Source organism: Lunatimonas lonarensis (genome assembly GCF_000390185.1).
Classification (GTDB): domain Bacteria; phylum Bacteroidota; class Bacteroidia; order Cytophagales; family Cyclobacteriaceae; genus Lunatimonas; species Lunatimonas lonarensis.
This window is the reverse complement of sequence record NZ_AQHR01000110.1, coordinates 115,343-173,013: the sequence shown is the minus strand read 5'-3', so window position 1 is coordinate 173,013 and position 57,671 is coordinate 115,343. Positions and strand designations below refer to the sequence as shown.

Annotated in this window: 37 protein-coding genes (2 of these 37 running past the window's edge); 15 read left to right on the top strand and 22 right to left on the bottom strand. The window is 47.8% G+C overall.

Annotated elements, in window-relative coordinates:
- Both ADIS_RS19950 and ADIS_RS19945 read left to right on the top strand, forming a co-directional pair.
- Window positions 1–1,049, top strand: partial view of a bile acid:sodium symporter family protein gene (locus ADIS_RS19950; RefSeq protein ID WP_010856525.1) — the 3' portion only. Its footprint begins 58 nt before the window's first position; only the last 1,049 of its 1,107 coding nucleotides appear in the window; the start codon falls outside the window, past its left edge; its stop codon occupies window positions 1,047–1,049.
- Window positions 1,050–1,053: 4 nt separating this feature from the next.
- The gene (locus tag ADIS_RS19945) at window positions 1,054–2,136 is read left to right on the top strand and encodes a bile acid:sodium symporter family protein (protein ID WP_010856524.1); all 1,083 of its coding nucleotides are present in this window, start codon (window positions 1,054–1,056) and stop codon (window positions 2,134–2,136) included.
- Here the strand turns inward: ADIS_RS19945 and ADIS_RS19940 are convergent.
- The 4 genes from ADIS_RS19940 to ADIS_RS19925 form a co-directional block, all read right to left on the bottom strand.
- Window positions 2,133–5,441: a VCBS repeat-containing protein gene (locus ADIS_RS19940; protein WP_035807135.1), complete on the bottom strand. Its 3,309-nt coding sequence runs from the start codon at window positions 5,439–5,441 to the stop codon at window positions 2,133–2,135. The genes ADIS_RS19945 and ADIS_RS19940 overlap by 4 nt on opposite strands.
- A gap of 91 nt (window positions 5,442–5,532) precedes the next feature.
- A complete protein-coding gene (locus tag ADIS_RS19935; RefSeq protein ID WP_010856522.1) occupies window positions 5,533–7,152 on the bottom strand; it encodes a SusD/RagB family nutrient-binding outer membrane lipoprotein in 1,620 nt (539 codons plus the stop codon).
- A gap of 12 nt (window positions 7,153–7,164) precedes the next feature.
- Window positions 7,165–10,221, bottom strand: a complete 3,057-nt coding sequence (locus ADIS_RS19930) for a SusC/RagA family TonB-linked outer membrane protein (RefSeq protein WP_010856521.1) — start codon at window positions 10,219–10,221, stop codon at window positions 7,165–7,167.
- Window positions 10,222–10,712: 491 nt separating this feature from the next.
- Window positions 10,713–11,984: an Nramp family divalent metal transporter gene (locus tag ADIS_RS19925; RefSeq protein ID WP_010856519.1), complete on the bottom strand. Its 1,272-nt coding sequence runs from the start codon at window positions 11,982–11,984 to the stop codon at window positions 10,713–10,715.
- A 383-nt stretch (window positions 11,985–12,367) separates the two neighbouring features.
- Between ADIS_RS19925 and ADIS_RS19920 the strand changes: the two genes are divergently transcribed.
- From ADIS_RS19920 to ADIS_RS19900, 5 genes are all read left to right on the top strand, one after another.
- A complete protein-coding gene (locus tag ADIS_RS19920; protein ID WP_010856518.1) occupies window positions 12,368–13,666 on the top strand; it encodes an amidohydrolase/deacetylase family metallohydrolase in 1,299 nt (432 codons plus the stop codon).
- 20 nt (window positions 13,667–13,686) lie between these two features.
- Window positions 13,687–14,937, top strand: a complete 1,251-nt coding sequence (locus tag ADIS_RS19915; protein WP_010856517.1) for an amidohydrolase/deacetylase family metallohydrolase — start codon at window positions 13,687–13,689, stop codon at window positions 14,935–14,937.
- A 1-nt stretch (window position 14,938) separates the two neighbouring features.
- Window positions 14,939–16,546, top strand: a complete 1,608-nt coding sequence (locus tag ADIS_RS19910) for an aminotransferase class V-fold PLP-dependent enzyme (protein ID WP_010856516.1) — start codon at window positions 14,939–14,941, stop codon at window positions 16,544–16,546.
- A gap of 85 nt (window positions 16,547–16,631) precedes the next feature.
- Window positions 16,632–17,228, top strand: coding sequence for a RidA family protein (locus ADIS_RS19905; RefSeq protein ID WP_010856515.1), 597 nt, complete (start codon window positions 16,632–16,634; stop codon window positions 17,226–17,228).
- 310 nt (window positions 17,229–17,538) lie between these two features.
- The gene (locus tag ADIS_RS19900; RefSeq protein WP_010856514.1) at window positions 17,539–21,366 is read left to right on the top strand and encodes a DUF7149 domain-containing protein; all 3,828 of its coding nucleotides are present in this window, start codon (window positions 17,539–17,541) and stop codon (window positions 21,364–21,366) included.
- Window positions 21,367–21,556: 190 nt separating this feature from the next.
- On the opposite strand, the gene ADIS_RS19895 is transcribed toward ADIS_RS19900, so the two are convergent.
- From ADIS_RS19895 to mutY, 5 genes are all read right to left on the bottom strand, one after another.
- Window positions 21,557–23,035 (bottom strand): glutamate synthase subunit beta, encoded by a 1,479-nt coding sequence (locus ADIS_RS19895; RefSeq protein ID WP_010856513.1) that lies wholly within the window; start codon window positions 23,033–23,035, stop codon window positions 21,557–21,559.
- Between the two features lies 1 nt (window position 23,036).
- Window positions 23,037–27,527, bottom strand: a complete 4,491-nt coding sequence (gene gltB / locus ADIS_RS19890) for a glutamate synthase large subunit (protein ID WP_010856512.1) — start codon at window positions 27,525–27,527, stop codon at window positions 23,037–23,039.
- 371 nt (window positions 27,528–27,898) lie between these two features.
- On the bottom strand, window positions 27,899–29,242 hold the full coding sequence (gene gldE, locus ADIS_RS19885) for a gliding motility-associated protein GldE (protein ID WP_010856510.1): 1,344 nt from the start codon (window positions 29,240–29,242) through the stop codon (window positions 27,899–27,901).
- A 146-nt stretch (window positions 29,243–29,388) separates the two neighbouring features.
- Window positions 29,389–29,835, bottom strand: coding sequence for a single-stranded DNA-binding protein (locus ADIS_RS19880; RefSeq protein WP_010856509.1), 447 nt, complete (start codon window positions 29,833–29,835; stop codon window positions 29,389–29,391).
- A gap of 151 nt (window positions 29,836–29,986) precedes the next feature.
- Complete coding sequence (gene mutY, locus ADIS_RS19875; protein ID WP_010856508.1) at window positions 29,987–31,060, bottom strand: A/G-specific adenine glycosylase; 1,074 nt, start codon at window positions 31,058–31,060, stop codon at window positions 29,987–29,989.
- Between the two features lie 159 nt (window positions 31,061–31,219).
- On the opposite strand from mutY, the gene ADIS_RS19870 reads away from it, so the two are divergent.
- The 3 genes from ADIS_RS19870 (at window position 31,220) to ADIS_RS19860 (ending at window position 34,143) form a co-directional block, all read left to right on the top strand.
- Window positions 31,220–31,528, top strand: coding sequence for an HU family DNA-binding protein (locus ADIS_RS19870; protein ID WP_035807102.1), 309 nt, complete (start codon window positions 31,220–31,222; stop codon window positions 31,526–31,528).
- A 26-nt stretch (window positions 31,529–31,554) separates the two neighbouring features.
- A complete protein-coding gene (locus tag ADIS_RS19865) occupies window positions 31,555–32,373 on the top strand; it encodes a tetratricopeptide repeat protein (protein ID WP_010856506.1) in 819 nt (272 codons plus the stop codon).
- Between the two features lie 189 nt (window positions 32,374–32,562).
- The gene (locus tag ADIS_RS19860; RefSeq protein WP_035807100.1) at window positions 32,563–34,143 is read left to right on the top strand and encodes an Rne/Rng family ribonuclease; all 1,581 of its coding nucleotides are present in this window, start codon (window positions 32,563–32,565) and stop codon (window positions 34,141–34,143) included.
- 13 nt (window positions 34,144–34,156) lie between these two features.
- Here ADIS_RS19860 and ADIS_RS22490 read toward each other — a convergent pair whose 3' ends face one another.
- The 9 genes from ADIS_RS22490 to ADIS_RS19815 form a co-directional block, all read right to left on the bottom strand.
- A complete protein-coding gene (locus ADIS_RS22490; RefSeq protein WP_155907637.1) occupies window positions 34,157–35,878 on the bottom strand; it encodes a cellulase family glycosylhydrolase in 1,722 nt (573 codons plus the stop codon).
- 91 nt (window positions 35,879–35,969) lie between these two features.
- Window positions 35,970–36,659, bottom strand: a complete 690-nt coding sequence (locus tag ADIS_RS19850) for an SIMPL domain-containing protein (protein WP_010856503.1) — start codon at window positions 36,657–36,659, stop codon at window positions 35,970–35,972.
- An 85-nt stretch (window positions 36,660–36,744) separates the two neighbouring features.
- A complete protein-coding gene (gene truA / locus ADIS_RS19845) occupies window positions 36,745–37,527 on the bottom strand; it encodes a tRNA pseudouridine(38-40) synthase TruA (protein ID WP_010856502.1) in 783 nt (260 codons plus the stop codon).
- Between the two features lie 178 nt (window positions 37,528–37,705).
- Window positions 37,706–39,058, bottom strand: a complete 1,353-nt coding sequence (locus ADIS_RS19840; RefSeq protein WP_035807099.1) for an enolase C-terminal domain-like protein — start codon at window positions 39,056–39,058, stop codon at window positions 37,706–37,708.
- An 89-nt stretch (window positions 39,059–39,147) separates the two neighbouring features.
- Window positions 39,148–40,416 carry a galactonate dehydratase gene (dgoD, locus tag ADIS_RS19835; RefSeq protein ID WP_010856500.1) on the bottom strand — a complete coding sequence of 423 codons (1,269 nt, stop codon included), beginning with the start codon at window positions 40,414–40,416 and terminating at the stop codon, window positions 39,148–39,150.
- Between the two features lie 21 nt (window positions 40,417–40,437).
- Window positions 40,438–41,682 (bottom strand): mandelate racemase/muconate lactonizing enzyme family protein, encoded by a 1,245-nt coding sequence (locus tag ADIS_RS19830; RefSeq protein WP_035807098.1) that lies wholly within the window; start codon window positions 41,680–41,682, stop codon window positions 40,438–40,440.
- Window positions 41,683–41,989: 307 nt separating this feature from the next.
- Window positions 41,990–43,180, bottom strand: coding sequence for a formaldehyde dehydrogenase, glutathione-independent (gene fdhA, locus ADIS_RS19825; protein ID WP_010856498.1), 1,191 nt, complete (start codon window positions 43,178–43,180; stop codon window positions 41,990–41,992).
- 250 nt (window positions 43,181–43,430) lie between these two features.
- Window positions 43,431–45,152 carry a lysine--tRNA ligase gene (lysS, locus tag ADIS_RS19820; RefSeq protein WP_010856497.1) on the bottom strand — a complete coding sequence of 574 codons (1,722 nt, stop codon included), beginning with the start codon at window positions 45,150–45,152 and terminating at the stop codon, window positions 43,431–43,433.
- A 9-nt stretch (window positions 45,153–45,161) separates the two neighbouring features.
- On the bottom strand, window positions 45,162–46,376 hold the full coding sequence (locus ADIS_RS19815; RefSeq protein ID WP_035807097.1) for a proline dehydrogenase family protein: 1,215 nt from the start codon (window positions 46,374–46,376) through the stop codon (window positions 45,162–45,164).
- 161 nt (window positions 46,377–46,537) lie between these two features.
- Between ADIS_RS19815 and ADIS_RS19810 the strand changes: the two genes are divergently transcribed.
- Window positions 46,538–48,121: a DUF5060 domain-containing protein gene (locus tag ADIS_RS19810; protein ID WP_010856494.1), complete on the top strand. Its 1,584-nt coding sequence runs from the start codon at window positions 46,538–46,540 to the stop codon at window positions 48,119–48,121.
- Between the two features lie 166 nt (window positions 48,122–48,287).
- Here the strand turns inward: ADIS_RS19810 and ADIS_RS19805 are convergent, their stop codons facing one another.
- The 3 genes from ADIS_RS19805 to ADIS_RS19795 all read right to left on the bottom strand — a co-directional run bounded on the left by ADIS_RS19805 (window position 48,288) and on the right by ADIS_RS19795 (window position 50,190).
- On the bottom strand, window positions 48,288–48,479 hold the full coding sequence (locus ADIS_RS19805) for a hypothetical protein (protein WP_010856493.1): 192 nt from the start codon (window positions 48,477–48,479) through the stop codon (window positions 48,288–48,290).
- Between the two features lie 396 nt (window positions 48,480–48,875).
- Entirely contained in the window at window positions 48,876–49,736 is an 861-nt protein-coding gene (locus tag ADIS_RS19800; protein WP_155907635.1) for an N-acetylmuramoyl-L-alanine amidase-like domain-containing protein, read from the bottom strand.
- Window positions 49,737–49,740: 4 nt separating this feature from the next.
- A complete protein-coding gene (locus tag ADIS_RS19795; protein ID WP_010856490.1) occupies window positions 49,741–50,190 on the bottom strand; it encodes a DinB family protein in 450 nt (149 codons plus the stop codon).
- 180 nt (window positions 50,191–50,370) lie between these two features.
- Here ADIS_RS19795 and radA point away from each other — a divergent pair, with 180 nt between their 5' ends.
- From radA to ADIS_RS19765, 4 genes are all read left to right on the top strand, one after another.
- On the top strand, window positions 50,371–51,747 hold the full coding sequence (gene radA / locus ADIS_RS19790) for a DNA repair protein RadA (RefSeq protein WP_010856489.1): 1,377 nt from the start codon (window positions 50,371–50,373) through the stop codon (window positions 51,745–51,747).
- 45 nt (window positions 51,748–51,792) lie between these two features.
- Window positions 51,793–54,138 carry a hypothetical protein gene (locus tag ADIS_RS19785; protein WP_155907633.1) on the top strand — a complete coding sequence of 782 codons (2,346 nt, stop codon included), beginning with the start codon at window positions 51,793–51,795 and terminating at the stop codon, window positions 54,136–54,138.
- A 599-nt stretch (window positions 54,139–54,737) separates the two neighbouring features.
- Window positions 54,738–55,202: an IS200/IS605 family transposase gene (tnpA, locus tag ADIS_RS19775; protein WP_010856485.1), complete on the top strand. Its 465-nt coding sequence runs from the start codon at window positions 54,738–54,740 to the stop codon at window positions 55,200–55,202.
- A 758-nt stretch (window positions 55,203–55,960) separates the two neighbouring features.
- Complete coding sequence (locus ADIS_RS19765) at window positions 55,961–56,170, top strand: hypothetical protein (RefSeq protein ID WP_035807094.1); 210 nt, start codon at window positions 55,961–55,963, stop codon at window positions 56,168–56,170.
- A 105-nt stretch (window positions 56,171–56,275) separates the two neighbouring features.
- Here the strand turns inward: ADIS_RS19765 and ADIS_RS19760 are convergent, their stop codons facing one another.
- Window positions 56,276–57,671: the 3' portion of an SLC13 family permease gene (locus ADIS_RS19760; RefSeq protein WP_010856482.1), read on the bottom strand. The gene runs 401 nt beyond the window's last position; 1,396 of the gene's 1,797 nt are visible here — the last part of the coding sequence; the start codon falls outside the window, past its right edge; the stop codon is at window positions 56,276–56,278.

Sequence of the window (57,671 nt, the reverse complement as noted above, 5' to 3'; positions counted from 1 at the left end):
CAGTAGCCGTTTTGGTCATAATCGGAAGAACAGAATCTACCGGACCATTGATGATCGGCTTTTTTGTCCTTTTGGGCATCGGGTTTAGGGGGTTTTCTAGACTGAAGGGATACACGTATACCACGATGATATTTGCGGGTGTAGCGGCTGCCATGTATTACCCGGGACCCCTCACGCAATATGACGGATATTCTTTCAGCAAGTTAATCACCCCATTGATCCAAATCATCATGTTTGGGATGGGCACCTCCATGTCTGTCAAGGATTTTGTTGGGGTAGCCAAGATGCCTAAAGGGGTATTGGTAGGATTGATTTCCCAGCTAACCATCATGCCCTTACTCGGCTTTTCCATCGCCAGCATGAGTGGTTTCCCGCCGGAAATCGCGGCAGGTATCATTTTGATCGGCTGTACCCCTTCGGGTCTTGCCTCCAATGTAATGAGTTACCTGGCAAAGGCAAATCTAGCACTCTCTATTACCATCACGGCAGTAGCGACCCTATTGGCTCCGTTCACGACCCCCTTTCTGATGAAAATGCTCGCAGGCACCTTTATAGCTATAGATGTTTGGGACATGATGTGGAGTATCATCAAGATGGTCATCTTTCCGATTGGTGGTGGCCTATTGTTTAATCGATTTTTAAGTGGCAAGGCAAGATGGCTCGACGATGCCATGCCCTTGGTATCAATGATCGGGATCGGCATCATCATCACCATCATCACCGCCGCCGGGCGAGATAGTCTCCTCGAAATCGGAGGCCTGCTGATCGTCTTGGTAACCATCCACAACCTAATGGGGTACAATCTAGGTTACTGGGTAGGCAGACTATTGCGATTGGACGAAAAAGATTGCCGAACCATCGCGCTTGAGGTCGGCATGCAGAATGGTGGCCTAGCGTCTGGGTTGGCCAATGAAATGGGAAAAGCCGCCACCGTCGGCCTGGCACCTGCGGTTTTCGGTCCGTTGATGAACATCACGGGTTCTGTTCTTGCCTCCTACTGGCACCGTAAGCCGCCCGTCGAAAAAACCGACAACAACGCCACCACATAGTGCTGTGAATAAAAAAGCATACACTATCGGATTCTCTATAGTAGCCGCTTTTGGATTTTTGCTAGCTATTTTTTCCCAAATCGGCCTACCAATTGAACATGCCGGCACTACACTTATCGTTTCCTTCCTATTCCTAGGGATCACTTTCTACCTACACGAAAAACTGAGAGGATACGTATACACGGTCATGATACTGGCATCGGCTTCGCTAGCCTTATTGTATCCGGAACCCTTCGTTTCGTACAGAGGATACCAGCTTAATCAACTCATAATCCCCATGCTGCAGTTTATCATGTTTGGTATGGGGTCAACGATGACCCTTCGGGACTTTGCGGGGGTCGTGAAAATGCCCAAAGGTGTTGGGATAGGTTTGGCGTGTCAACTAACCCTAATGCCGCTATCGGGTTTTCTAATCGCCAAATGGAGTGGTATGCCTCCGGAAATTGCCGCAGGCATCATTTTGGTGGGATGTTCCCCAAGCGGGGTAGCCTCCAATGTAATCAGCTACCTTGCCAAGGCAAACCTGGCGTTGTCTATTACCCTAACCGCGGTTTCCACGCTTATCGCTCCACTCACTACGCCCCTTTTGATGAAATCACTCGCAGGTGCGTATGTGTCGATTCATGTCGGAGAGATGATGTGGACGATTTTCAAACTTGTTATCTTCCCGGTTCTGGGAGGGCTGGCGTTTAATCATTTGCTGCGTGACCGGGCGGTGTGGGTGCAGAAACTAATGCCGACAGCCTCCATGGCAGTGATCGCCGTGGTGATCGTATTGATTACAGCCTCCGGCAGGGACAACTTCCTTGCTTTGGGTACCGCACTCACGGTATGGATCCTTCTCCACAATATGGTAGGCTATAGCCTAGGATACTATTCAGCAAGGCTATTTAGACTATCGGAAAAAGATAGTCGAACCATCGCGTTGGAAGTTGGACTCCAAAACGGGGGAATGGCCGGAGGATTGGCGAAGGAAATGGGAAAACTGGCGACCGTCGGTCTGGCGCCCGCTATTTTCAGTGTATTGCAAAACATTACCGGATCGATCCTTGCATCCCACTGGCACAAACGTCCCCCTGCCAGTTAGCGATTCAATCGAAAAACCGCCGTTGCTCCATTATTTCTCCCGTATAGCAAATAATCCCTACCGCCTACTTTCAGCGCACGAATGTCCCGAATATTGCCCCGGATGGGCAGCTGACCCAGTCGGGGACTTCGGGTATGGAAACCTCCCAGTCCATCACCCAGCAAGATAAAGCCTGGATTCGCATCCTGTTGCCCCATACTGACACGGGTTTTGGACAAGTTGCCGCCAGAAACCAGATCCATACTACCGTCTCCATCCACATCCATCACTATAGCAGCATAGAGTGGGGCAAATTGCGCCTCGCGTGGCAAATCCCTTACTTCAAAGGTTGCGCTACCGTCGTTCAACAACACCACCGAACGTAAGGTCACCGCAGCCAACGTGTCTGCCCCTTCCATCTCCTTGGCCGTAAAAAATCCGCTGATATCCCGCTTGGCAAAAGATCGGTAATCGGTAAACCTTCCTTTTAAAAACGGAAGTTGTCCCACAAGCTCGTCACGGCTAAAGGCAAAAGCACTGGTATCCGCAATGTAATAGGTAAAAATGGGGTCTATGGAACCATTCCCGTCGAAATCATTGTAGATCAACCTCATAGGCTGATCTCTGGTAGGCTTAAATGCGTTGTTTTCACCGTAGTTGCCAAGCACGATATCCTGGTGCCCGTCACCATTGACATCGGCAACCGTCACCGAGAGCCACCAACCCGAAAGACCGGAAACACCGCTATCTTGATAAAGCTTGAGCGACCTACCCCCATCATTCAGATAGATCTTGGGCGCCGCCCACTCCCCCACAAGGACGAGATCCAAAAGCCCATCGCCATTGAGGTCTGCTAGCTGCAAATCGGACGTTATCCCCGCCTCGGAAAGGCCAGGAGCGAAGCGGTCAGTCATGTCTTCAAAGGTACCATCGCCCCTATTACGAAGAAGATAGGATTGGGGAGAAAGCGGGAACCGCCCGGGTACGTACCTTCCGCCTACTACCAAGTCTGCCAGTCCGTCACCATCCAAATCGCCAACAGCCACTGCACTACCACTGCCTGGTGGTATCGGTAAGAGTTCACTGGATTTACGAAAAGTTCCGTTACCATTGTTCAGATACAGGCGATCCTGATAGCGCAAATCCCCCGCAGGAAAATCGGTGCCCCCACTGACCACGTACAGATCCAAGTGCCCATCGCCGTCCACATCCAAAAAAGCGGCATCTACGTCAATAAAAGCCGAATCCAACTCGAAAGCAGGTTGAACCGTTTGGATAAATACCCCAGATCGGATTTGTAGGTACAATGCCCCCTGCTGTCCCTTTCCGCCTCCGAGGTATACATCATCAAGACCATCTCCATTCACATCCGCAACCCGGATCCTCGGCCCCAAAGAGGACATGGTATTTGGCATCAACCTATCCTGTGTAAATTCCAAAATCTCACTTTCCTTGTGCCCGAATTCTATTCCCAGGCCATTTGAGATTTCCTCCAACAAAAAAATGGGGTTCCTTTCCTGCCGCTGCTCAAAACGGGCATTTTCTTGCTTAAACGTGAGCGTTTGGTTTGGCACCACCGATCGTAGGGTCTCCACTTCTCCGGTGGGCCATAGCACAGTCAAACTATCCAGTTCCGCAATCTCTCCCAAGCCCATTACCAATTCATGATCCACCGCGGATTGATACCCCCTCACCGGCATCAGCTCTTGTTTGAATATAGCCCCAGAAGCGTAGCCTATCGCCATGGCACCAATTCCCTTGGTATTTTGGTTGTTTCCTTCAAACCGGATCTTTAAAAAATTGCGATTGTATAGACGATCTGCGTTATTTCTATATACCGACACCGGATCATTGGTATGGCAGACGATCAGATCCAAGTCCCCATCTCCATCCAGATCGGCATAGGCGGCCGCATTGGAAACAGTCAAACCCTTTAGACCCCAATCAGCTGCCCGATTGGTGAAGGTAAGGTCCTGATTGTTGTGGTATAGGTAGTTCTCCACGTAAATCGGCGGCATCTTCTCGATCAGTTCGATGAGGGCACTTTCCTTCCCGACACCTTGGGTACTACGTATGCGCTCACTCACCATATAGTTCAAAAAATCCATATCCAAGTAGTTCCGGGCATATCCATTGGCCACAAAAATATCCTTCCAACCGTCGTTGTCAAAATCTGCCACCAAGGTAGCCCAGCTCCAATCGGTCTGCGCAACTCCCGCGTACTGGCCAATTTCACTGAAGTAGCCATTACCCTGGTTCAGGTGGAGCATATTACGCATCGCTTGTGGAAAAAATCCCTTGGCCAGTAGTTCCCTGTATTTATCGTAGTTTTCAGGACCCAGAATGGTCTTTTGGTTATAGGTAAACTCTGGCATCATATCCATGGATAGGATATCAACCAAGCCATCGTTATTGATATCTGCTGCGTCTGCGCCCATGGAAAAAAGCGACACATGGCCAAGGTATTCCCTTACCGATTCCTTAAAGGTTCCGTCCTGCTGATTGATGTAGAGGTAATCCTCCTCATTGTAGTCGTTGCTGACGTAGATGTCCGGCCAGCCGTCATCATTGACATCCGTGACTGTGACGGCTAACCCGAAGCCCAACACATTATTGATGATCCCGCTTTCTTGGGTTACGTCCACAAACTTGCCTCCATCGTTTCTGAAAAGCTTATCTCCCAAATAATCCCCCACCCGTTCTTTGAAGCTGGCATCGATACGGCTAAAGCCGGCGTACTCTTGTGTGGAGTGATTCAGCAAGAACATGTCCAAATCACCATCCCTGTCATAGTCGAAAAAAGTCGCCTGGGTAGAGTATCCGGGATCGTCGAGTCCAAACTCCTTTGCCCTATCGGTAAAGGTGAGGTTACCGTTGTTGATCAGCAACACATTTCGTCTTCGCTCGGGGTCATTGGCAGCCGATCGGCAGATATAAATATCCAACAGACCGTCCCCATTTACATCTGCCATGGTTACACCGGTGTTCCAAAGCCCCGCGGCTCCTACGCCTGCCGACTCGGTGATGTCTTCAAAAACAAAATCGCCCTTGTTAAGATATAGTTTGCTGGCCATCATATTGCCCGTAAAATAGATATCCGGGAGTCCATCGTTGTTGATATCTCCAATGGCGACGCCACCTCCCTGGTAAAAATACCCATAGGTAAGTACATTAAATTCCTCCGATTCCCGCACCAGATTACGAAAGCTGATGCCGGTTTGCTTGGAGGACAGTTGGGTAAAAAGCGCGTCCGGATCCTCTTGGCTACAGGCGTTAACCAGTGTAATTAGTAGAATCAAGGAAGAGATGCGAAGGAAGGATTTCATAGGCATTTGGAACCGCATTTGGGCACTAAAATAAAAAAGTGCCGTCAATCGACGGCACTTTGATTAACTAAATAGTTTCAGGAGGCTAAATTTAAGGCTTCGCATCCCACCAAAGCTTGGTGGAGTTTCTGTTGCCACCCCGAGTAGTTAGCTCTGGAAGTTGCTCAGCAGCTTCCACCGCTGCGCGGTTATTGTTGTATTCACCTTCAACGAAGATCAGTCGGGACATCACACGATCCCGAGGAACATCTACGTTGTCAGAAGCCACGCGAGGATAGGGTTTTGGATATTTGGTCCGTCTTAACTCGGTCCATGCTTCCCATCCATCGGGATACAATGCCAGCCATTTTTGGGTAATGATTTGCTCAAGCTGCCTTTCCTTCGTTCCAGCAGTCAAGAACGCTACTGGAATATCTGATGAAGCAGGCAGGTTCCAGTCAGGCCTTGCGGTATACGTAACGGGAGCGGGTGTATTTGTACGGGCGATATAATCCTGCACCTGTGCCGGAGTTGCTCCTATGCGGCTTTCAGTCATGGACATCTCAATTCCCTTTTCATACAAATCTTTGGCAGTGCCGCCCATGTTCCAACCTTCTAAAGCCCCTTCAGCCCTTAGGAAGAAAACCTCCGCAGCACTGATCATTCGAAATGGAGGGCCGAAGGCCAAACCACCGCGACCTGCATTCAACCAACGTACACCCATGTCTGAGTGGGCTCGGTTTAGGGCTCCTTGATCCAAATCAGCACGAGGCAACCCATTCCTAACACCTTTATACTCGTTTGGCGATGTACCTGCAACAAAGTCATCAGTACGGCTGAAATAAACGCCCAATCGGGGATCATTGTAACCTTTCAATACACTCTCCATAAGTGCACTCATACGATATTCCCCCCAGTTGGTGATGGTCCAGTATGGGTGACGGGAGTTGGTAGTTGTCATTACCGCAGCATTCTTTTCATTGGTAGTAATAACCCCATCTGTAATGGCCTTCTCAGCTTCCGCTCGGGCCAATGCAGGCTCTACGTATTTTACCCTCATCGCCAATCTCAATCGAAGGGAATTTGCGTACAAAAGCCAATCATTGGCGTTTCCTCCGTACACCTGATCATGGGCCAAAAACGCGGTTCTTCCGGCATTTGCCTTTAGCACGGTAACCGCTGCATCCAACTCTTGGAAGAAGTTCTTGTAGATTGACTCCTGTGTATCATAGGGCACACTCGTCTCCCCATTTCCAAAATTGGAATAGATGATAGGACCATAATAATCCGTCATTCGGTGGTACGCATACACCTTCAGAACCTTGGCAAAGGCATTCTCCAATGGGAGGTTATTGGCAGCGGTAAACCTCTCCACGAAGTTGATAACCGGTGCCGCCTGTTGATAGAAGGAATTCCAAGCGCCGTTGGACCAACCACCTACTTGGGTGTGCCTGTCTGAATCGAAGTTGGTAGCTGTATTGGCAAAATACTGGGAGTAAATATCAGCGAACAAACTCTGCGCCAACTGAAAACCACCTGGACCTGCCGTTCCGGGTACACCGTACATCGCTCTCCATTGGGCGTTGGCAAAAGCCTGACCCAACAAACCCAAGTCTAGATTATCCGCAAGAATAACGTCCGGACGTGTATTTAATTCTTCAAAATTTTCGGTACAGCCGAAGAACAGGCCAGCTGCCAGCGAAAATCCGAGTATGTTTTTTATCAATTTCATAGTTTTCAAATTTTAGAATCCAAGATTAACGTTGAAACCAAAGGATCTAGCGGTAGGCGGTGCAAAGGAATCGAACCCTTGTGCAGCCGTTCCAGTACCAACGGTTACATCCGGATCGATGTTACCCGCTCTATTTAGTAAGAAGAACAGGTTACGGGCTACGAAGTTTACACTTGCAGTGCGAATGGGCAGTCTCTCGAGCTTGCTGGCGGGAATATTATATCCAATAACTGCTTCACGCATTCTTACGTTGGTTGCTGATACCGAGAATACTTCACCGATGGGAGCATTTCGTCCACCCATCTGCACCCAGAATTGCTCGGCAGTGATCGGGATATTGTTGGGTTCTCCGGTTTCCAATACCGCTGTTTCGTGTGCCATGAAATTCTGTCCGAAGATCAAGCCACCTTCACGACCTTGCAAGGTTTCCTCGGTCAACCCATCCGCATAGATGATCGCGTTGGTAAGAGAGGCGATGGAGCCACCCTGACGGAAGTCAATGGTGAAGTTCGCTCTGAAGTTTTTGTACTTGAAGCTGTTTTGAATACCTCCCAACCAAATGGGGTTATAGTTCGCTACACGTACAGTAAAACCTGGCGTAGTTCTTGGGATACCATTGGCACCTATGATCACCCGACCTTGGTCATCTCTAAGATAGCCTCTGGAATACACCTCACCAAACATCGCGCCTTCTTCTACGAAGAACTGCCGAAGGAAATCCCCACCCACTTGCACACGTGGACGCTGGTCATTGATCGAATTTACAAGAGACATATTTCTTGCAAAGTTTGCGGTAATACTCCAATCAAAGTCAGAGCGCTTAACCGGTGTTAAGGTGATTACCGTCTCTATACCTTGGTTTTGCACGTCCCCACCATTGGTGAAAAACTGGGAAGCTCCTGATCCAACGGGAAGTCCAACTGTAAATAGCTGATTGAAGGAGTTGGTCTTGTAATAGGTGAAGTCAATTCCCAATTTATTGTCGAATAAGCGTACGTCAGCACCTACTTCGATGGATTGGGTGGTTTCAGGAAGCAAGTTGGCATTCGGCAAGGTAGTATCCAAACGTAAGAAACCTGCGCGCCCTCCTGGATCCAAAAATGCCTGACGCTGAAGCTGGAAAGGATTGGTATCGTTACCTACTTCGGCAAAGTTACCACGAACTTTTGCAAAGGTCAACCAATTGGGCAATTCCACCAAATCCGAGATAACGGCATTCAATCCGACGGATGGATAGAAGAAAGACCAGTTGGTTCTAGGAAGGGTTGAGCTCCAGTCATTTCGAGCCGTGATGTCGAGGAACACCGCATTCTTCCATGCTACCTGGCTGAATCCAAACAAGGAGTTGACATCTCTGGGGGCACCCACGCCGTACGTTGACGCCACCAATTGTGTGTTGCTCAAGGCAAAGAAATTAGGCACCACTAGGTTGGGGCCTGTGTTGGAGCTCAAATTGGTATTCCGGTCCTTACGGGCGTTACCACCCACATTCACGTTAAAACTCCAATCCTGATTGATGCTCTTCTCATACGAAATCAGGAAGTCAGTATTAATTTCCATAACCTGACCAAACCCGACTCCAAACCTACCGTCCTGAGCAATGATGTACGTATCATTGTAAATTGACTCACTATCCGTAGTGAATGAGCGGTCCAATGCTACCCTGCCCATAACAGATAATCCTTCCGTAATCTCATAACTTAGGGAAGTCAAGCCGATCAACCTATCCAATGTGTTATTGAACAAGTTTCTGTTTACCGTCCAGTAGGGGTTCATACCGCCGTTTGAACCGGGGTTGAAATAGTTTTGTCTCAGCAATCCCGCGGCATTAGTATATTCGAACTGGGAAAGATCCTCGGTCCTGATGTTTCGTGGGATACGATAGGCATTTCGGATTGGATTGGCAAAATTCTCCCCTTGTCTAAGCAACTGATCGATGTCCTGACGGATGTAATTTAACTTTGAATCCAAGGTCAATTTATCAGTCAGCTTATTGGTCAACCGAAGGTTGATGCTGTGACGCTTCAACTCGTTACCGGGAACCACACCTGCTGCATCGGCAAAGGTATAGGAGAAGTAGGTTTGGTTCTTTTCTCCGCCACCGGTCACCGATAAGGTATAAGCCCGGTTATGTCCGGTCTGAAAGAAATCCCTAACGTTGTTAGGCTGAGGGGAAAAAGGATAAGTAGTTCCAGCTTTACCCTCAACTCTAGACCATTGCGCTACTTGGGAACCATCCATACGGGGACCCCAAGAAAACTCAGAAGCAGGTGAATACACGCCTCCTGAACCCTGACCGTAAATGTTTTGATAGTTCGTCATCAGGATAGGATCGTCAAACATGATGCTGGAGTTGAAGTTAACAGCAAAGCCTTGCTTTCCACGCTTGGTGTTAACCACAATCGCACCGTTGTTTGCACGGCTACCATAAAGAGCGGCTGCGTTTGGCCCCTTCAATACGTTGATGCTCTCAATATCGTCGGGGTTTAGGTTTTCGATTCCCCTTGCAGGTACACCATCCACGATATAAAGAGGCTGTGAGTCACCGCTAATGGAACGGTTACCTCTCAAGATTACGCGGGTAGGAGACCCAACACCGGATCCGGAACGGTTGATCGATAAGCCGGCCACTTTACCTGATAGGGAGTTCATTACGTTCAGTTCCCTTGCCTCGGTAAGCTCACGGGTACCTACATCCTGTACGGTGTAGGTCAATGCCTTTTTCTCTCTCTCCAAACCAAAGGCGGTTACAACCACCTCACCAAGAGCGGTCTCTTCAGCCTTAAGTCCTACATTGATCACATTGGAATTACCGATGACCATTTCCTGACGGGAATAGCCCAAATAAGAGAACACAAGCGTAGTTCCAGAAGCGGGAACATTAATACTGTACTTACCGTCGATGTCGGTAATGGTACCCGTATTTGTTCCTTTGACAAGAACACTTACACCCGGCAAGGGTGCAGCTGCGTCGGCGTCAGTCACCGTACCGGTGACTGTTCTTTCCTGCGCAAAGGCATACATGCCTGTGCATATCAAGAAAAGAAAAGCGAGTAAACTTTTTTTCATAAGGATAATTGATTAAAGTAAATGATTTAATGAAAACAAGCCCGATACTTCCTACGGTAACCTTACCGATCCCTTACGCTCCGATTGATAAATCAACGAATACACTCAACCTTGCAAACTTCACAAAAAAGCTTACTGTCAAACATATCGTTGGATTATCTCAAGAATGGAAAATCCTTTAGGACACAGGAATTGGTTAGGTATAGGTTTGGGTGGCTCCGGCAAATTTCAGTTGAATATTACGAAGAATAAAAAATAATTCCAATTAGCTGGTCTGTTCAACAGAAGGCTACTGCTGCCATCTATTTTTGGAATACCAACTTTTATGGAATACATACTTAGAAAAATAGAATTTTTTTCTACGATACCCCTCCTTTTTTAGGTCTTTCATCGGATTTTGCCTCTAAAAAATTTTATTTAACTATAAATATTTTTATAGAAAATCTAGTGGCCCACGCACCGAAAAACCATACAGATTGGATTTATCCCGTTTATAAAATCATTTCGCTCAATGCCAAATAGGCGGTAAACGAGATGACAAGTGAAAAGATCAAAGCAGCAATCAGACCTGTGTTCAGCCAGACGCCCGCTCTATGTGCCTGCATCAAATCCTTTCGGTTGATCAGGTAAAGCATACAAGCTATCACCAATGGTAGAATAAACACCGCCGCTACCTGAGTCAGTATTTGCGCCAATATTGGATTGGCTCCCAGGATCGGAACCGTCAAGCCTACCAGGCAGGCCACCCCCGTCAACACCCTGAATCGCGTAGATGCTGTATCCAGGACACCTTCCTTGTAATCTGCCACCAAAAGAGGGGCCACCATTAATATGGGAAAAATAGAGGAGAGTCCCGCGCTAAGCGCTCCCGTCATAAAGATGGCCACCGCAAATTTTCCCGCTATGGGCTCGAGCGTATAAACCATATCCATAACTTTTTCGATGGTTTTGCCTTCCACAAACAAGGATCCAGCCGCTGCAGCCATGATGGCCAAGTTGATGACCAACATTAGCGATGCAGACAGCAAGGCATCCTTGGACTGTTCTTTCGTATGGCGTTCATCCCATCCCTTTCCTTTCATCAGCAAGGGCCGCACCACAAAGGTAGGTGCCGCCATGGTTGTTCCCACAAAGGCAGCGACCAGCAGCTTGCCTCCAGGAACCTCGGGAATGCTGGGCTTCAACCCACGCACTATCGCAACGGGATCGGGCAGTACGACAAACATGGATATCAAAAAGGAAATCCCCATCAGCGTCACAAATACCACCAATACCTTTTCAAAAAAGGAATACTTGCCTACCCAAAGAAACCCATACATCGCGACGATCAGAAAAACCGCAATCCCCAAGACCGCCCAATAATTCTGGGCGGGTAGGTCGGGAAAAAAGAGAACCGCCACCTCGTAAATTGCATTCGCACTCAATCCCAGAATTCCGGAAAGCGAATTCCACTGGGCGATCACGATACCCACCACGACCAAGGTGGCTATCAGGTTACCTCCCCTCAGCCGGGTTCTAAAGCTGTATATAGAAGTGTTGCCGGTCACAATTGCATACCTACCATAGGCCTCCATCAATGCCCAAGAGAACACACAACTCAATACCAATACCCAAAGTAACTCCATGCCAAACTGGCTACCTGCCTTGGCCATCGAGGTCACACTGCCGGTACCAACCGTATAGCCGATACAAAAAATGCCCGGACCGATGCTCAGCATCCAAAGCCATATGCGGGCAAAGAGCGATTGATTCTTACTATCCATACCTTATTTGTGGGCTATTTTGAAAAGCAACCTGGAATTAAAGACGCTTCATTTAACCTTCCAGCTTACCTTTTTAGCCAGTCACGATAAACTTATAAAATAATACACGGTAAAAATATATTTTTAAATAATATTTCATTTAAATTGACAGTTCGGAGATCGGAAGCGGAGGGATTTGATCCCGCATTCAAAAAATGTCATGGTTCTCGCCACTTTAAAAGCAATACCTTAGATTGATCGGATCATTCGAAAAAAATAAGGGTAATCGCTACTCAGGGCTGATCTAGTATTCCGGCCTCCGATTATCACCTAACCCAACTGATTGCCCCAATCCCGCTGGGTCGTATACCGACTATAATTCACCTTTTACAGCTTTCTTTCCCATGAACCAAAAAAACAAAACCACAGGTGCCTATGTCAGGAATGTGACAAAAAGACTATCCTACTTCCTCTTCGTGTGTTTGCTGGGCTTTACCAGCTATGCTCAGGAGATCGATGTTCTGCTCAAGGGCGGGCATGTCATTGACCCAAAAAACAACATCGACGCGGTGATGGATGTGGCCATTGCCAACCGCAAAATACACCTAGTGTCACCCAACATCCCTGCTTCGGAAGCAAAACAGGTAATCGACGTATCAGGGCTCTACGTCACACCCGGACTTATAGATCTTCACGTGCACGTATTTCACGGCACCGAACCGCTTTCCTACATCGCCGACGGACATACCAGTCTCCCTCCGGACGGCTTCACCTTCCGGTCTGGCGTTACCACCGTGGTCGATGCAGGATCCTCGGGATGGCGAAATTTCAGGCAATTCAAACAGCAGGCGATAGATCGATCCCAAACCCGTATCCTGGCATTTCTTAATATTGTGGGCACGGGGATGTATGGGCGTTTTGAAGAACAGGACGTTTCGGATATGAATCCCACCATGACTTCCCATATGATCACCAGGCTATTTCCTGATTTGCTGGTTGGCATCAAATCAGCGCACTATTGGGGGGACTTTACCCAGGTGGACCTAGCGGTAGAAGCTGGAAAACTGGCGAATGTACCTGTGATGGTCGACTTTGGTGAGCATCAGCCACCCAATTCCATTGAAGCACTCTTTATGAAGCACCTGAGACCGGGAGATATATTTACCCACACCTATTCTTATGGACCTGCCAATCGAGAGACGGTGGTGGATGAAGACTTAAAGGTAAAACCCTTTATCTTCGAGGCCCAAAAACGGGGCATCGTGTTTGACGTAGGACATGGAGGCGGTGCTTTTTCCTTTCGGCAAGCAATCCCTTCCCTACAACAGGGCTTTCTGCCCGATGTCATCAGTTCCGACCTGCACAAGGACAGTATGAACGGTGCATTCAAAGACATGTGCAACCTGCTATCCAAGTTTATGGCCATGGGCATGTCCCTCCAAGACGTCATTTACCGCTCTACCTGGAGGCCTGCACAGGTGATATCTAGACCCGAACTGGGCAATCTGGACGTAGGGGTCGAAGCCGACGTAGCAGTCTTTAGCCTGAGAGAGGGCAATTTTGGCTACATGGACATCAGGCGAATGAAAATAGACGGCTCGAAACGCCTCGAAGCCGAGCTGACCCTACGGGCGGGGCGGATCGTTTGGGACCTCAACGGAATCAGCGCCCCCTACTGGCAAACAGAACTTGGTAAAAAATAACCCGAAGCTATAATCCGTCGATGAGATATATTCCAGGTATTTGGGTGCTTTTAATAGGCTGTTTTCTCTTGATCACAGGTTCCCATTCCGTATGGGCGCAGTCCTACGACCTGGTAATTAAAAACGGACATTTATTTGATGCGAAAAACGGCATCAATCAGCCCATGGAGATAGCCATCCTGAAGGGTAAAATTGCCAAAGTCGCATCCCACATTCCCGCAACGGAAGGGAACAAAGTCATCGATGCGGGCGGAATGTGGATTAGCCCGGGATTCATTGATCCCCATACGCATGTATTTGTCGGAGAAAAACCCCGCGTATTTGCAGGGGGGTCATCGAGCGTGTTCCCGGATGCCTTCTCCTTCCGCTCAGGCGTAACCACCGTCGTAGATGCAGGAACCTCGGGTTGGCGAAACTTTGAGCATTTCAAGTCTACGGTCATCGATGTCGCCCAAACAAGGGTTTTGGCCTTCCTGAACATCGCCGGAGGCGGGATGAGCGGGGATCCCTATCAGCAGGACATCCAGGACATGAACCCGGAAATGACCTTTAACATGATCCAAAAATACCCCGACCTGATGGTAGGCGTAAAAATCGGCCACTACGAAGGAGAAAGCTGGCAACCCTTTGATCTTGCCGTAGAGGCAGCTGCACTCTCCAATCGTCCTTTGTTGGTAGAATGTCACCTTCCGGAGTACAGTTTAAAGGAGCAGCTGAGGCGTATGCGCCCGGGCGACCTGCTCACCCATACGTACGAGCATATCAGAGACCGCGAGCCTATCATCGATCAAAACGGCAACTTGCTGCCTGCGGTGATCGAGGCAAGAAAGCGCGGGGTGCTCTTTGACCTGAGCCATGGAGGAGCGGGGTTTTGGTTTGACCAAGCGGTACCGGCTATTCAGCAAGGGTTGACTCCGGACACCTTTGGCACCGATTTGCACCGGTTCAGTATGAACTCAGGCATGAAAAATTTCGCGAATGTGCTGTCCAAATTCCTTGCCTTGGGCTTGGATCTGGAAGAGGTACTGGAAAAAGCCACTTGGGGAACCGCCAAAGCATTGAAACGGGAAGATTTGGGTCACCTTAGCGAGGGGGCGGTGGCTGATTTGACACTGCTTTCCATTCGGAGCGGCAGCTTTGGATTTGTAGACTCCGCAGGAATGAGCATAACAGGAAACCAAATGATAGAGCCCGAACTTACGATTCGGGCAGGCCGGGTAGTTTATGATTTGAACGGAATCTCGGCAACACCTTTTAAAAAAGTTAAGTAAAATGGATAGAAGAGAAGTAATCAAGGGGTTGGCTATGTTGCCGATAGGCGGCAGCTTCCTGGCTATGGCAGAGGCCAAGGACCAAGGGCAAACAGGTCCCCTTCAAGCAAATGGAGACATCTATGGATCCATAGGAGTAGACACGATCATCAACTGCCGGGGCACCTTTACCATCATTGGGGGATCGCGGGAAAGGCCGGAAGTGCTGGATGCCATGAAAGCTGCGGCCGGCAACTTCATCCAGTACGATGAACTAGCTGCGGGCATAGGGCAACGCCTCGCAGATATCACCAAAGCCGAGTGGGGCATCATCACAGCGGGCTGTGCGGCTGCCATGAAACACGCTACCGTGGCCTGTGTAACCGGCGGCAATCCCGAGATTCTGATGAAGGTTCCCTTCCTGAAGGATGTTCCAAAAAACGAAGTAATTATCCCTCGTCATTCGAGAAATGTCTATGATGCGGCTATTCGAAACGTAGGGGTGACCATTATCGAGGTGAATACGCCCGAAGAGCTGGAGCAGGCCATCAATCCCCGTACGGCCATGATATATATCACCACCAGCCGGGCATCTGCTGAGGGGCAACCCCTTTCGCTGGAAAATATAGCCCGAATAGCAAAACCAAAAAATATACCCGTATTGGTAGACGCTGCGGCAGAGGACCTAACCATACCGGTTGTACACTTCGCACGTGGAGCCACCCTGGTAGCTTATAGCGGGGGGAAAGCTATCTGCGGCCCACAATGCGCCGGACTGCTGCTTGGCCAAAAGGATATACTTCAATCGGCCTGGCAGGCCTCTTCGCCACACCACGGTCCCGGCAGAGACAATAAGGTAGGAAAGGAGGAAATGATGGGTATGCTTGCGGCAGTGGAAGCATGGACCACTCGAAATCATCCCCAGGAATGGGATAATTGGATGAAATGGCTAGGCCAAATAGCCGAAGCTGCAACCAAGGTAAAAGGGGTCACCACCCAAATTCAGGAGCCCTATGACCTGAACAACCGGGCCCCTACGCTACACATCCAATGGGATCCCGCAGCCCTGCATATCACGGGCCCCGAGTTGGCCGAATTTTTGGGAAGAAACAAGCCTCGCATCGCGGTGGGAGGTAGAGACAATGGAGAAAACAGTACCTTGATCACCGTAACACCCAGCCAAATGATAGCCTCGGAGGTGCCGATCGTAGCAAATCGAATCCAAGAAATGCTGAAGCAAAAAAGAACCCCGAAAAAGGCCATGGCAGCACCGGCAGGCAGTATGGCAGGCAGGTGGACCGTGGTGATCCAATACAGCAGCAGCCAAACCAGCCATAAGTGGTTTTTGGAGCAGGATGAAAATTGGCTGGCAGGAAGACACGAGAGTGACTTCGCTGCCCAGGATATCATCGGCACCATGGAGGGAAATTTCGTTAAACTTTACTCTACCTACCGAGAGCCTGGGAAAAGTGTTCCCTTTATGTTTTCCGGTACCTTAGAAGGAAACACACTTTCAGGCAATATTCACTTGGGTGAATACCAAAACGCCAAGTTTACTGCCACCCGACAAGACTATCAGGCACCTAGGAGAACGATTCTGATCCCTGACGGGCCTCCGTTGGCGACCTAATACTCCTACCCGACCGCCCGGTACTTGCAAAATGCCGGGAGTTGGGGTAACTTTCCATTTTAAAGAATCCTAAAACAAGTTCAACTTGAAACTAACTACGAAGGTCACGATGCAGAAAGTATTGTTATCGCTGCTTGTACCGATGCTGCTAGCCACAGCGTGCAGCTCGGAAAAAACGGAAACCAATGGTCAAAAGCCCCCCATTGCCATCAACGATGGGGTGGATGCCGAAGCCAACCTAAAAAAACTAGGGATTACCCTCATCATGCCCAACGCGCCTACTGCCAATTACCTGAAAGCGAAACGATCCGGAAATTTGGTATACCTGGCAGGGCACGGCCCCGATAGGCCCGAGGGAGGGCAGGTAATCGGACGATTGGGCGAGGACCTGGAGTTGGAAGCGGGATATGAAGCTGCACGATTTACGGGGATTTCGCTTCTTTCCTCCCTAAAGGCGGAAATTGGCGATCTGAATAAAGTAAAAAGTATCGTTCGTGCGCAGGGCATGGTAAATGCTACGGCGGAGTTCAAAAACCACTCTCAGGTAATCAATGGGTTCTCAGACCTGATGGTCGAGGTGTTTGGAGAAAAAGGAAAACATGCGAGGGCAGCGATCGGAATGAGTTCCCTCCCGAACAACATTGCTGTTGAGATAGACATGATCGTAGAGGTCGAAGACTGAGACTTGGTTAGGCAGCCTGGGAATAAAAATAAACGCCACACGGGTTCGACTAAATCATTACAGAAAAGGAATACGACTGTAAAATTTAGTTTAAAATAAAAGATTAAAGCGGAATCCATACCCAGTTGCGATACTGTGCAAGCTCCCGCGTGGAATGCGCCCTTGGTTTCGGGAACATGCGTGGGAGCTGCATTTTTGCCGAATTCTCATAGCCCAAAACACTAAAAATCCGATTTTTTCTCCAATACGCTTTTTCCCTTCCAAGTGAAAAACGTATCTTAATCGAACAAATAAAAATTTTTAAAAGTAGATGGAGTTAAAAGTTTTGAAACCTAGGAAGGCATTAAACAAGGCCTTTTTAAAAGTAAAGCCAAACCGGGCCGAAATTGAGGGTTTCAAAACCAATCTTATTACTTTGCTCGACCGGACGAATGACACGGAAAGCGAGGAGTTTCATAAAAATCTTGTTTCTGACTTTCTCAAACACACGTACTACAAGCGCAACCATTTTATCAATACCAAAGGCAGGAACGACCTTGTCATCCATAATGGCCAACACGCAAACTCCACCGTAGGAGTCATTCTCGAAACCAAAAAGCCGACCAATAAAGGCGAAATGGTAACGTCAGAAAGGCTGAACGTCAAAGCGTTCCAGGAACTTGTGCTTTACTACTTAAGGGAAAGGATTACCCACAACAACCTAGAGGTAAAACACCTAATTATAACCAATATCAATGAATGGTTTATTTTCGACGCTACGCTATTCGACAGACTTTTTGCCCAAAACAAGCCTCTTGTGAAGCAATTCAACGATTTTGAAGGCGGACGGTTGGCTGATACCAAAACCGACTTTTTCTACAAAGAAATCGCCAAACCCTTTATTGCCAACATAACCGCTGAAATAGAATTTACCCACTTCAATATTCAGGATTTTCAAAAACCGTTACGCAATGCCGATAACGCGGACGATTCCACACTCATTTCATTGTTCAAATTATTGTCGCCGGAGCACCTGCTTAAACTTCCTTTTACAAACGACAGCAACAGCCTAGACAAACGCTTTTACAGCGAGTTTCTACACATTATCGGTCTTACAGAAACCAAAGAAGGGGGTAAAAGGCTGATCGGAAGAAAAAAGGAGGGAGAAAGAGATACGGGCAGTATTTTGGAAGACACCATCATACAGTTGGACAGCCTGGATAAAATCGCCCGCTTGGACCGTCCAGCCCAGTTTGGAACTACCCAGCAGGAACGGCTATTCAGTGTGGCCCTTGAACTTACGATTACATGGATAAACAGGATTCTATTTTTGAAGTTGTTGGAGGCCCAACTTATCACCTATCACAAAGGCGATAAATCGTATTCGTTCCTTAACCTTGGCAAAATCAAAAGCTATGACGATCTGAATAGCTTATTTTTTCAGGTTTTAGCACGGAAATATAACGTACGAAACGAAGATGTTCAAAAGGCATTTGTGAAAGTACCTTATCTGAATTCATCTCTATTTGAGCCTACCCATATAGAGCATTCGACGATTTTTATTAGCAACCTGAGGAACGAAAAGTCAATTCTTATCTTTTCACAGACGGTTCTCAAGGATGAAAGAGGCAAAAGGCTATCTGGGGAGATGCCAACATTGGCCTATCTGTTCCGATTTTTAGACGCCTATGATTTCGGTGCAGAGGGTGGGGAGGAAATTCAGGAAGAAAACAAAACACTTATCAATGCCTCGGTACTCGGATTGATATTCGAAAAAATCAACGGTTACAAAGAGGGTTCAATCTTTACTCCCGGATTCGTCACCATGTATATGTCCCGGGAAACCGTTCGCAGGGCAGTGGTGCAAAAGTTTAATGAAGCAAAAGGATGGAACTGCAAGTCCTTTGAAGAGCTCAAAGAAGATCTCCAAGAGGAAATAAGAGCCGGAAATAGAAAGGACTTACGGAAACTGGCCAATAGTATCATCAACAGCCTCAGAATCATTGATCCGGCCGTAGGTTCGGGGCATTTTTTGGTGTCGGTACTGAACGAACTGATTGCGGTTAAAAGTGAGTTGAGAATCCTTGTCGATGTCAACTATGAACCACTGAGCTACCATACCGCGGAAGTAGTCAACGATGAGCTAATCGTGACAGACGAAGATGGTATCCTATTCCAGTATAACCCCAATAACAAGGAGAGCCAACGCATACAGGAAACGCTGTTCCACGAAAAGCAAACCATTATCGAGAACTGTCTTTTTGGAGTAGACATCAATCCCAATTCGGTGAAGATATGCCGGTTGCGGCTGTGGATTGAGTTGCTGAAAAATGCCTGTTACAAGAACTCCACAGAGCTGGAAACCCTTCCCAACATCGATATCAATATCAAATGTGGCAATTCGCTGGTAAGCCGGTTTGCTATCGATGCGGATCTGAGTGAGGCGCTGAGGAAAAGTAGATACTCCATAGACAGCTACCGCATGGCGGTGACTACTTACCGGAATGCTCAGAATAAGGAGGAAAAGCGGGAAATGGAGCGGTTGATATTGGAGATTAAGCAGGGGTTTTCGGCTACCATCACGATGAATAATCCGTTGAAGAAGCGGTTGGATAAGTTAGCCAGTGAACTTTATCACCGATTTACCGGTACCTTTTTATTTGAGCCAGCAAACGACTATGGCAATAACAAGATAGAAAAAAAACGCCAACAGGAACAAAAGAAGCTGGAAAGTGAAATTGAAACACTGTCCAAAAAAATCGACGAAATAAAAGAAAGTAAGGTCTACAACGAATCTTTTGAGTGGCGATTTGAGTTTCCGGAGGTTTTGAACGATGACGGAACCTTTGAAGGATTTGATTTGGTAATTGGGAATCCTCCCTATATACGGATACAGGATTTGATGAATTCCGAACAGGATATTGTCAGTTACCTAAACAAGGCTTATGAATCAACAGGCAAAGGAAACTATGATATTTATATTCCATTCATTGAGTTGGGTTATAAATTGCTTAAAACGAGGGGGCAACTTGCCTATATTATGCCTCACAAATTTCTGAATGCCAACTATGGAGTCCCTATCAGGGAATTCCTAAGAAAAAATACCTTCCCTACCAAAATCGTTCATTTTGGATCTTCTCAGGTTTTTGAGGATGCAACCACTTACACGGGTATATTTTTCATGACCAAAGGGAAGAATGACGGGGTAGCGTTTTTGAATTGGCCTACGCCACATGAAGTTCTATCAATAGAAGAATCATTATTTGATAAAACAAGCTATGCTTCACTGGGATCGGAACCTTGGGAATTTTTAGGCAGTCAAGAATTGCAGGTGATGAATTCCCTTAAACGATCTGGATTAACCTTGGAATCGATAGCGGATCGAATTTTTCAGGGACTGAAAACAAGTGCGGATAAGATCTATATCGTAAAAAAACTGGAAGAAACGGAAACAACCTATAAAGTCTACTCAGACGCTTGGAACCAAGAATTTGAATTGGAAAAAACGTTTCTTTTCCCGTTGATAAAAGGCGGCAACAGTAGGCCTTTTCGAATCAGCGAAACGGAACTGCTGATTCTTTTCCCTTACCAAGATGGGAAACTGGTTGAATTGGATAATCTTGAAAAAGCTGCACCGAATATTTTTACCTATCTAAAACAAAATAAAGAGTTCTTGGAAAACAGAGAAAATCAAAGATTTAAAGGAGAATCATGGCATCAATATGGAAGGAGTCAAGCAATTGACATAGTTAAGTATCCAAAGATATTTACTCCAGATATTGCGCCAAGTCCTCGGTTTAGTTACGACCAAAACGGCAGGTTCATGTTTACCGGCGGTGCTGCCGGAGGATATGGGATAGTCCCAAAAGAAGGGGTGTCCAGTTATTTTCTATTGGGTATTCTTAATTCCAGTGTGACAGAATGGTTTATGAAATTGACCTCGACGCAGATGCGTGGTGGATGGCTAAGTTTTGAATCCAGGTATATAAAAAACATACCTATGCCTTCTAACTTGGAATCAAAGGAATTGGAAGATCTGGTGTTATTGGCAACCAAAATGGAAGCCTATGATGGAGCCTTAAAAAACCAAATCGATAAGTTGGTCTATCGACTTTATGGATTGACTGAGGAAGAAATCAAGATTATGGAAGATAGTTAATGGCAGGTGTTGACAGATTACCCAAATAAAACCGACTGTCAGAAGCCTTGAACCATAGGCTTTTGCGTATGTGCTGAAAATCTAGTTAATAGAACCAGGATGAACGTTTCAATTTAAACTTAACTAACAAAGCAAGACAAAAAAGGCCGCCCTATTCGGACAGCCTCTTCGTTTGGTCTTTTTACAAGAATCATACAGACATCTCCGCATCGCTTTCATAAGAGTAAAAGGACTGATCACGCCTAGGCAGGGAAGATACACCCCCATTGAGGTATTTATCCACCTCCACGGCACATTCCCTGCCCTCCGCAATAGCCCATACCACAAGGGACTGGCCACGGCGCATATCTCCGGCCAAAAAGACGCCGGGAACGTTGCTTTTATAGTTGTTCGATTTCGGTAAGGAATTCGCCTGCAGGTCCACTTCAAAGGCCTCCAGCAACCCTGTTTTTGGCCCTAGGTAACCAATGGCCAAAAATGCCAGGTCACAGGGAAGAACACGTTCCGTACCAGGAATCTCTACAAACTTCATCCGTCCGCCTTCTTCCTTCCACTCTATCTCCACAATCTGCAAGCCGGTAACTTCTCCTTTTTCGTTCTTGGTGAAAGCCTTCGTCAGCACCGACCAAAATCGCTCCGCTCCCTCTTCGTGGGAACTGGAAGTACGTAAGGTCATCGGCCATTCCGGCCATGGATTTAACTCCGTCCTGGCGGATGGGGGTTTGGGCAACAGTTCCAGCTGCGTAATGGACGCGGCACCGTGACGGTTAGATGTTCCTATACAGTCCGATCCCGTGTCACCGCCACCGATGACGAGTACGTGCTTGCCTGCCGCATTGATCGGATTCTCTGAGATCTCTCCGGCGATCACCTGATTTTGCTTGCCCAGAAATTCCATCGCAAAGTAAACGCCTTTGGCGTCCCTGCCATCGATGGGAAGATCCCTTGGCATTTGTGCGCCGGTAGCCAAGACCACCGCGTCGTAGTTTGCCAGGATATTCTCAGCTTTGATATTAAAGCCAACCTCGGTGTCGGTGCTAATAATGAGCCCCTCTTCCTTCATGATTTCAACCCGGCGGTCGATCACCCACTTTTCCAACTTAAAATCCGGAATACCATATCGCAAGAGCCCTCCTACTTGTTTATCCTTCTCAAAAACCGTCACCTCATGACCTGCTTGATTCAGCTGGTCGGCAGCAGCCAAGCCGGCAGGACCAGAACCGATTACGGCAACTTTCTTTCCGGTACGCTCCTCTGGAATCCTCGGCTTTGCAATACCCAACTCATAGGCCTTCTCCGCAATGTTCTTCTCGATCAGCTCGATGGCTACCGGATCCTTATTGATCCCCAAAACGCAACTTGCCTCACAAGGGGCCGGACATATCCTGCCGGTAAACTCGGGAAAATTGTTGGTGCTCTTCAGAATCTGAAAAGCCAACTCCCATTCGTTGTGGTACACCGCGTCGTTAAATTCGGGGATCACATTTCCCAGCGGACATCCGTTGTGACAAAACGGGATTCCACAATCCATGCACCTGGCGGCCTGCTGATTTAAGACCTTGGGATCCAATGGCTGGTATATTTCTTTGTAATCGTTAATCCTATCTTTGGGTGGCCGGGACTTAGGCAATTCCCGACGGTACTTCAAGAACCCTTCTTTATCCGCCATATTAAACTAACGTTTTTGATTGTTCTAATGCTCTTTTTCTCAATACTTCCTTATAATCCCTGGGGATCACTTTGATAAACCTGTCTTTGGCTTGTTCCCAATCTTCCAACAGCTGCTCTGCAACCACACTGGATGTATACAGCTGATGGTTTTTCAGGGCTTTCTTGATAGCAGCAAAATCATCTTCGTTTAGAGGATCCAAATCCACCATCTCTCCGTTGATATGGCCTACGTGTTCCTTAAAGATATAGGCAACACCACCACTCATACCAGCGGCAAAGTTACGGCCTATCTCTCCCAGTATCAACGCCATACCACCTGTCATGTACTCACAACCGTGGTCTCCTATCCCTTCTACAACTGCCTCTACCCCAGAGTTTCGGACACAGAAGCGCTCCCCTGCCTTTCCACGAATGTAGGCACTGCCGGAGGTAGCCCCATAAAAGGCCACGTTTCCGATGATGATATTTTCCTCAGCGACAAACTGGGCGTTTCGGCTAGGATAGACAATCAGCTTTCCTCCGGAGAGCCCCTTGCCAAAGTAGTCGTTTGCCTCTCCTTCCAACTCAAAGGAAATACCTTTGGCCAAGAAGCCGCCAAACGTCTGCCCTGCCGATCCCAAAAACTTGTACTTGATCGTATCATCCGGCAAGCCAACACTTCCAAAAATCTTGGAAACCTCGTTGGAAAGCATGGCCCCTACGGTACGGTCTACGTTCTTTATTTCAAACTTGCCCGTTACCGGATTGGCTTGTTCCAACGCAGGCAATGCCTCCTTGATCAATCGCCTATCCAGCACCCGCTTCAGTTTAAAGTCTTGATCGATCTGCTTGTAAATACCCACATGATCGGGCACCTCTACTTTGTGGAAAATGGGGCTTAAGTCCAATTTGTCCCATTTCCAATGGTTCAGGTACCCTGTAGCTTTCAGGACATCACTTTGACCGACCATTTCGTCGATCGTTCTGAATCCAAGTGAGGACATAATCTCCCGAAGATCCTCTGCCAGGAACCGGAAGAAGTTTACCACGTCTTCAGGGCGTCCGGTAAACAGCTTTCTCAATTCGGGATCCTGCGTAGCTACACCTACCGGACAGGTGTTCAAATGGCATTTTCTCATCATGATGCAGCCTTCCACCACCAGGGCTCCCGTAGAGATTCCCCATTCTTCCGCCCCCAACAAGGTAGCGATTGCTATGTCGCGGCCTGTACGTAGCTGACCGTCGGTCTGCAATACGACCCGGCTTCTAAGGTTATTCTTTACCAAGGTTTGATGAGCTTCGGCCAAGCCAAGCTCCCAAGGCAGTCCTGCATGCCGGATGGAACTGAGCGGAGACGCTCCAGTACCACCATCTGCTCCCGAGATCAGGATCACATCCGATTGCGCCTTTGCTACCCCGGCCGCTACGGTTCCTACGCCAGCCTGGGATACCAGCTTCACATTGATTCGAGCTTTTCTGTTGGCGTTTTTCAGATCATAAATCAACTGCGCCAAATCTTCAATGGAATAAATGTCGTGGTGGGGCGGAGGAGAGATCAATCCAACTCCGGGCGTAGAATGCCGTACCCTGCCTATCCACTCATCCACCTTATGGCCGGGCAACTGCCCCCCTTCGCCGGGTTTTGCGCCCTGAGCCATTTTAATCTGCAACTCCGAGGCATTCGTTAGGTAGTTACTGGTAACACCAAACCTTCCGGATGCTACCTGCTTGATGGCGGAGCGTTCCCAATCGCCGTTTTCCTTTACCGCAAAGCGTATCTCGTCTTCGCCTCCCTCCCCGCTGTTGCTTTTCGCACCAATGCGGTTCATGGCTATGGCAAGGGTGGTGTGCGCTTCATGCGAGATGGATCCAAACGACATGGCGCCTGTCGCAAATCGCTTCATGATCTTCTCAGCAGGCTCCACCTCATGGAGGGGTACGGAAATTCGCTTCTTGAATTCGAACAAACCCCGCAAAGTCAATGCATCACGGGTTTGGTTATTTATTTTATCAGCAAATTTCTTGTACAGCTGATAGTCGTTGTTACGGGTCGATTTTTGAAGCAAATGGATGGTCTCCGGATTGAAAAGGTGCTTTTCACCTCTTCGCTTCCACTGGTATACACCTCCGGTTTCCAATATAGGACTGTCCGTTTTATAGGCCGCTCGATGTCTTAACAATACCTCCTCTGCCAATTCGTCGAAGGAAATACCGCTTATTCGGCTCACCGTACCTTTGAAACAGCGCTGGATCACCTCTGGACCCAAACCGATTGCCTCGAAAATCTGGGCACTCTGATAGGACTGAAGGGTACTGATACCCATCTTTGACAATACTTTCAGGAGACCATTGCCGATCGCTTTCTTGTAGTTTTCAAACAGCTTCTTCTGTGGTAGTTTTTTGGACAGCAGCTCGTCCTCATTCATGGCTACCAAAGATTCCAGCGCCAAGTAAGGATTAATGGCACTGGCACCATACCCAATGACGGTGGCGAAGTGGTGGGTTTCCCGAATATCACCGGCCTCTGCCACTATACCGGCCTTAGTTCGGATTTTCTGGTTCACCAGGTGGTGATGTACAGCCCCCACCGCCAGCAAAGACGGGATGGGTGCTGTATCCGTACAGCATTCCCTGTCGGAAATAATCAGGATATTTTTGCCGTTTTTGATAGCTTCCTCAGCCTCGTTGCAGATTTTGTCGAGCGCTTCCAGCAGTCTCCCAGGCTGTCCGTCCGCCACAAAATGCGCCTGAAGTGTATGTGCGCGATAGCCCTTTGACTCCAGGTTTCGGAGTTTTTCGAGGTCCTCGTTCAGCAATACAGGTTGCGATATGTGAATCTGCTTGGTATGCTTGGGGCTTTCGTCGAGAATATTGTGGCTTTCTCCTATTCGTGTGAATAGAGACATCACCAATCGTTCCCTGATGGGGTCGATTGGAGGGTTACTCACCTGGGCAAAGAGCTGCTTGAAGTAATTGGAGATATGCTGGCTTTGCTTGGAAAGGACTGCCAGAGGGGTGTCTGCCCCCATCGATCCCACGGCTTCATAGCCTGTATCGCCCATCGGTGCCAATATAACCTTCAGATCCTCCGAAGTATACCCAAATATAGTCTGCCTCTTCTTAATTTGTTCGGTAGCATAGGGGTAGGTCAACTGCTTCGGCGCCGGTATAAGGCGCAGCTTCAATCGCTGCTTTTTAATCCAACCTTCGTAGGGTTTGTTGTCACATACTTCTTTCTTGATCTCCTCATCAAAGGATACCTTTCCCTTTTCGGTGTCTGCCAAGATCATTCGGCCAGGACTTACCCGGCCTTTCTCGGTAATGGTGGACTCCCGAATGGGCAATGCGCCGGCCTCCGAGGAAAGGATAAGTCTATCATCCGAGGTCAGAAAATAACGGAGAGGACGAAGTCCATTTCTATCCAACGTCGCACCGAGGGATTTCCCGTCGGTAAACAACAACGCCGCCGGCCCATCCCACGGCTCCATCAAGGAGGCATGAAACTTATAAAACGCCTTTCTGTTCCGATCCATCGTCTCATTATCCTGCCATGCTTCGGGAACCAGCATCATCATTACATGGGGAAGCGTCCTGCCGCTCAAGGCAAGCAGTTCCACCATAGAATCCAAATTGGCCGAGTCGGAATTTTTGGCATTCGTGATGGGCATCAACATCTGCAATTCCTCGTCCGAGAAGTGAATCGATTTCATCAGCGTTTCCTTAGAACGCATTTTGTTAAGATTACCTCGGATGGTATTGATCTCACCATTGTGTGAGAGGTAGCGGAAGGGCTGTGCCAAACGCCAGTTCGGAAAGGTATTGGTAGAGAAACGGGAGTGAACTACAGCAAGCGCTGAGGTCAACTTGTTGTTCTGAAGATCCTTGTAAAACGCCAGCACCTGATCTGTCCTAAGCTGACCTTTATAGATCAATGTTCGGCTGCTAAAACTTGCAAAGTAAAATGCATCGTTTACACCAGGAATGCCCAAGTTGATCTCTCTGGTTGCAAAATTCCTTAGCACAAACAGCTTTCGCTCCAGATCCAACCCGAGCAGACCATCTTTATGGCGTACAAACACCTGCTCGATGTTCGGCATTACCTCCAACGCACCGGATCCCGGAACGGTCTCATCTGTGGGCACCTCACGGTAACCGATGATCTCAAAATTCAGGTCTTCGATTATCTTGTTAAGATGCTCTTTGGACTTCTTATATAGCTGCCTATTCCTAGGAAAAAAAACCATCCCTACGCCATAACTTCCTTCGGCTGGCAAGGTAAATCCGAGCCGCTGTGTGACTTCCTTTAGGAACGAATGCGGTAATTGTATAAGTATACCGGCACCATCTCCGGTTTTCGGATCACTCCCTCTTCCGCCCCGGTGCTCCATATTACTGAGCATGAGCAGTGCGTCGCTTATCGTTTCGTGGCTTTTTATGCCTTTTACGTTAACAACACCACCTATACCGCAAGAGTCGTGTTCAAATTGCGAACGATACAATCCTTGAATCATTATATTTTTAATTTAATAAATAGGTTCCCAATCCAGTTGAATAATTGACAATAAATTTTTCTTTTTTTAAAATCTAGGCATTAAAGGTAACACAAAAATGAAAGACTTGCCGATTACGGCGGAAAAAATTATGATAATCGGAATTCAGCATTGTCGTAAAAAACAAACCGTTTTTCCGTTTAATTACAAAAAAAACTGAAATACCGGTTAATTTGTTAACCCATATTTTAATGACTAGAGAAAAATTTAGCGAGAATTGGCGTCAGTTTTTCAATCTTTAAATTTAGAAAAAAATTTCAGAAAAAATAATTTTTGGACAAAAGAGATACAGGGTACCCCTATGCCCATTTCGGTTCACCCAACCAGCTGATTTAGGAATGATTTGATTCACCTGGCATAGTAGGATCTATGGTTACCTTCACTTTTTTGATTTTTCGGGTATCCACTGCCAATACCAAAAACTCAAAGTTTCGGTAACGTATTTTAGTGCCATTTTTCGGAAAACTCGAATTAATCTCCAGCAATAGCCCTCCAAGTGACTCGCTCTCTCCCTTTACTTCATCGAAAAGCTGAATGTCCAGATCCAACTTTTTGCAAAAATCATTTAAGGAAACCTTCCCTTCAAAGATGTAGGTATTTTCGTCCAGCTTTTTGTAGTTGATCTCCTCCGCATCATCAAATTCATCGTTGATCTCACCGATTATTTCCTCAATCAGATCCTCCAACGTGACAAGGCCCGATGTACCCCCATACTCGTCTACCACTATGGCCATGTGTACCCGTTTGTCTTTGAAATCCTTCAACAACCCATCTACCTTCTTATATTCGGGGACAAACATGGCTTTTCGGATAAGCTTCTGCCATTCGAAGTGCTCATCCATATCTATATAGCCCAGCACATCCTTGATGTAGAGAATGCCTTTGATTTGATCGATAGTCTCCTCGTAAACGGGGATGCGGGAATAGCCGCTTTTGTTGATCTTGTCCATGAGCTCATGAAAATCCATCTCAACATCCACAGCCGTAATGTCTAGCCTAGACCGCATTACTTGCCTGACGGAGAGCGTGCCAAAATTAAAAATGCCTTTCAAGATGCCTTTTTCCCCTTCATTCGAATCATCCGATGTGATCTCCAAGGCTTGATGCAACTCATTGACGGAAAGGGTATATCCTTTTACTTGAATACGCTTCTCAATCACATCACTCATAGCCATAAGAAATTTGGAAAAGGGATACAGGAGACTCGAAAAAAAACGGATATACCCGGCCATCGCTTTCGAAAACACCATGCGGGCATTGTTGGCGTAGACTTTTGGAACTATTTCACCAACAAACACGATCAAAAAAGTTACCCCGACGGTCTGAAACACGATAACGAAAATCCCTTTTGCATCCGATCCAAAAAGGCTCCACGAAAAAAAAGTAGTTAGCGTGACGATGCTGATATTGATAAGGTTATTCAAAATCAATATGGTACTAAGCAGTAGCTGGGGCTCGCGGATAAGGTGTAGTACCTTGTTGGCTCCCGGTGACCCCTCTTCTTCCAGCTCTCTCAGATCCTTGTGATCCAACGAAAAATAAGCAACCTCAGAGCCTGAAACCAAGGCAGAACAAACCAAAAGCAAAAGGAACAGCATTAGGTTGCTGACCATGTAGCCGACGGATAGCGGCTGTAACTCCACCAGGGATAACAAACTCGGGTAGGGGTCGTCCATTAGGGGGTAATTTGATACAAATCTACGAAATTTATAAACGAAAAAGAGGCAGTAAAGGCTTACCTATTCCGAAATTGAACTGCCTCTACTGTCTCTTCTAACCAAAATGAAGTACGGATTTACGCATTTTGCGGCTCTTCGCACCATTAAAATGGCAAATCATCCATTTCATCATCCATACCCGTATCGGGTACGGCCGGCATCGCCCGCTTTTCCATTGCTGGAGCCGAAGCACCGCCGGAATCGCCATCAGAGGAGCCCTGCCTCGTTCCTAGCATGGTGAAGCTGATCACCCTGATCTTTGTCTTTTTGCGGTTGTTGCCCTGCTCATCCTGCCAGGTGTCTGTTTTGATTTTACCCTCTACGTAGATTTGGCTTCCTTTTCTGAGGTATTGCTCTGCTACTTTGGCCTGTGCATCCCAGAGCTCCAAATCATGCCACTCGGTGTTATCCACCCGGTTACCACTTCGGTCTTTGTAACTCTCAGTAGTGGCCAACGTCAAGTTTGCTACCACACTGCCGCTTTCCAAATGTCTCACCTCGGGATCCTTTCCCAAGTTCCCAACTAAAATAACTTTGTTTACTCCTGCCATAGTTTTCTTGGTTTAACGGTTTACGAAAAATTTAAATTATCAATAAAATGGAACGATTAATAGCTGTTTCTGTACGGTCATTTAGAAAACCCATATGCCCTTCCTACGGAAGAACCATTCCCATGCGCATTTCATCTTTAAATTTATTAAATTATTTCTGTTCATTCAAATACCCGAGGATCAGTTTTGGTTTTCCCAATTCACCCAAGGTTCGATGATCTATCATCTGATACCCTTTCCCTTCGCACCACAGGGAAAGTTCGGATGCGAAACGCGGCGGAACCACAACCTCCACAAAATCAGCCATTATACGCTGATGACTGAGGATATGCTTTCTGGGCGGCTCCTGAGGCAGTAGAACAATAGGGTCAAGCCTGCCCAGCTCTTTTAGCAGAGGACTTTGATCCACGTCAGGCCGTTCATCCAGCTCGCTCTCTTCAAGCGGAAAGTCAACGAGCCCTCGCCAAATATCGTTCCCGCGCCGCTGATTGATCACCACCTCGTCGCCACAGGTAACATAAAAATAGTGGAAATACCTATCCCTTACTTTGGTACGGCCCAGCTTCACCGGCAGCTCGCCAACCGCCTTATTAGCAAAGGCAAAACAGGTGGATACCAGGGGACAACTGCCGCAGTCCGGCTGCTGCGGCGTACACTGCAATGAACCAAACTCCATGATCGCCTGATTGTAAATATCAGGCTGCTCCTTGGACAAAACCTCAGCGGCCAGCTTTTCAAAATCACGCTTTCCCTGTCCACTGCCGATATCCGAATAGACTCCAAAATACCGGGACAACACCCGATACACATTTCCGTCCAAGACCGCCTTGGGTTCCAGAAAGGCAAATGAGGCGATGGCAGCAGCCGTGTAGGGTCCTACCCCTTTAAGTTTCAACAGCCCTTCGTAGGATTGGGGGAACTTTCCATTCCTTTCACGCACGATCTCCTTTGCACAGGCATGAAGGTTACGGGCCCGGCTATAATACCCAAGTCCCTGCCAACAACGAAGTACCTCTCCCTCCGCCGCCGCTGCGAGATCGAAGATGGTTGGAAAGCGCTGAAGGAACAGCTCGAAATAGGGCAACCCCTGAACCACGCGAGTCTGCTGTAGGATAATTTCAGAAAGCCAAATGATGTAGGGATCTCTGGTATACCGCCACGGAAGATCCCGCTTATGATCCGGATACCAGGCAAGCAGTTGATTTGTAAAGCGACTGATAATCAATTTTTTGGGGTTTTAGTTGAAGGCGAAATCTTCTACAAAACAAACTAATTTTAACCAATATATTTTTTAATTAGGTTGGAAGGTGTAAATTTGCACTCCCAAAAATAGTTGGTTAATAGGCAATTAAGCCTTGTTTAAGCAAACATAAATTTTAACACAGTGACTAAAGCAGAGGTAATCACAAAGATTTCGGAGAAGACCGGCATTCAGAAGGACGACGTTACTCAAACCGTTGAAGCATTCTTCAAAGTAGTAAAGGACTCCATGGCAGAGGGAGAAAACATTTATGTCAGAGGATTTGGCAGCTTTATCAATAAGAAGAGAGCAAAGAAAATCGCCAGAAATATCTCCAAAAACACTGCTATCGTTATTGATGAACATTATGTTCCCGCTTTTAAGCCTTCAAAAACGTTTATTGACAAGATCAAAAACAGCAAGAAGGTAAAAGAACTTGCTCCCCAAGATTAATCTGAGGACTTTTCTTTTTTGAGACCATGAAAAAATCCCAGATCATCTTCCTGCTATTCGGTATCGTGCTTATCGTGGTGTTGTACTCGCTGCCTATGGTAGTTGTAGACAATCAGGGTGAGGGCGCCATCGAAGAGGAAGCTGATCTGGGAAATTCATTTAATCCCGACAACCAACACAATGCTTCCCTCACCCCAGAAGCCCAATCGTTGATCGATAAGCTGAAGGGCGAAATGGAAATAGAAGAGGATAAGGAAAAATTCGCTATCTTTGCGGATTCGACAGGAGCAATCTATGCAGAACGGGGCAAACTGGACAGTGCGGCTTATTTTTATGGGCTTGCGGCGGACAATTCGCCAACGCTGGAAAAGATAGAGAAAGCAGGTAGCGCATTTTACGAAGCGTTTACCTACTCAATGGATGAAGCCAAAACAGCGGCTTTGGCCGGGAAAACGAGGGCATACTTAAATAAGGTGTTGGAGTCCAAACCCGAACGGTTGGATTTGAAAACCAAGGTCGCCATGACCTATGTTTCCACTTCCAATCCGATGCAGGGGATCACCATGTTACGTGATATATTGGAGCAAGATCCCACTAACGAGTCAGCCCTTTTTAACATGGGGATCTTATCGATGCAATCCGGGCAGTATAAACGGGCGGCAGAGCGATTTGAAGACTTGGTCAGGCACCATCCCGGAAATGTTCAGGGTCAGTTTTACCTTGGTGTGAGTTATTTTGAATCAGATCAAAAAAACAAAGCCAAAAAACAGCTGGAAGCCCTAAAGGAATTGACCGACGACGATCAGATTCTTGCAGCCGTCGCCAATTACCTCGAGCGAATGTAATTAAACGTATTGTAAACCAATAAACAGTTAGACTATGCCTTGCGGTAAGAAAAGAAAAAGACATAAGATCGCTACGCACAAGCGGAAGAAGAGACTCAGAAAAAACAGACACAAGAAGAAGTAATCGCTTCTTCTTTTTGAATTACACACAAATAAGTTCTTTAACATTTTAAACAAAGGAGACACGATTTGAGCACGGAATTAGTAATTGATTCTTCTCAAAACGGTAGTCGCATAGCCCTTTTAAAAAACAAAAACTTGGTGGAACTCCACGTGGAATCGGAGGACAGCAAGTTTAAGGTTGGAGATATCTATTTAGGATCTGTCAAAAAAATCGTCAACGGGCTCAACGCAGCCTTTATTGACGTTGGCTACGAGAAGGACGCCTTCCTGCATTATCAGGATCTAGGCCCAAATATCAACAGCCTAAACAAACTTATCAAACAGGTCAAAAACAATGGCTACTCCGGCCAAAATCTAAAAGGGTTTGAAAAAGCACCTGAAATTGACAAACTGGGAAAGATCTCGCAGGTATTGTCGAAAAACAACCAAGTGTTGGTTCAGGTGGTAAAAGAGCCTATTTCTACGAAAGGCCCCCGACTATCCTGTGAGCTCTCCTTTGCCGGAAGATTTCTGGTATTGGTACCTTTTACCGACTCAGTGAGTGTTTCGAAAAAGATTCGAAGTGCCGAAGAGCGTAAGAGGCTTTCCCGTCTCATCACTTCCATCAAGCCCGCCAATTTCGGTGTAATCATCCGAACCGTAGCAGAAGGGCAATCGGTCACCGAGCTGGACAAAGATCTAAGAAGCTTGGTACAGACCTGGGAAGATGGAATGAAGAAACTGGCCAAAGCCAAAACCAGAGACAAGGTAATAGGAGAAATGGGTATGGCGTCCTCGATCATCCGGGACCTACTCAACGAATCATTTGATGCAATCACCGTAGAAGAAGAAGAGGTATACGACCAAATTAAAGGCTATATCCGATCCATTGCCCCAGAGAAAGAAAAAATTGTAAAGCTTTACAACGGAAAAGCTAAGCTCTTTGAAAGTTTTGGTATTGAAAAACAAATTAAAAGCCTGTTTGGACAGGCTGTAAGTCTACCGCAGGGTGGGTATCTCATTATCGAGCATACAGAGGCCCTACACGTAGTAGATGTAAACAGTGGCAATAAATCCAATCAGGAAAGTGACCAGGAAAACACCGCATTGAAAACCAATTTGGTGGCCGCGAAGGAAATCGCACGACAATTACGCCTACGTGATATGGGTGGCATCATCGTGATCGACTTCATTGACATGAAGAAAGCCGACAACAAGCGGGCGATCTACGAGGCCATGAAAGAGGAGATGAAAAGTGACCGGTCTAAGAATACCGTACTGCCACTTAGCAAGTTTGGTCTGATGCAGATCACAAGGCAGCGGGTACGACCGGAAATGAACATTATCACCAAAGAAACCTGTCCATCATGTAATGGAACAGGCAAAATCCAAGCTTCCATTTTAGTAGCGGATAAATTGGAAAAAGACCTGGATCACATCGCTGTAAACCAAAACACGTCAAGAATCAAAATTGGGCTGCATCCTTATTTGCATGCCTACTTTACCCAAGGAATCATATCCCGAAGGGTGAAATGGTTTTTTAAATACTTCAAATGGGTTCAATTGATCAGAGACTCTTCCCTACCAGTGACGGAGTATCGTTTCCTGAATGACGCGGGAGATACCATTGAAATCTCAGTAATAAATGAAAACAGCGAGTCTGAATAGACTCGCTGTTTTTTTATTTTTTGATAATCCGCAGAATTTGCGAGGATGTAGCAGTAGTCAACTGTAAGAAATAAAGCCCAGCCGGGTAGCCCGCCATGTTTATCGTCGGCATTTGCGGATCTAAATCTAGTTCAACCAGTAATTGGCCATTCGGCGTGATCAGTTTTCCAGATGTACCTCGTAAAACTCCTTCCAAATATAATTTACCTTCTACTGGATTCGGATATGCGTAAATCTTTTCTACTGGCTCCAATGGAATGGAAGACACAAGAAAATCCAATTGTTCTAATTTCATAGATTTAAACCACAAACTGGTTTCTTTTTGCCCCAAATCCAATACCATACGGGCATTAACATCATCCGCCGATAGCATTTTAAAAATATACGCAAATTCCCTTTCTGTTTCCGAAACTTGAAAACCCTGATATCCGGAGTATGCACGATACGGAGATAAGCTCTCACCCATATAGTGGGTGAGGGTGGTAGGTGCCTGTGCTTGTGCGGTAAAGGATACACGGTATAGTTTTCCCTGCTTTAGATCAAAACCGTGTCGGCTAAGCTGCGAATGCCAATTTTCGTTTCCTCCTTGAGTGATCCGAACCCTTAGGCCATTTGATTCAGTCAACAATGTGCCAGCCGCACCCTGTTGATTAATCAAATTCCAGCCATCGCTTCCCGTAGCAAAATTACTCAAATATAGGGTGGAAGGATAGGCATTCCGCGGTTCATCCAAGGGATCATGTAAAAGCGCGCTGACCAACCGATCCTTAAATGTATCAGTAGATGGATCATAGATTCCAAATCCTGCACTCCACTCCCAATATGCCCAACTGTACCCTACGCTATCGAAATACCTGGACAGGAAATTGGTCCAACGAACTCGTGATTCCATATCTGCCTTCCCGTACGCGCCGAATTCTCCCATGTGAATCGGAATATTTTCTCTTTTAGAAAAGTCGGCAACAGATTCTAATTCCTGAACCAGCGCCTCGCGTTCATATACTAAATCGTGCCAGGCGGTTCCAAGCCATTCATCCGTATGTTCTCCCACCCACTCTGCTCCCTGATGGGTAAAGGTAAAAGGACTATAAAAATGAACGGTAACGATAATATTGGAATCCTTTGGAGGATCGAGATGGGCTATTCCACTAACTCCTCCAAATTCGGAGGTACCCATAAGCACCCCGCGGGTCGGGTTCGTCTGCCTAATAACGGTCAGGGCGTCTGCAAAAAAAACATTCCAAAGCCTGGGAGTCAAGGCAGCATGGGGTTCGTTTAAAACTTCAAAAAGGAGGGTTTCAGGATACGACTCAAAGTGAGCGGCAATCTGAGCCCATTGGGCGAGAAACTTCTCCTTCTCGTCAACAGGTGACACAAACAGCGCATCATGGTGGTGCATGTTTATGATAACCATCAACCCATTCGCAAGAGCCATATCCACTACTTCTTGGATACGGTTCAAAAACGTGGGATTTATCATATAAGGAGCCGCCTGTCCGGTTCGTGAAGGCGTATCCCAGCGGATGGGGATCCTTACATGGTCAAATCCCAAGCCGGCAATTTTAGAAAAGTAGTCATCCCGGAAAGAATTGCCCCAAGCACCTTCCTCTGGTGCTTCGAACATGTTACCGATATTCACCCCTCTCCCCAATCGCTGGTTCAACAGGTGAATTGAAGATTGCTGGGCAAATAGACCCCCAGTATAAAAAAACAAAAGGACTAACAGTTTTTTCACACCATAATGTACGGAATTTAATCAATTAATCCTTTCTGTTTAACCAATGAATGGTGCCCATCCAAAAAATCATGGAACAAGCAGCATATACCTATTCGAAGGTAAAGACAACCTTCACACGGTCCGAAATAGTCTGCTCCTCCACCTGTAGCGTAGGGCCTACCCGATCATCGGCTGCCTTCATCATCATGGCCTCTGCCCTGTACATAATGGGCGGAAACGTGGTTCCAGTGGTATAGTCCACCTGATGCACCCTGAACTCAGTGATACCCATGGTCTCCGCAATAACACGTGCCTGCCGCTTGGCATCCTCCAACGCCAGCTTAAGCAACTCCTCCTCATATCCCTTTCGCTTTACTTCCGAAACGCGAAACTGCAGCTGAAAGCTTAGGTTCTCCGCCTGCTGCACCGCCTCTATCGCCTTTACCAAGTCCGTTCCCGTATCAGAAACCACTACCCTCAACTGCTGTGAGGCAACGTATCCGCTGTCCTTGGCAGTCCCTTTGGTGTAAACCCGATTTACGTTCACATAGTAATTGTCCGCCGTAAAGGTATATGCCTTCGCTCCGGACTTTTTCAATGCATCACTTACCGTTTTGGACTTCCTGTTCAACGCATTCGTCACCTCGGAAGTAGTCATAGCGACCTCTGTAAGCGTAAGCACCAGCACCGCTTCGTCAGGCAATGCCTTCAATTCACTCTTTCCCTCCACCATCAAATGCTGAGCATATCCCATCCCTGAGCATGCCAGCAGAATCAAAACAATCAGGTTTTTCTTCATATATCTAAACGTGTTTTTCAGTGGTCAAATCTAACCCTACCAAGAATGGAATTAGTGGATAGCAAATTATAAGCCAACTATTTCGTTATAGATTCTTTAAGACCACCTCCTCCAATACCAAGCCTTGGGCAGGTGCTTTGGGGCAAAAGGGACTATAAACCGGATCGGTGAGTGCCGCACGAAGCGCATTTATACTGAGCTCCCCCCTGCCTACCATAAGCAGTGCTGCGGCCATCCGACGAACTTGGTGCATCAAAAAACCGTTTCCCTCTACCCTAAACACATAGGTACTGACTACCGGCCAAAGACTCTCCCCCGCAGCACTGCACAGCTCAACGGAGTAGATCTCACGTACGAAGTCTTCTATCTGTTTGGAGTGGGTGCAGAACCTTCTGAAGTCGTGCCTTCCTAAAAAGCAGGCAGATGCCTCCCACATCCGCTCCAAATCTACCTGTGCTCCCCCATAGGCCAAGGACGCACTCTGAAAGGGATGGGGCTTGGGGCCAATGGAAAAATAGTACCCATACCTTTTTTTGACGACATCCTGGATCACGTTAAAGTTTCTGTCTACACGTACCGCTCCCAATAATCGGATATCAGTAGGTAGGTGCTCATTGACTGTTTGAATAAGCAAACTTATCTCGGGTTCTTCTCTTAAGTAGATCACAAAGGCACCGTTAAGGCAGGAAACCCCACTATCTGTACGACTCGATCCCAAAACCGTGAAGTCTTCATGTTCCAGCACGTACCGAAAAACCCTTTCCAATGTCCCCTGAACGGTCTTAACTCCTTTTTGAACCTGCCAGCCGTGGTAGCGGAGGCCCAGATACTGAATACGGATCAGATAAGAGAATGGACGAGTCTGCATGGAGCAAAACTAGGCATTATCAACGGATATGTCCAAACCGCGGAAAATTTCCCTCTGCAGGATGACCGACAACTTTACGGTACAGAATCACTGCCCCTACGAAGACGGCACCAAGTTTGATAGCTTAATGCAAAAAAGTCTCCCATTTCAACGGGTGAGATGGGAGACTTTTGCTAGGTTAAGGCCGAATGATGGTTCCGTCAAATTTTCGGACAGTCCAATTGGAACGTGTATGCATGGGGTATTTGGCAGCCAACTTCTCATCGATGTCTACACCCAATCCGGGCACTTCGTTGACGTACATATACCCATCCTTCATGGTAGGCGAACCCGGAAATATCTCCCTAGCCACATCGGTAATACGTGCAGCCTCCTGAATCCCAAAATTCCAAACGGCAAAATCGATGTGTGCATTGGCAGCATGGCCTACCGGTGACACATCTCCCGGGCCGTGCCACGCCGTTCGTATGCCATAGAACTCTCCCAGTCTGGCCACTTTCATTGCAGGGCTGATTCCACCGATTTGGGAAATATGGATGCGGATATAGTCGAAGAGGCGATTCACCATGGGTTCTTTGAACTCATTGATGTTGTTAAACAACTCACCCATGGAAAGCGGCACGGAGGTGGCATTGCGCAACTCTTTAAACCACTCCATCTGCTCAGGAGAAAAAGGGTCTTCAATAAAGAAAGGATGATAGGGTTCTGTGCTTTTTACCACCCGAATCGCATCGATGGGATCCAGCCGCTCATGGATATCGTGCAACAATTCCACCTCTTCACCGCATTGCTTGCGTACGGTTTCAAATAGTTTGGGTACGGAACGGATGTATCTACCCTGATCCATGTATTGATCCGAATCCCTTCCAAATCCAGCTTTTTTAAAATCCGGCTCTTGGGTGAGACCGGTCCCTCCATATCCACCCTGCTGAATACGGACATAACGATAACCTTCCTCCATAAAACGGGTCACATTATCGGCAACTTCCTCCGGGGTGCTTCCACTCGCGTGGGTGTAGCAGGGGATGGCAAAGCGGCATTTTCCCCCCAGCAATTGGTACACCGGCATATTGGCCCGCTTTCCTTTGATGTCCCAAAGTGCTTGGTCCAATCCACTGATGGCGTTATTCAATACGGGGCCGTTTCTCCAATAGGAACTTACAAAGGCCGCCTGCCACATGTCCTCAATATTGTCCACGTCTTTGCCTACGCAAAAGTCTTGCAGGTACTTTTCGATGGCAGTGATTACCGCAAACGCCCGCTGGGTAAAGGTGGCACAGCCAAGCCCGTACAAGCCCGGCTCGGAGGTCTCAACCTTTACCACAATGAGGTTGGAGCCGCTGGGTGCTGTTCCTATTGCCTTCACGTTGGTAATCTTGAGAGGAGGTAAACCTCGCAGGTAGCTTGGAGTTTCTTTCTCCTCCTTAGCCTGCGCTTCCTGACTGGAGAAGAGCCCTAGCATGCCAGCCATTGACCCCAGACCCAATCCCTTCAATAATTTTCTTCTGTTGTGTTGTTTAGAGGTATTCATTCGTTATGGATTTTTTGGTTTATTGTAATAAAAACATGGGCATGGAAAAGATAACGTAAGTTGACGAAAAGACCAAAGGGTTATTGTCCTCACCAATCTACTACAGACCCGTCAAATGGATGATAGGTTTCCGGGTTTTTCCAATCGTGGCCGATTTTATCCTGTAGGGCGTCCTCATCCAGTTCAACGCCTAACCCTGGGCCCCTTGGGATCAACACACTGCCGTCGGATTGCAGCTTAAAGGGGTTTTTAAGGTATCCTTCACCGAGCGACACCTGCTCCTGGACCAGGAAGTTGGGAATACTCGCCGCAAGGTGAAGCCCACAGGCTAGGGAGATTGGCCCCATGGGGTTGTGGGGAGCGATGGCGGCGTAATAGGCTTCCGCCATACCCGCGATCAAGCGACATTCTGTGAGTCCTCCTGCATGGCAGATATCCGGTTGGAGTATGCTGGCCGCTCCCTTTTCCAAGATCTCCCGAAATCCCCATTTCGTAAAAATTCGCTCCCCAGTGGCAATGGGCAGGTGGGTACCACGGGCTATATCGACCATCACATCGACATTCTGGGCCTGGCAGGGTTCCTCGACGAACATGGGCTGGTACGGCTCCAGTTCCCTGATCAACAGTTTGGCAGTCTGTGGAGAGATGGCTCCATGAAAGTCTATGCCTATATCCATTTCAGGTCCGCCAGCTTCACGTAGCGACGCAAAGTTGTCCACAGCATACCGAATAAACGCCGGGTTCTCTACAATTCCTGCAGGCTGCCGCTTGGCGACACCGGTTTTTATTACGGTGTAACCTTCCGCTTTGCGCTTCTTCATATCTTCCGCGTTGCTGGCACGTCCATAGATACGTACCCGGTCCCGGGTAGGGCCTCCAAAAAGCTCATATACGGGCACACCCAGCAGCTTACCTTTGATGTCCCATAGGGCCTGATCTATTCCACTCAGGGCGGACGTCAGAATGGGGCCACCCCGATAAAACGCATGCCGGTAGATGGCCTGCCAGTGGTGAACTACTTGCCGCGGATCCTTACCGATCAGATACGGCTCTATTTCCTGGATGGCCGTTTGTATCGTCAACGCCCTCCCCTCCAACAGCGGTTCACCAAGGCCTACCACACCTGCGTCCGTGTGGATTTTCAAGAAAATCCAGCGGGGTTTCACTAGAAACGTCTCCAAGCGGGTGATCTTCACCTCCCCATACTTGGTACCTGTAGGAGTCGGGGTCTCTGCATAAGACGAAAGGGGCAATAGCAGGCCGGTACCCGCAAGACCCAAGACAGACTGAATGGCTGCGCGGCGGGAGGACTGAAGGGTGGGTTTTGATTTTTTGGGACTCTGGTCATTCTTTCTCATATAGGATGGGTTTTCGTTTTCTTACCAATTGTGCACAGAACCATCCGGTGCCAACAGAAACGGATGGGGAAATTTGGTGTTTTCCGTAATCTCAAACTGGAAATCGGCCTTGACAGGATCAAACTGTACTCCCAATCCGGGTTCAGGATTTAGGTACAACTTACCTTCCCGAAAAATCATATAATCCGGATTGAAATAGGCTGGGTACTCCGGCTCACCACCGGCAAGTTCCATCATACACCGGGTAGGACTGGATGATCCCAACACATGTACCAACGCTGCAGAAGACAGGGGGCCCGTAAAATGGGGAATGATACCTACATAGTGTGTTTCGGCAATGGCCAGGATCTTTTTCAATTCACCAATGCCTCCCGTATTGGGGAGGGTAACCCGACTGTAGTCTATCAGGTGGTTTTCAATCAGCACATTGGTATCCCACCGATCCCCAAATTGCTCGCCCACCGCGATCGGCACCTTGGTCATGCGTCGTATGGTGCGATACACCTCGGGATTTTCTGACCGTATGATGTCCTCCACAAAGTATGGCTCCAGTTTCTCCAAGGCATCACAAATCTTGATAGCCTCCGGGGTATCAAAACGGGTGTGAAGATCCACCGCCCAATTGCCATTTCCGCCCACTGCGCTATCCAACCGTTGGCACATCTCGATGGTCTTTTTGCTGTGTTCATAAAAGTCGAACCGCTCCTCGCCATTGCCACCCGTAGGACCAATGCGGTAGCAGCGCAGGCCTGCCGCTAGGCAATCCAAGGCTCGACCCTCCATGGTGGTCGCCTTGGAATTTCTGAATCCCGTTGCATAGCACTCTACAAAATCCCTTGTTTTACCGCCAAGCAGATCATAAACCGGAACGCCAAGTGCCTTGCCTTTTAGATCCCACAAGGCCATCTCTATTGCTCCCAACGCGTGGAGCTTTTCCCTGCCTGGCGGATAAAACATGGATCGGTAGCAATGCTGCCAGATATGCTCTATTCGAAATGGATCCTCTCCGATGATCATTTCGGCCACTTGGCGGATCATATCGTTACTTCCTCCCTCACCTATACCGATAAGGCCTGAATCCGTCTCAACTTCCACGATCCCCCGGGCCTGGTTAAACAAGGGCTTGTTGTAACCCGGTGCCGCGTAGTAGCGGATCTTCCGGATTTTGAGGTCGAACGCATCAAAAGCCTTCGCTGAGGATACAACTCCCGACGCTAAAGCAGCCGTACCCATAGCCCCCAATTTAATAAATTTTCTTCTTTGCATAGCTATACGGATTAAAATGAATAATCGAAACCAAATGAATTACACCCTTAATATTCCTTTTTTTAAAGTATAAAACAACTAATATTTTGCCGGCTTATTGCATTAAAAAATGGAATGCATTATCGTCCGTCAATGATGCGTTGCAGACCGAATCGACACTATGGCATCCGTCCATGAAAAAACTTGACCCATGGGATATATAACAAGAAGGAACCGAAGCTTTACGCCGCGGTTCCTTTATTGAAAGTCATCACCACAAAAAATTCAGGGGGTAACCAAACGTTGAGACGCCATTGCCAAAAGGCAATCAATTTGGAATCATTCCATGGGGGTCGATCACAAATTTTTTGGCAGCGCCACCATCGAAGTCCTTGTACCCCTGAACGGATTGCTGCAATGAAATTATCTGCACGTTCACAGCTTTGGCTATTTGTACCTTATCATAAAGAATGGCATTCATCAACTGACGATGGTACTTCATCACAGGGCACTGACCGGTGTGAAAACTGTGGGATTTGGCCCAGCCAAGACCCAAACGAATACTTAGACTACCGATTTTCGCTGCTTCATCCACCGCCCCGGGATCACCGGTGACATAAAGGCCGGGTATCCCTATACTACCGCCGGCTCGAGTGATATCCATCACCGAATTCAATACCGTGGCGGGCATTTCGCGACCTGCATCTGCACCATGCCCCCGAGCTTCAAAACCCACACAGTCCACTGCACAATCTACCTCCGGTACGCCCACGATCTGGGCTATTGCCTCATCCAGCGGAGTTTCCTGCCGAAGGTCAATGGTCTCGCAGCCAAAGCTACGTGCCTGCTCCAAACGCTCGGGTATCATATCACCAACGATCACCACCGCCGCACCCAGCAGGTGACAGGAAGCCGCACAGGCCAGACCTACCGGACCGGCACCTGCCACATAAACTATCGTTCCCGGACCCACTCCGGCAGTCACCGCACCATGAAATCCGGTAGGGAAGATATCGGAGAGTAAGGTAAGGTCGCGGATCTTTTCCATCGCCTGGTCGGCATCCGGGAATCTCAAGAGATTGAAATCCGCATACGGAACCATTACATATTCCGCCTGACCGCCTACCCATCCGCCCATATCGACGTAGCCATAGGCCGCTCCTGGACGAGCTGGGTTCACATTCAGACAGATGCCTGTTTTGCCTTCCTTACAGTTGCGGCAGCGCCCACAGGCGATGTTAAAGGGTACCGATACCAGATCGCCCACTTTGATGAATTCCACATCACGGCCCGCCTCGATGACCAGCCCGGTAATTTCATGACCGAGGATCAGGCCTTCAGGTGCCGTCGTTCTGCCCCTGACCATATGCTGATCACTACCGCAAATATTGGTGGAAACAATTTTGAGGATGACGCCATGGTCACATTTTCGATTGCCTAGGGCGAGTTTGGGATAATCAATCTCCCGTACCTCCACTTCGCCGGGACGTACGTAAGCCACTCCGTGATTTTTACACATTTTTAATTGGGTTTAATGAACTGACATTGGAAAAAACCGATTGATGAAAACAACTGAACCACAACCGGAATTATTTGTAAAAGCTAGAAAAAAAGAGGTGCAACTCCGTGGCAATCAGTTCTAAAATTGAAAAAATGGGAAAAAACGAACAAAAACAAGGATAACTGGTACCGAAATAAAAAAAACCTACCCAACAGCTTCGCTTAATCGGGTAGGTTTTTTTACGAAAATGGCTAACCTAATGCTTCGATTAGGATTCCAACCAAGAGGCAACCTCCTCCTTGGTAGGATTGGGTACCTCCAACTTTAGTTTCTTTCTTCTGCCACAAACGTCGTTAAACAACTTGTTCACATCCTGAGTCCTCAGCTGTTCGATTGTGTGGATATTTAAATCCCTCAGGGCTGGGATCAACGCGGCGCTAACCCCCAATGCCATAAAATCCTCGTCACTGGCTATCTTAACTTTCTTTTCAGGTTTCATCTGCGGGAAGAAAAGTACTTCCTGTATGGTATGCTTGTTGGTCAACAACATACACAGTCTGTCAATACCTATACCTAAACCGGAAGTAGGCGGCATTCCGTATTCCAGGGAACGCAGGAAGTCCTCATCCATCGCCATTGCCTCGTCATCTCCCCTTTCGGCCAGTTTCAGTTGATCCTCAAAGCGCTCCCGCTGATCAATGGGATCATTCAATTCCGTGTAAGCATTCGCTATTTCCTTGCCATTTACGAAAAGCTCAAAACGCTCCACCAATCCTGGCTTTTCACGGTGCTTTTTCGCGAGGGGTGTCATCTCTATGGGATAATCGGTGATATAGGTAGGCTGAATCAAGTGCTGCTCTACCTTTTCGCTAAAAATCTCATCGATGAGCTTGCCTTTGCCCATACTCTCCTCCACTTCTATGCCAAACTGCTGGCAAACTGCCCTTAACCCCATCTCATCCATCTCACTGACATCTACCCCGGCATATTCCAGAATGGATTCAAACATGGTCAGACGCCGATAGGGTCCGCCAAACTCGATCAGATGCTCCCCTACTTGAACCTGTGTGGTACCAAGAACAGATTCGGCTATTTTACCCAGCAAATCCTCCACCATGTCCATCATCCAGTGGTAGTCCTTGTAGGCTACGTAGATCTCCATGGAAGTGAACTCGGGATTATGCGTCCGATCCATCCCCTCATTACGGAACATCTTTCCAATCTCATATACCCCGTCAAAGCCCCCCACAATGAGGCGCTTCAGGTAAAGCTCATTGGCAATACGCAAGAACAGGGGGATATCCAACGCATTATGATGCGTTTCAAACGGCTTGGCGGCAGCACCTCCATGTACCTGCTGTAAAATGGGTGTCTCCACTTCCAACCATCCCCTATCGTCAAAATACCTCCGCATCGACGAAATCACCCGTGAACGGGTAATAAAGGTCTGCTTAACCTCCGGGTTCACCACCAGATCAACATAGCGCTGTCTATACCTGAGTTCGGGATCCGTAAAACCATCGTACACATTTCCCTCATCATCCCGCTTCACGACCGGAAGTGGCTTAATGGACTTGGAAAGCAAGGTAAGCTCCGTTACGTGGAGAGAAATCTCTCCTGTTTGGGTGGTAAAAATATATCCCTTGACACCTACAAAGTCCCCAATTCCCAGCAACTTTTTGAAAACAGTATTGTAAAAGCTCTTATCCTCACCGGGACAAAGGTCATCCCGCCGGAGATAGATCTGCAATCTTCCGGTCGAATCCTGAATTTCTCCAAAAGAAGCTGAACCCATGATACGACGGGTCATCAAACGCCCTGCTATGCTGATATTCTTATAATCATTCTTACGGTTTTCGTAGTTCTGATGAATATCTGCGGCGGTCACGTTTACGGGAAACGAAATAGCAGGATAGGGATCTATTCCCATCTGCATCAGGGCTTCGCGATCCTTACGGCGTTCAATCTCCTGTTCACTCAATAATTGCATATGCTTGTTTTAGTTTTTTCCAATGGCTGGGAATGCCGATTGCTTCCTTTGCTTTCTTCTTACCAGTTCCTTTTTTATTTGGGTGTATTCCCTACTGCTTTGACCCGCAATACCCGAGTTTTCCTCGACCCTTCGGCTGAGATAGGGGAGCACCTCACCCACCGGCCCATAGGGAAGGTATTTAGCCGTATTAAAACCGGCGCTAGCCAAATTAAACGAAATAGCATCGCTCATTCCGTATAACTGGGCTGCATACACCCTGGGATCACTTCGTTTCATTCCGTGCAGATCTACCAGCTCGCTTAGCACTAAGTTACTCAATTCATTATGCGTTCCACTCACGAGAAAGATGCGCTGCTTGTTGTTGATACAAAACTGCAAGGCCCTGTCGTAATCACGGTCAGTAGCCGCCTTGTCAGGTTGGATGGGCGAAGGATAGCCCATCGCTTTGGCTCGTTCCCGCTCCTTTTCCATGTAGGCTCCCCGGACCAACTTGGCCCCCAGAAAATACCCTTTGGCTACTGCATCGTGGTGCGCATCTTTTAAGCGTCTGAGCATATCGTGCCGGTAAAGCTGAAACGTATTGTAGACAATGGCCGTCTCCCGATTGTAGGTAGCCATGGCCGCCTGTACCCACGAATCAATCACGTCCTGGAACCAGCTTTCTTCCCCATCCACCATGATTCTGACTCCCGCAGACGCTGCTGATTCGAAAATCTCGTTGATCCTACGCTGCGCTCGTGCCAATGCTTCCTTTTCCTCCTCATCCAACATCACACCCGCCTGAACTTTTGTCAATACGTCCACATTGGCGATGCCGGAAACTTTAAATACAGCAAAGGGAAGTTTGGGGTTGTTCTTTCCCTCACGAATAGTTAAGATTACCTGTTCCTTGGTTCGTTCAAAACTGGGTATGTCCTTCTTTCCCTCCACTGAGTAATCCAATATGGTACCCACTCCAAATCGGTCAAGCTCCTCAATTTTAGGTCTACAGGAAGGGATATCTTCCCCTCCACAGAACTGCTCAAAAACAGTACTTTTGATCAAGCCATTGATGGGTAGCCTCCACTTTAGGCCCCAGTTGGCAAGTCGGATGCCCGTGTGAAGCAGGAACGGATAGTGCATCATCTTAAACAGAACCCGCATCCGGCGTAAGGCTGAGTCCGACTTATGCGCAAAGGCTACCGCGGTGTTTTCAAAAGAAACGTTGGGTTTAGTCTCCATCCTCAATTTTCAAGCTGCAAATATACCAAAAAAACAGGTATGCACAGGCTTTTGTTTGCTCATTTTAGCTTTGCTACCATCCGCACTAAATTTGCTTTTTTCAGAAATACACCCTAATATTAATAGCCTATAAACGTTGATCTACGCCAATCATTTGCCCTATGCTTCCATTTACCAATAAAACCCAAGCAATCAGCTGTATAAAGCAAATACTCCCTCTGGGGATCCTAGCCGTTGCCCTATTGATTTCCTGCAAATCTGAGGAGCCGTCCGTGTCCGTTGAACAATGGGGTGTCTTTGAACTGGAGCTTGTCGGACCAGATGCTGGAAACCCATACCTAGAGATAGATTTTTATGCCGAGTTTACTTCGGAAGAAGGTCAACGATTGCAGGTTCCTGGGTTTTATGACGGGGAAGGGGTTTACCGCCTTCGGTTTTCGCCCCCGACCCAAGGAATCTGGCACTACAAAACCCAAAGCCAAATAAGTACATTGGACGGGAATATAGGCAGTATACGGGCAATACCACCCACCGGAACCAACCATGGCCCGCTACGTATTGTTAATACCTTCTACCTTCAGTATGCCGATGGCACGCCTTACTACGGCATAGGCACTACTGCCTATCAGTGGACCAGCGTAAAACAATCGATTCAGGAGAAAACATTGGAAACCCTTTCTGATTCGCCCTTCAACAAGATCAGAATGTGTTTGTTTCCCAAACATTATCAATACGGCAACGAAACCGAACCTTGGGCCTATCCCTTTCAACGGAATGGAGATGCCAATGACTTTACACAGCCTAACTTTGCCTTTTTTCAGAATCTTGATAAACGGGTTCACCAACTTATGGATATGGGCATTCAAGCGGATGTGATTCTTTTTCACCCCTATGACCGCTGGGGCTATGCCTTCATGGGCAATGAAATGAACGAAAAATATGTTCGCTACCTAATGGCGCGCCTGTCTGCCTACCGAAATGTTTGGTGGTCTCTTGCCAATGAATGGGACATTCCCTCTATCAAGGAGACGATAGACTGGCGAGGAATCGGAGAGATGCTGCAGCGCGAGGATCCCCATCAGCGTTTTCGTGGCATTCACAATTGGTACAGCTCTGAGGATCATTTTTACGATCATACCGAGGACTGGATCACGCACGTGTGTACCCAGACGTATGAGTTTTGGAACGCCATCCGCTGGCGGGATAGGTATCAAAAGCCCCTCCTTTTTGACGAAATGAGGTACGAAGGCAATGTACCAAGCGGTTGGGGCAATCTGAGCGGAGAAGAAATGACGGCCTATTTCTGGATGGCAGGGCTTAGTGGAGGATATCCCACCCACGGCGACACCTTCAGAAATGATTCGGATGAGGAAACCGAAGTAAGGTGGTGGGCAAAGGGAGGCACGCTGATGGGAACCAGTCCAGACCGAATCGCCTTTTTCCGGGAAATCATGGAGGAATTGCCCGTTCATGAGATGTCTCCGGTTTTCATCGCCTCTGAGGATCCCAAAAGCCTCATGAAGAACCAGCACCTGTTTGAAAAGCCGGGAGAGGTATACATGCTTTACACCGGATCGGAGGGGCAGACGCTTTCAGTAAACCTTTCCGGTAGCGGATCCTATCTCCTTCAGGTGATTGATACCTGGGGCATGGAGATAGTAGAGGAGCGAACTGTGACCTCAGGTGAGTTTTCCTTTACCACCCAGAAGCCCTACACGGCGCTATTACTGAAAAGAGCAGATTGAAGGCTTCCCCATTAGGGCCTTTTTTCCTGGTACTTTAAATACCCTATATGTCATGTATTCTGAAAGAAACAGGTTAAATCAAAAACCAACGCATCTTGGTTTTTAAGACTATGGATAGGCCACCGATTAGAATGGTCGTCAAGAATTCCAGGGAAGAGCGAGACACCTAGTACGTCCCTTTTCGGATCCTGCCCTGAAAATAGGCATCCGCTACAAACATAATTGTGAGCAATATGAGTAGCAAGGGAAACAACGCAGCGGGTACAGCAAACAGGCCCAGCAGCAGGTTTAGGGTTAACAGGACAACACAGGTAATCAACAAATAATAGGAGACAGTGAAGATTCGGAAAGCTTTCATAGTAGTCTGCCGAAGAACGTTGCAAAATGGATCAAAGACATATAATAGTGCAAAAATATCAGTCACCACTGAAAAAAAATTTCAGTGGGGGGAAAAGTTTCAAAGATTTTTATTGCCCGATGAGCTTCAATATATTTGTTTCGAACCTTGGGTATTCGACATGAAAACGCTTCATCTTTTGAGAATAGCCTTTGGCGTTATAGCCTTGGTAGCACTATTCCTCGGCATTGTTTGGCAGGACGTTCGCTTACTCCCAAGCTGCTTGTCATTTCTCGCCTGTACCTTTATGGTGCATTAGGGGATTAAAGCCCGACACGGCAAAATCCCTAGCTAAGCTTATGTACTGCGAAAGAAATCGCTTGGGACCCTCTTGGAGGGGGTCACAGAAGGTTCTTTTCAATCTAAATCAACTGCCCTACAAACCATTATACCAGACTGGGACTTATTTCCCATCAGATAATCCTGCAGTGGTTTTTCCGAGATCTCCACCTCCCTGGAGTTAAGGCTCGCATGCATCAGGTGGATACGGCCGCCCTTTTCCAGGGCAAAGCCCACATGTACCACATCCAGATTGGGGATGGTGGTGGTGATGGCAATCATGTCCCCGGATTTGATCTGGCTTTCGTACCGGTGTATGTCGGATTTGGGAATATAGAAATAACTACGCGAACCTATTGCCTGTTCTGCTTTGGCCAGCGCTTCCACGTAGTCCAGCCGGCTTAGCTGGGCGTATAATTTGGGTTTGGAGGACATAAAGGTGGGTTTGTTTTCGTAGGGTTGTCCCCCGATGGACTGGGTGATGTCCTTCACTAGACCCTTTTGCTCGTTCTGGTAGATCCAGTCGGTAAAATAATGCAGACGCGAGGGGTATTCTCCCAGTATTCCATCCCGATAGCGGATACGTTCAAGTTCCTTTTCATAGGACACCATACCCAGGTTGCCCTGTTTAGCCACGCGGGCCAAAGCGAGTACCGTTTCCAGATACGTAGTACAGTCCAGGCCGATCAGGTTCACCACCAAACGTTCCGCGCCGGGCAGTTCCAAGGTTTTTTCCACATAGGGTGTGCCCATAAACCAACTTCCAATCTCCACCAACAGCTCATTCATGCTTTTGTTCGGCATCGTATTTTCATCCAAACGCTCCATTAACAATTCCAGCCGCTCTCGGCTTTCGAGTGTGCACACTGTCTGTGTCTGTGCGGGAACAGCAAATACTAGGAGGAAGAAAATAATCGATAAAACGCGAATTATTTGCATGGTTCTAGTTGCCTCGTTTTAGCATGATGTAGTCGGTCGCCACCGGCTGTAGACCACTTTCCCGAAAGAGGGTGGCGATCTGTCCCCGATGGTAGGTGGAGTGGTTTACGATATGGAAAAGAATATCTGCTATTTGGTTTTCAAACGCTTTCCCACTCGAATTGGTATAGCTCACACTACTTTCGAGGTCCATGGTTTCCAAAAGAGTAATCGTAAAGGCATAATTGTCCCTGTCTTTCTGTGACTCCCCATCCAACTCCCGCCGCGCCCACACGCCAAATGGCTGCTGAACAGGATTTATCCGGGAATTCCAAATTTGATGGGCATTGACGATATGATTAAACAGCCCAAATGCCTTGTCCGGAAGTGCATCCCGATGCGCCAACATGGCGGTTAACACTAGCTGATTGGCTTTGTGCGTGTAATAAAATCGGTCTTTGAACATGGATTCCATTTTAGCCACATTTTTTAGTAGCCGTCTTGTATAGTGCTGTTATCACTACGCCCTGAGTGCGGCACTTCGCGTAATTGAAACCCAATATATTAATCTTTCCTTGTATCTTTAAACCTATCTTCGACTTCATTTTTGCCAGCTTACTGAGATTGAGCCGGCTACCTTGAACCAACAAAATCTATGGCAAAAGTAAAAACGACTTTTTTCTGTCAAAACTGTGGCGCACAAAGTCCCAAATGGCTTGGAAAATGCCCATCCTGTGGGCAGTGGAATACCTACGTGGAGGAAATCGTCCAAAAGGAAGAAACCGGCCGGGGCACCTGGAAGACGGGACAGGCTGCTACCAAAAAGGCCGCAGTGCCCCGGAAGCTACAGGATATTCGGTTTGAGGAACAGCCCCGCCTAGTGACCGGAGATACGGAGCTGGATCGGGTGTTGGGATCGGGCATTGTGCCTGGTTCCCTGATTTTGATCGGCGGGGAGCCAGGTATCGGCAAGTCCACACTGCTGCTGCAGATTGCCCTGATGCTAAATCAAATTAAGGTATTGTATGTTTCGGGCGAGGAAAGCGAGATGCAGATAAAAATGCGTGCAGAGCGAATGGAAGCCCATTCGGACAATTGTTATCTCTTAGCGGAAACCAATACCCAGCAGATCTTCCAGCAGGTGGAGGCGCTAAACCCAGACCTGCTGATCATCGACTCCATACAGACCCTGCACAGCCAGCACGTGGAATCCGCCGCCGGTTCGGTAAGCCAAGTACGGGAATGTACTGCTGAGATCATGAAGTTTGCAAAAGAAACCGGTACGCCTGTATTTCTGATTGGCCATATCACCAAGGACGGCACCATCGCAGGGCCAAAAGTACTAGAACACATGGTGGATACGGTGTTGCAGTTTGAAGGAGACCGGCACCTGAGCTACCGCATACTGCGCACCTCCAAAAACCGCTTTGGTTCCACCAATGAGCTGGGTATCTACGAGATGCATGCGGATGGCCTGCGCACCGTGACCAACCCCTCGGAGATCCTGATGACCCAGCGGGAAGAACAGTCAAACGGTGTGGCCATTGGGGCCATGCTGGAAGGAAACCGTCCCTTGCTTATTGAAATCCAGTCACTCGTCAGTCCGGCCACCTACGGCACCCCCCAACGTAGCTCCACGGGGCACGATGCCAAGCGGCTCAATATGCTGCTGGCCGTATTGGAAAAACGGGGCGGCATGCGCTTGGGCCAACAGGATGTGTTTCTCAACATTGCCGGAGGTCTTCGGGTAGACGACCCCGGCTTGGACCTGGCCGTTTGCGCTTCGTTGATATCCTCCTACGAGGATACTCCCGTAGATCCTTCCATATGCTTTGCAGGTGAGGTAGGGTTGGGGGGAGAGATCCGTGCCATCAACCGGGTAGAAAGCCGCATCGCTGAGGCTGCCAAGCTGGGATTTAAAAAGATCATGGTATCCAAATACGCCATCAAAGGCCTTAGTGCCACCAAATACGATATAGAGGTTATTCCGCTAACGAAACTGGACGAAATGTACGCTAAGCTGTTTTCCTAGATCAGTCGCCAACGATCCAATCAATGACCGTCAACCCAAGATACCATGGATTCGAAACTGCCTTTTGACCGTTCCCGCAGAGCCTTTTTGGGCGCTTCGGCCTTGCTAACCTCAGGTGCCCTACTGCCTGCATTGCCCTTTTCTGTATCCGATCCGTCGGCTGTCGCAAATCCCCCGGTTGCCTTCCCCCACTTTCCCCACCCCATTTTTGCTTTCATATGGAGAAACTGGAACCTGGTGCCGCTGGAAAGAATGAAGGTGGTACTAGGCTGCTCAGAAGCAGACTTGCTGTCCTGCGCCGGAGCGATGGGCCTACCTATGTATAAGCCTGTTTCGCAAGAACAGTGGAATCGCAGCTATATCACAATTATACGTAGAAACTGGCACCTGCTTCCCAAGGAACAATTGACCGAATTACTTGGCTGGACCTCAGATCACTTGGAATTTGCCCTTCAGGAGGATGACTTTTTGTATATCAAACTGGGCAGCCTAAAGCCCGATTGTCCACCGTTGAAGTGGCGGCCTATCAAACCGCAGGAGGTGGAGAGGTTTCAACAAATCCGTACGATTTGCGCGGAGACCTTTGGCGATGTAGAAAACGAGGCGGACGAAAACCTGTTTGAGTTTGTGTCGAAACTCTCCGCCAAGCCATCCACAACCGTGCAACCACTTTCCTCGGGGTTTTCACCCCGATACGGGTATGGATATTTTACGCTGTTTGGGGATCCCCTCGCCGATGGCACGGTAGATCCCTTTCCGGAAGGCTACCTGCAGCGCATGACTGCCTCCGGCTTGGATGGAACATGGCTGCACATCGTGTTGAGTAAGATTACCCCCTTCCCCTGGAACGCTGCCCTTAGCAAAGGCTGGGGACAGCGGTTGGATCACCTGGCCCGCTTGGTTGCCACGTGCAAGCAGCAGGGCATTGGCATGTATCTTTACCTGAACGAGCCGAGGTACCAACCTCTTTCGTTTTATAAAGCCTACCCGTCCTTCAGAGGCGTTACGCGGGGAGATAGTGCTGCGCTGTGCACCAGTGTGCCAGAAGTGCAGGCCTATATTGTGGATTCCATCGCTCGTGTGGTGGAGAAGGTGCCGGATGTCGCCGGTTTTTTTTCCATCACCGCCTCTGAAAACCCTACCCACTGCTGGTCGCATTTTCAGGGCATGGACTGCCCGCGTTGTGGTCCAAGGGGACCGGAAGCGGTCATAGCCGAACTGAATACGCTCTATGCTACCGGTATCCAAAAAGGTCTTGAGGCGCATCGGAAAAAGGTAAATGCCCACTTCCAGGGTTCCGGCCCAAGATTGATTGCTTGGGACTGGGGCTGGCGTGACGGATGGGCTGCGGGCATTGTGCCTCAGTTGCCCGAGCAGACGGCCTTGATGAGTGTGAGCGAATGGGACCTGCCCATAGAGCGGGGAGGGGTACAGACCAGCGTGGGAGAATATTCCATCTCGGCCGTTGGTCCCGGGCCCCGAGCCAAACGCCATTGGGAGATTGCGCAGCAGCATGGTTTGGAGAGTTTTGCCAAGATACAGGCGGGTACAACTTGGGAATGTGGGGGCCTGCCTTACGTTCCGGCCTTGGAAAATGTGGCGCAGCATGCCGTAAATTTACGAGATGCGGGCATCAAAGGGCTGATGACCGGCTGGACCCTCGGTGGCTACCCCGGCTCCCCCAATCTCGAAGTAGTCTCCGTGGTGGGCAGTGATGCAAGCCTCTCAGTTCGCGAGGCCATGCAGCAGGTTGCCGAGAGAAGGTATGGCCCAGCTGCCGAAGCGATGGTGGATGCCTGGTATGGCTTTAGCGCAGCATTTCGGGAGTTTCCCTATCATATTGGTGTCGTATACAATGCACCGGTACACTCCGGGCCGGCCAATCTGCTATGGGCTCAGCCTACGGGTTATTCGGCGACTATGGTGGGCTTAGGGTACGATGATTTAGAAAAATGGCGGGGCATTTATCCGCCGGATGTATTTATTCAACAGCTTTACAAGGTAGCCGAGGGTTTTGAGGAGTCCCTGCGGGAGTTGACGAGCAGGACGGAGGGGATGGCCTTGGATCAAGGGACAGTTGAAGAGCTGAATGCAGAAATGCGGATTGCCGAGGCGGTCGGCATTTTATACCGATCAGTGGCCAATCAGGGCAGGTTTATCCAAAAAAGGGAGGATTGGGAAAAAGATAAAGATCCGCAGGCTAAGCTTTTTCTAAAGGAGCTCCTAGCGGACGAAATTCGTTTGGCAAAACGGCTATATACCCTTCAGCGGCAAGACTCCCGAATCGGCTTCGAGGCCACCAACCATTATTTTTATGTGCCGGGGGATTTGCAGGAAAAGGTGTTGAATTGTAGGTGGTTGATGGAGGAATGGCTGGGCATTACCGTATAGTGTGTGCCAGGTAGGTATACATACGAGGTCGGATTTCTAATTGGATCTGTCCGAATATGCGGATCAATAATATCACCCCTTCGGGGTTTGCCGACATTCCTTTGCCTCTTTGCTATAATCATATCACCCCTACGGGATTAGGAATCGCGATGCGGTCACGTTTCCGGCGTTACAAAAACCGATTGGTTTGGATGTTTTTAGGATACCTCCTGTATCCCAATCCCGAAGGGATGGGCAGTATGATAGAAAACGAGCGATGTACGACCACAAAAACCCCGAAGGGGTGGTATAAAGGCCAAAGGACGGTTTTACGGAATTTAGATTTGGATACCATGATAGCCCACCATTCCCATTTGTTAGACGTTTTTTTGGGATTACCCCCGCGAAAAAAATCCCTGACTGAAATGAAATTTCAGTGAGCCCCTTTTGATTTGTAACTGGAATCAGGATTTGCAGCTCAAATTATCGCAAAAATAAGTTAAATCCCCAAATCAGAAACTCTGGATTGGTGACACATTCTCCACCCTTTTAGGGCTGATTAATTACTGTTTCTAATTTCCAATAAACTGATTTCTCCTTTGGGTTAAAAATTATAAATTATGGTAGGCACGTTTTCACAAATCTATATCCAATACGTCTTTGCAGTGAGGAGACGTGAAAATCTATTAGAGAAGCCCTGGCGTGAGGAGGTGTTCAAATATATCGCAGGGATTATTAAAGGCAAAAATCAAAAACCAATCATTGTAAACGGCGTTTCAGACCACATTCACGTTTTTGTAGGCCTAAAACCATCCATGAACATATGCGATCTGGTGCGGGATATAAAAAACAATTCCTCCAATTATATCAACGAGCAGGGGTATGTAAAGGGTAAATTTTCATGGCAGGAGGGCTATGGTGCTTTTTCCTATGGACACTCTCAGATCGAGCGTGTTTATCAATACATTGCAAACCAAGAGAAACACCATGAAAAGAAAAGCTTCAAAGAAGAATACATTGGTTTTCTTAAAAAATTTGAGATTCAATTCAACGATAAATATTTGTTTGATTGGATAGATCAATAATGTCACCCCTTCGGGGTTTGCTGAAATTTGAATTGTTTTTCTATAATCCTATCATCCCTTCGGGATTGGGAACCTGATTTAGATTGCGATGGGGTTGCTATCCGGCATTGCCAGAATCCGCCGATATTGACACGGATTGAAATCCACACGAAACCCCAATCCCGAAGGGATGGCATTTCTATAGAACATACGGGGTACGTAGATAAAAACCCTGAAAGGGTGGTATTAAGGCCACCGGAATCGGAAAAATCATTTTAACCCACCTAACAAAACATAGCCTTCTGGGAAGAATTGGGAATTGTACCTAAATCCCAGAATACAGACCAAAAACACCTGTTGGAGCCGAGCGGATTCGTTCTGTCTCCCCTTCGGGGTTTGCTGAAATTTGAATTGTTTTTTCTATAATCCTATCATCCCTTCGGGATTGGGAGCGTGATTTGGATTGCGATGGGGTTGCTATCCGGCATTGCCGGAATCCCCCGATATGGACGCCGATTAAAAACCACCCAACAACCCAATCCCGAAGGGATGGCATTTCTATGGAACGTACGGGATACATAGACAAAAACCCTGAAAGGGTGGTATAAAGGCCGGAGGATGGTTTTACGGAATTTAGATTTGGACACCATGATAACCCTCCATCCCCAACTCTTCAGCATTTTTGCGGCATATCCCCCGGGAAAAAAAATCGCTGACTGAAATGAAATTTCAGTGAGTCCGGTTTGATTTGCAATTGATTAGCTTAAACCCCTAAAAAGATGCAAAATAGACAAAGATGGTTGGCATTCTACAGCGTGATGTTGGGATTCTGTTTGTCCATCGTATGTATCCTGTGGCTGGGGAATAGATACCACATCACCTCCGAATCACCGGATTTCATCGTGTTTTCCTCCTTCGCTGCCACCTCCATCAGCTTTCTGATTGGTCTGATCCGGTATTTGCCGGTTAAAAAAAACCAGTCAAATTGATCGGTGATGCCTAGGGGCGGAATAGAGCTCCTAGGCTAGCAGTGTTTTGTGACGGAAAAGGTTCTGCTGTGAATTTAGAGACGGGCCTAACCTATAGCTAGCCGTTCAGATGTAGAATAAATAAAACACCGCCACAGTAAGCACCACAAAGATTAGGGTTAGTCCGCTTCCTGCCTTGATATAGTCTTTATTTTGATAGCCTCCAGCCGATATCATCAGGGCATTTACCTGATGGGTGGGAAGAAGGAAGGAATTGGAAACCCCAACCGCTGCCAATAACACCAAGGGTCTGGGATCTAAACCGGCAATCTCTGCCATTCCGATCACCAATGGTGCCAACACGACTACTGCCCCCACATTGGACATAAACAAAGAGAATACTGTACTCAATATCGTAATCGCTATCAACAGTACCAAGACCGGCTGTCCTTCTACCACCTGCATGATGTATTGGGCCAGAAAATACGCGGCCCCGGATTTTTGCATGGCCATTCCCAAAGGAATCAACCCAGCCAGGAGGAATACTACTTTCCAGTCTATGGCATCGTAGGCCTGCTGAATGGAAATAACCCTCGATAGGATCATGGCCATGGCACCGGTCAGAAACGCCAATGCAATGGGTACCCCCAGAAATGTCAACACGATCCCAAACGCAAAGCTTGCCAACGCAGGCAGTGCCTTTGATTGGTTTTTGGGTTCTACTTCAATGGGGGTTGCCAGAACAAAGTCGGCATTGTTTTTCAGACTTCGTATATTATCCCACAGGCCATATACAATCAGGGTATCGCCTTTTCGAAAGCGATGATCGGAAAAATCACCCTTAATTTCCTCACCGTTATTGAACAAAATCAAGGGCTCCATGGCAAACTTTCGCCGAAAGGCAAAATCCCTTAGCGTCTGCCCGATCAGTTCGGATCCCGTTCCGACAATTACTTCGGCAAATCCCGATTCATCTGGCTTGGTGAGTCTGTTAAAGATACTGGGTTGGATAACTTCCTGTAGGCCATATTGCTCTGCAAGTCGTTTGGCTTCATTCTCCGAGCCTAATAAGGCGATTATCTGTCCCGAAGCAAACAAGGTTTCCCGCCACGGTGCATATACGACGGCTTCTCCATGAGCCAGTGCGATCAGATTTAGCCGAAAGTCCTTCCAGATCCCGGAAGACTCCGTGGTTTTGCCGACTAGCGTACTGCCTTCTCGTATCGAAAAATACCAGAGGTTGTTGGGGAGGCGCAGCATCTCGATCAGTTTTTCCTGAGCCGATTTCTTTTTTGCCCCTTTTCCCTCTTTGGGTAATACATACCTGCCCATTACAAAAAAGTAAACAATGCCAGCGATCAACAAAATACCACCAATGGGGGTAACTGCAAACAAGGCATACGGCTCCAGGGAGGCATTTTTCAGCAGATCATTGATAAGGATTAAATGACCCGACCCAACCATGGTGAGCGATCCGCCCAAGATGGCGGCAAAACCCAAGGGCATGATCAATTGGGTGGCC

Excerpts from the sequence above, each read along its gene's own strand:
- ADIS_RS19795 (WP_010856490.1), bottom strand. The coding sequence starts at position 50,190 with ATGGAATCCATGTTCAAAGACCGATTTTATTACACGCACAAAGCCAAT.
- gltB (WP_010856512.1), bottom strand. The coding sequence starts at position 27,527 with ATGATTCAAGGATTGTATCGTTCGCAATTTGAACACGACTCTTGCGGT.
- ADIS_RS19930 (WP_010856521.1), bottom strand. The coding sequence starts at position 10,221 with ATGAAAAAAAGTTTACTCGCTTTTCTTTTCTTGATATGCACAGGCATG.
- fdhA (WP_010856498.1), bottom strand. The coding sequence starts at position 43,180 with ATGTGTAAAAATCACGGAGTGGCTTACGTACGTCCCGGCGAAGTGGAG.
- tnpA (WP_010856485.1), top strand. The coding sequence starts at position 54,738 with ATGGTAGGCACGTTTTCACAAATCTATATCCAATACGTCTTTGCAGTG.
- ADIS_RS19850 (WP_010856503.1), bottom strand. The coding sequence starts at position 36,659 with ATGAAGAAAAACCTGATTGTTTTGATTCTGCTGGCATGCTCAGGGATG.
- ADIS_RS19765 (WP_035807094.1), top strand. The coding sequence starts at position 55,961 with ATGCAAAATAGACAAAGATGGTTGGCATTCTACAGCGTGATGTTGGGA.
- ADIS_RS19925 (WP_010856519.1), bottom strand. The coding sequence starts at position 11,984 with ATGGATAGTAAGAATCAATCGCTCTTTGCCCGCATATGGCTTTGGATG.
- ADIS_RS19810 (WP_010856494.1), top strand. The coding sequence starts at position 46,538 with ATGCTTCCATTTACCAATAAAACCCAAGCAATCAGCTGTATAAAGCAA.
- ADIS_RS19935 (WP_010856522.1), bottom strand. The coding sequence starts at position 7,152 with ATGAAATTGATAAAAAACATACTCGGATTTTCGCTGGCAGCTGGCCTG.
- radA (WP_010856489.1), top strand. The coding sequence starts at position 50,371 with ATGGCAAAAGTAAAAACGACTTTTTTCTGTCAAAACTGTGGCGCACAA.
- lysS (WP_010856497.1), bottom strand. The coding sequence starts at position 45,152 with ATGCAATTATTGAGTGAACAGGAGATTGAACGCCGTAAGGATCGCGAA.
- ADIS_RS19900 (WP_010856514.1), top strand. The coding sequence starts at position 17,539 with ATGGAGTTAAAAGTTTTGAAACCTAGGAAGGCATTAAACAAGGCCTTT.
- ADIS_RS19785 (WP_155907633.1), top strand. The coding sequence starts at position 51,793 with ATGGATTCGAAACTGCCTTTTGACCGTTCCCGCAGAGCCTTTTTGGGC.
- ADIS_RS19805 (WP_010856493.1), bottom strand. The coding sequence starts at position 48,479 with ATGAAAGCTTTCCGAATCTTCACTGTCTCCTATTATTTGTTGATTACC.
- ADIS_RS19865 (WP_010856506.1), top strand. The coding sequence starts at position 31,555 with ATGAAAAAATCCCAGATCATCTTCCTGCTATTCGGTATCGTGCTTATC.
- truA (WP_010856502.1), bottom strand. The coding sequence starts at position 37,527 with ATGCAGACTCGTCCATTCTCTTATCTGATCCGTATTCAGTATCTGGGC.
- ADIS_RS19880 (WP_010856509.1), bottom strand. The coding sequence starts at position 29,835 with ATGGCAGGAGTAAACAAAGTTATTTTAGTTGGGAACTTGGGAAAGGAT.
- ADIS_RS19830 (WP_035807098.1), bottom strand. The coding sequence starts at position 41,682 with ATGCAAAGAAGAAAATTTATTAAATTGGGGGCTATGGGTACGGCTGCT.
- ADIS_RS19815 (WP_035807097.1), bottom strand. The coding sequence starts at position 46,376 with ATGGAGACTAAACCCAACGTTTCTTTTGAAAACACCGCGGTAGCCTTT.
- dgoD (WP_010856500.1), bottom strand. The coding sequence starts at position 40,416 with ATGAGAAAGAATGACCAGAGTCCCAAAAAATCAAAACCCACCCTTCAG.
- ADIS_RS19920 (WP_010856518.1), top strand. The coding sequence starts at position 12,368 with ATGAACCAAAAAAACAAAACCACAGGTGCCTATGTCAGGAATGTGACA.
- ADIS_RS19800 (WP_155907635.1), bottom strand. The coding sequence starts at position 49,736 with ATGCAAATAATTCGCGTTTTATCGATTATTTTCTTCCTCCTAGTATTT.
- ADIS_RS19910 (WP_010856516.1), top strand. The coding sequence starts at position 14,939 with ATGGATAGAAGAGAAGTAATCAAGGGGTTGGCTATGTTGCCGATAGGC.
- gldE (WP_010856510.1), bottom strand. The coding sequence starts at position 29,242 with ATGGACGACCCCTACCCGAGTTTGTTATCCCTGGTGGAGTTACAGCCG.
- ADIS_RS19895 (WP_010856513.1), bottom strand. The coding sequence starts at position 23,035 with ATGGCGGATAAAGAAGGGTTCTTGAAGTACCGTCGGGAATTGCCTAAG.
- ADIS_RS19915 (WP_010856517.1), top strand. The coding sequence starts at position 13,687 with ATGAGATATATTCCAGGTATTTGGGTGCTTTTAATAGGCTGTTTTCTC.
- ADIS_RS19940 (WP_035807135.1), bottom strand. The coding sequence starts at position 5,441 with ATGAAATCCTTCCTTCGCATCTCTTCCTTGATTCTACTAATTACACTG.
- ADIS_RS19840 (WP_035807099.1), bottom strand. The coding sequence starts at position 39,058 with ATGAATACCTCTAAACAACACAACAGAAGAAAATTATTGAAGGGATTG.